This window comes from bacterium, from assembly GCA_035307765.1.
Lineage (GTDB): Bacteria > Sysuimicrobiota > Sysuimicrobiia > Sysuimicrobiales > Segetimicrobiaceae > Segetimicrobium.
This window is the reverse complement of record DATGHU010000007.1, coordinates 115,073-165,492: the sequence shown is the minus strand read 5'-3', so window position 1 is coordinate 165,492 and position 50,420 is coordinate 115,073. Positions and strand designations below refer to the sequence as shown.

General features: G+C 68.7%; 50 protein-coding genes, 1 tRNA gene and 1 riboswitch (1 of these 52 cut by a window edge). Of the genes, 37 read left to right on the top strand and 14 right to left on the bottom strand.

Annotated features, from left to right (window positions below; all coding sequences use genetic code 11):
• The first annotated feature begins 288 nt into the window (after nucleotides 1-288).
• Nucleotides 289-543, top strand: coding sequence for a hypothetical protein (locus tag VKV57_03080; GenBank protein ID HLW58890.1), 255 nt, complete (start codon nucleotides 289-291; stop codon nucleotides 541-543).
• A gap of 87 nt (nucleotides 544-630) precedes the next feature.
• Here the strand turns inward: VKV57_03080 and VKV57_03075 are convergent, their stop codons facing one another.
• Nucleotides 631-1,386, bottom strand: coding sequence for an HAD family hydrolase (locus VKV57_03075; GenBank protein ID HLW58889.1), 756 nt, complete (start codon nucleotides 1,384-1,386; stop codon nucleotides 631-633).
• A gap of 53 nt (nucleotides 1,387-1,439) precedes the next feature.
• Between VKV57_03075 and VKV57_03070 the strand changes: the two genes are divergently transcribed.
• Genes VKV57_03070 through VKV57_03060 form a run of 3 tightly spaced genes read left to right on the top strand, consistent with a single transcriptional unit; the run spans nucleotide 1,440 to nucleotide 4,717 of the window.
• On the top strand, nucleotides 1,440-2,555 hold the full coding sequence (locus tag VKV57_03070; GenBank protein ID HLW58888.1) for a D-alanine--D-alanine ligase: 1,116 nt from the start codon (nucleotides 1,440-1,442) through the stop codon (nucleotides 2,553-2,555).
• Nucleotides 2,556-2,559: 4 nt separating this feature from the next.
• On the top strand, nucleotides 2,560-3,432 hold the full coding sequence (gene dapF, locus VKV57_03065; protein HLW58887.1) for a diaminopimelate epimerase: 873 nt from the start codon (nucleotides 2,560-2,562) through the stop codon (nucleotides 3,430-3,432).
• Between the two features lie 4 nt (nucleotides 3,433-3,436).
• A complete protein-coding gene (locus VKV57_03060; GenBank protein ID HLW58886.1) occupies nucleotides 3,437-4,717 on the top strand; it encodes an alkaline phosphatase family protein in 1,281 nt (426 codons plus the stop codon).
• Between the two features lie 34 nt (nucleotides 4,718-4,751).
• Here the strand turns inward: VKV57_03060 and rlmD are convergent, their stop codons facing one another.
• Complete coding sequence (gene rlmD / locus VKV57_03055) at nucleotides 4,752-6,146, bottom strand: 23S rRNA (uracil(1939)-C(5))-methyltransferase RlmD (GenBank protein ID HLW58885.1); 1,395 nt, start codon at nucleotides 6,144-6,146, stop codon at nucleotides 4,752-4,754.
• 120 nt (nucleotides 6,147-6,266) lie between these two features.
• Nucleotides 6,267-6,971: an SDR family oxidoreductase gene (locus tag VKV57_03050; GenBank protein HLW58884.1), complete on the bottom strand. Its 705-nt coding sequence runs from the start codon at nucleotides 6,969-6,971 to the stop codon at nucleotides 6,267-6,269.
• Between the two features lie 537 nt (nucleotides 6,972-7,508).
• Between VKV57_03050 and VKV57_03045 the strand changes: the two genes are divergently transcribed.
• From VKV57_03045 to VKV57_02970, 16 genes are all read left to right on the top strand, one after another.
• Nucleotides 7,509-8,471: a U32 family peptidase gene (locus VKV57_03045; GenBank protein HLW58883.1), complete on the top strand. Its 963-nt coding sequence runs from the start codon at nucleotides 7,509-7,511 to the stop codon at nucleotides 8,469-8,471.
• A 370-nt stretch (nucleotides 8,472-8,841) separates the two neighbouring features.
• Entirely contained in the window at nucleotides 8,842-9,636 is a 795-nt protein-coding gene (locus tag VKV57_03040) for a FadR/GntR family transcriptional regulator (protein HLW58882.1), read from the top strand.
• Between the two features lie 19 nt (nucleotides 9,637-9,655).
• Nucleotides 9,656-10,828 (top strand): 4Fe-4S dicluster-binding protein, encoded by a 1,173-nt coding sequence (locus VKV57_03035; protein ID HLW58881.1) that lies wholly within the window; start codon nucleotides 9,656-9,658, stop codon nucleotides 10,826-10,828.
• On the top strand, nucleotides 10,828-12,060 hold the full coding sequence (locus VKV57_03030) for a pyruvate ferredoxin oxidoreductase (protein HLW58880.1): 1,233 nt from the start codon (nucleotides 10,828-10,830) through the stop codon (nucleotides 12,058-12,060). Before VKV57_03035 ends, VKV57_03030 begins: the two co-directional genes overlap by 1 nt.
• Before the next feature lie 13 nt (nucleotides 12,061-12,073).
• A complete protein-coding gene (locus tag VKV57_03025; protein ID HLW58879.1) occupies nucleotides 12,074-13,108 on the top strand; it encodes a thiamine pyrophosphate-dependent enzyme in 1,035 nt (344 codons plus the stop codon).
• A 277-nt stretch (nucleotides 13,109-13,385) separates the two neighbouring features.
• The gene (locus VKV57_03020) at nucleotides 13,386-13,586 is read left to right on the top strand and encodes a hypothetical protein (protein HLW58878.1); all 201 of its coding nucleotides are present in this window, start codon (nucleotides 13,386-13,388) and stop codon (nucleotides 13,584-13,586) included.
• 225 nt (nucleotides 13,587-13,811) lie between these two features.
• Entirely contained in the window at nucleotides 13,812-14,681 is an 870-nt protein-coding gene (locus tag VKV57_03015) for a sulfurtransferase (GenBank protein ID HLW58877.1), read from the top strand.
• A gap of 170 nt (nucleotides 14,682-14,851) precedes the next feature.
• Nucleotides 14,852-16,312, top strand: coding sequence for a proline--tRNA ligase (proS, locus tag VKV57_03010; GenBank protein HLW58876.1), 1,461 nt, complete (start codon nucleotides 14,852-14,854; stop codon nucleotides 16,310-16,312).
• Between the two features lie 7 nt (nucleotides 16,313-16,319).
• Complete coding sequence (locus VKV57_03005) at nucleotides 16,320-16,922, top strand: TlpA disulfide reductase family protein (GenBank protein HLW58875.1); 603 nt, start codon at nucleotides 16,320-16,322, stop codon at nucleotides 16,920-16,922.
• Between the two features lie 96 nt (nucleotides 16,923-17,018).
• Entirely contained in the window at nucleotides 17,019-17,567 is a 549-nt protein-coding gene (locus tag VKV57_03000; GenBank protein HLW58874.1) for a cytochrome c, read from the top strand.
• A gap of 26 nt (nucleotides 17,568-17,593) precedes the next feature.
• The gene (locus VKV57_02995; protein ID HLW58873.1) at nucleotides 17,594-18,076 is read left to right on the top strand and encodes a YbaK/EbsC family protein; all 483 of its coding nucleotides are present in this window, start codon (nucleotides 17,594-17,596) and stop codon (nucleotides 18,074-18,076) included.
• A 151-nt stretch (nucleotides 18,077-18,227) separates the two neighbouring features.
• A riboswitch (FMN riboswitch) is annotated at nucleotides 18,228-18,375 on the top strand.
• Nucleotides 18,376-18,448: 73 nt separating this feature from the next.
• Nucleotides 18,449-19,585, top strand: coding sequence for a bifunctional diaminohydroxyphosphoribosylaminopyrimidine deaminase/5-amino-6-(5-phosphoribosylamino)uracil reductase RibD (ribD, locus tag VKV57_02990; GenBank protein ID HLW58872.1), 1,137 nt, complete (start codon nucleotides 18,449-18,451; stop codon nucleotides 19,583-19,585).
• Nucleotides 19,567-20,238, top strand: coding sequence for a riboflavin synthase (locus VKV57_02985; protein ID HLW58871.1), 672 nt, complete (start codon nucleotides 19,567-19,569; stop codon nucleotides 20,236-20,238). The genes ribD and VKV57_02985 overlap by 19 nt, the downstream gene beginning before the upstream one ends.
• The gene (locus VKV57_02980) at nucleotides 20,235-21,461 is read left to right on the top strand and encodes a bifunctional 3,4-dihydroxy-2-butanone-4-phosphate synthase/GTP cyclohydrolase II (GenBank protein HLW58870.1); all 1,227 of its coding nucleotides are present in this window, start codon (nucleotides 20,235-20,237) and stop codon (nucleotides 21,459-21,461) included. Before VKV57_02985 ends, VKV57_02980 begins: the two co-directional genes overlap by 4 nt.
• Before the next feature lie 5 nt (nucleotides 21,462-21,466).
• Nucleotides 21,467-21,949: a 6,7-dimethyl-8-ribityllumazine synthase gene (ribH, locus tag VKV57_02975; GenBank protein HLW58869.1), complete on the top strand. Its 483-nt coding sequence runs from the start codon at nucleotides 21,467-21,469 to the stop codon at nucleotides 21,947-21,949.
• A gap of 45 nt (nucleotides 21,950-21,994) precedes the next feature.
• Nucleotides 21,995-23,620, top strand: a complete 1,626-nt coding sequence (locus tag VKV57_02970; protein HLW58868.1) for an amidohydrolase — start codon at nucleotides 21,995-21,997, stop codon at nucleotides 23,618-23,620.
• Here the strand turns inward: VKV57_02970 and VKV57_02965 are convergent.
• The 11 genes from VKV57_02965 to argH form a co-directional block, all read right to left on the bottom strand.
• Nucleotides 23,578-23,808, bottom strand: a complete 231-nt coding sequence (locus VKV57_02965; GenBank protein ID HLW58867.1) for a hypothetical protein — start codon at nucleotides 23,806-23,808, stop codon at nucleotides 23,578-23,580. The two genes, VKV57_02970 and VKV57_02965, sit on opposite strands and share 43 nt — an antisense overlap.
• Nucleotides 23,809-23,943: 135 nt before the next feature.
• A complete protein-coding gene (locus VKV57_02960; protein ID HLW58866.1) occupies nucleotides 23,944-24,549 on the bottom strand; it encodes a Fe-Mn family superoxide dismutase in 606 nt (201 codons plus the stop codon).
• A 188-nt stretch (nucleotides 24,550-24,737) separates the two neighbouring features.
• Nucleotides 24,738-24,959: a hypothetical protein gene (locus VKV57_02955; GenBank protein ID HLW58865.1), complete on the bottom strand. Its 222-nt coding sequence runs from the start codon at nucleotides 24,957-24,959 to the stop codon at nucleotides 24,738-24,740.
• 4 nt (nucleotides 24,960-24,963) lie between these two features.
• On the bottom strand, nucleotides 24,964-25,425 hold the full coding sequence (locus tag VKV57_02950; GenBank protein HLW58864.1) for a hypothetical protein: 462 nt from the start codon (nucleotides 25,423-25,425) through the stop codon (nucleotides 24,964-24,966).
• Nucleotides 25,396-25,482 (bottom strand) — tRNA-Leu (locus tag VKV57_02945). The genes VKV57_02950 and VKV57_02945 overlap by 30 nt, the downstream gene beginning before the upstream one ends.
• A gap of 53 nt (nucleotides 25,483-25,535) precedes the next feature.
• Nucleotides 25,536-26,207, bottom strand: coding sequence for an HAD family hydrolase (locus VKV57_02940; GenBank protein ID HLW58863.1), 672 nt, complete (start codon nucleotides 26,205-26,207; stop codon nucleotides 25,536-25,538).
• A 30-nt stretch (nucleotides 26,208-26,237) separates the two neighbouring features.
• Nucleotides 26,238-27,188, bottom strand: coding sequence for an amidohydrolase family protein (locus VKV57_02935; GenBank protein ID HLW58862.1), 951 nt, complete (start codon nucleotides 27,186-27,188; stop codon nucleotides 26,238-26,240).
• A gap of 48 nt (nucleotides 27,189-27,236) precedes the next feature.
• Nucleotides 27,237-28,103, bottom strand: coding sequence for a carbohydrate ABC transporter permease (locus tag VKV57_02930; GenBank protein HLW58861.1), 867 nt, complete (start codon nucleotides 28,101-28,103; stop codon nucleotides 27,237-27,239).
• Entirely contained in the window at nucleotides 28,103-29,023 is a 921-nt protein-coding gene (locus VKV57_02925; protein HLW58860.1) for a sugar ABC transporter permease, read from the bottom strand. The genes VKV57_02930 and VKV57_02925 overlap by 1 nt, the downstream gene beginning before the upstream one ends.
• An 11-nt stretch (nucleotides 29,024-29,034) precedes the next feature.
• Nucleotides 29,035-30,315 carry an extracellular solute-binding protein gene (locus VKV57_02920; GenBank protein HLW58859.1) on the bottom strand — a complete coding sequence of 427 codons (1,281 nt, stop codon included), beginning with the start codon at nucleotides 30,313-30,315 and terminating at the stop codon, nucleotides 29,035-29,037.
• A 61-nt stretch (nucleotides 30,316-30,376) separates the two neighbouring features.
• Entirely contained in the window at nucleotides 30,377-31,825 is a 1,449-nt protein-coding gene (gene argH, locus VKV57_02915) for an argininosuccinate lyase (GenBank protein HLW58858.1), read from the bottom strand.
• Between the two features lie 154 nt (nucleotides 31,826-31,979).
• Between argH and VKV57_02910 the strand changes: the two genes are divergently transcribed.
• The 17 genes from VKV57_02910 to VKV57_02830 form a co-directional block, all read left to right on the top strand.
• Complete coding sequence (locus tag VKV57_02910) at nucleotides 31,980-32,618, top strand: O-methyltransferase (GenBank protein HLW58857.1); 639 nt, start codon at nucleotides 31,980-31,982, stop codon at nucleotides 32,616-32,618.
• Nucleotides 32,619-32,684: 66 nt separating this feature from the next.
• Complete coding sequence (locus VKV57_02905) at nucleotides 32,685-33,464, top strand: sugar phosphate isomerase/epimerase family protein (GenBank protein ID HLW58856.1); 780 nt, start codon at nucleotides 32,685-32,687, stop codon at nucleotides 33,462-33,464.
• Nucleotides 33,465-33,477: 13 nt separating this feature from the next.
• On the top strand, nucleotides 33,478-35,490 hold the full coding sequence (locus VKV57_02900) for a hydantoinase/oxoprolinase family protein (GenBank protein ID HLW58855.1): 2,013 nt from the start codon (nucleotides 33,478-33,480) through the stop codon (nucleotides 35,488-35,490).
• A complete protein-coding gene (locus VKV57_02895; GenBank protein ID HLW58854.1) occupies nucleotides 35,487-37,133 on the top strand; it encodes a hydantoinase B/oxoprolinase family protein in 1,647 nt (548 codons plus the stop codon). Before VKV57_02900 ends, VKV57_02895 begins: the two co-directional genes overlap by 4 nt.
• A complete protein-coding gene (locus VKV57_02890; protein HLW58853.1) occupies nucleotides 37,130-37,915 on the top strand; it encodes an SDR family NAD(P)-dependent oxidoreductase in 786 nt (261 codons plus the stop codon). The genes VKV57_02895 and VKV57_02890 overlap by 4 nt, the downstream gene beginning before the upstream one ends.
• A gap of 32 nt (nucleotides 37,916-37,947) precedes the next feature.
• Entirely contained in the window at nucleotides 37,948-38,826 is an 879-nt protein-coding gene (locus VKV57_02885; GenBank protein HLW58852.1) for a xanthine dehydrogenase family protein subunit M, read from the top strand.
• Nucleotides 38,823-39,299 (top strand): (2Fe-2S)-binding protein, encoded by a 477-nt coding sequence (locus VKV57_02880; GenBank protein ID HLW58851.1) that lies wholly within the window; start codon nucleotides 38,823-38,825, stop codon nucleotides 39,297-39,299. The genes VKV57_02885 and VKV57_02880 overlap by 4 nt, the downstream gene beginning before the upstream one ends.
• Nucleotides 39,296-41,608: a xanthine dehydrogenase family protein molybdopterin-binding subunit gene (locus VKV57_02875; GenBank protein HLW58850.1), complete on the top strand. Its 2,313-nt coding sequence runs from the start codon at nucleotides 39,296-39,298 to the stop codon at nucleotides 41,606-41,608. Before VKV57_02880 ends, VKV57_02875 begins: the two co-directional genes overlap by 4 nt.
• Before the next feature lie 89 nt (nucleotides 41,609-41,697).
• Nucleotides 41,698-43,068: an aminotransferase gene (locus VKV57_02870; GenBank protein HLW58849.1), complete on the top strand. Its 1,371-nt coding sequence runs from the start codon at nucleotides 41,698-41,700 to the stop codon at nucleotides 43,066-43,068.
• 89 nt (nucleotides 43,069-43,157) lie between these two features.
• Entirely contained in the window at nucleotides 43,158-44,027 is an 870-nt protein-coding gene (locus VKV57_02865; protein ID HLW58848.1) for an IclR family transcriptional regulator, read from the top strand.
• 9 nt (nucleotides 44,028-44,036) lie between these two features.
• Nucleotides 44,037-44,912 carry a dihydrodipicolinate synthase family protein gene (locus VKV57_02860; GenBank protein ID HLW58847.1) on the top strand — a complete coding sequence of 292 codons (876 nt, stop codon included), beginning with the start codon at nucleotides 44,037-44,039 and terminating at the stop codon, nucleotides 44,910-44,912.
• Nucleotides 44,913-44,918: 6 nt separating this feature from the next.
• Nucleotides 44,919-45,938: an alcohol dehydrogenase catalytic domain-containing protein gene (locus VKV57_02855; GenBank protein HLW58846.1), complete on the top strand. Its 1,020-nt coding sequence runs from the start codon at nucleotides 44,919-44,921 to the stop codon at nucleotides 45,936-45,938.
• 13 nt (nucleotides 45,939-45,951) lie between these two features.
• Nucleotides 45,952-46,686: an amino acid ABC transporter permease gene (locus VKV57_02850; GenBank protein HLW58845.1), complete on the top strand. Its 735-nt coding sequence runs from the start codon at nucleotides 45,952-45,954 to the stop codon at nucleotides 46,684-46,686.
• The gene (locus VKV57_02845; GenBank protein HLW58844.1) at nucleotides 46,683-47,492 is read left to right on the top strand and encodes an amino acid ABC transporter ATP-binding protein; all 810 of its coding nucleotides are present in this window, start codon (nucleotides 46,683-46,685) and stop codon (nucleotides 47,490-47,492) included. Before VKV57_02850 ends, VKV57_02845 begins: the two co-directional genes overlap by 4 nt.
• On the top strand, nucleotides 47,489-48,649 hold the full coding sequence (gene dgoD, locus VKV57_02840; GenBank protein ID HLW58843.1) for a galactonate dehydratase: 1,161 nt from the start codon (nucleotides 47,489-47,491) through the stop codon (nucleotides 48,647-48,649). Before VKV57_02845 ends, dgoD begins: the two co-directional genes overlap by 4 nt.
• A gap of 16 nt (nucleotides 48,650-48,665) precedes the next feature.
• Entirely contained in the window at nucleotides 48,666-49,865 is a 1,200-nt protein-coding gene (locus tag VKV57_02835; GenBank protein ID HLW58842.1) for a mandelate racemase/muconate lactonizing enzyme family protein, read from the top strand.
• Nucleotides 49,866-49,986: 121 nt separating this feature from the next.
• Nucleotides 49,987-50,420, top strand: partial view of an ABC transporter substrate-binding protein gene (locus VKV57_02830; GenBank protein ID HLW58841.1) — the 5' portion only. 442 nt of this gene lie beyond the right edge of the window; the window shows 434 of its 876 coding nt (coding positions 1-434); its start codon is at nucleotides 49,987-49,989; its stop codon lies beyond the right edge, outside the window.

The window sequence follows — 50,420 nt, the reverse complement described above, 5'->3', positions numbered from 1 at the left end:
AGATCTCGAGGATCTGATCGATGACTTCGATCAAGCCCTGAGCCGGATGTGACGGATCGGCGAGGCGTGGAGAGGAGCGCCCGTTGATCGCCCGCTCCGGCGGCTGAACGCGGGAGGGAGAGATGATGGGCACGCTGCGGCTGCGCGGAATCATTCCTCCGATGCTCACCCCGCTCACGCGCGAGGGCGACGTGGACCTGGGGGCGTTGCGCGAAGAGGCGCGCGTGCTGCGAGGCGGGAGCGCTGGGGCTGGTCGTCGGCGGCAGCACGGGCGAAGGGTACACGCTCGTGTACAACGTGATCCCTCGGGCGGCGATCGCGCTCCCCACCCTGCTTCGGCTGGAGACCATCCCCCGGGTGGTTGGCGTGAAGCGGAGCGGGGGGGACATTCACGCGGTGAGAATGCTCATCCGGCCGCGAGCGGCCCGGATCAGATCGGCGAGCTTGCGGCTGCACGAGTCGCTCCTCCTGGGTCGGCGCGCCGGCTGGCCGCGGAGTTCCCTCACCTCTCCGGGGGGCGAGGCCGCGGAGCGGATCCGGTAAGCGATGCGGGCGTTTGGCGGAGCGGAGCGGGCGCCGAGTGCGGTGTCGGGCGGTCCCTGAGGCTGGCCTCTCCGCCCGAACGTCGGCTTACCCCGGTGGGGGAGCGGCGGCCCACCGGTTGAGCAGCGAGGGGATTTCCTCCAGGGACGTGACCCGTTCCGTCGGCCGGGTGCTGTCCGCGAACGCGGTGTTCGCCGGATTGGGTTCGATATCCACGAGGATCGACCGCATTCCCACGGTGCGAGCCCCGAGCACGTCCGCGCCCAGCGTATCCCCGACCATCACGACCGACGCCGCGGCCGCATGCCAGGCGTCCAGGACCTGGGTAAAAATGGCTGGGTGGGGTTTGACCTTCCCGAACCCGGCGGAGGTCAGGAGCGGATCGAAGTACGCCCCGATGCCGTGCTTGGCGGTGATGTCAAGGATCAACTGGTGGCTGGTGGCGTTGCTGATCATCCCCAGGCGCAATCCCATCCCCCGGAGCGCATCGAGCGCCTTGAGAGCGCCGGGGTAAAGCCGGCTGATCCGCACCTCGGGTTCGAAGAAAGCCCGTTCGGCCCGGCGCAGGGTGGCCGCATCGGTGGGGAGGTGCATCTCTCGAAAGGCCGTGGCGATCGAGTCGGTGGCCACCCGCTCGACAAGTTCCTCTTCGGACCGGCGCCATCCATCGAGGCGGATCTCGAGCAGGCGGGCGGCCAGCGCCGATGAGTCGCGGCACCCCCACTCGGTCCGGGCGAGCGCCGCCAGGGCGGCGCACTTCTCGCGCTCGAGCTCGAGGCCCGTGCGATGAATGAGCGTGCTGCCGAGGTCGAAGATCACACCGGAGACCGACATGGCGATCATCGTACGGCACCGGCAGGGATTGCTCCTCCATCCCCGAAGATGCCCCGGGACTCATGGCGGCTGATCCGAAAACGACCGGGGCGAAGCGTCCGCGTGTCGCCATTTTGATGGGCGGCCCGTCGCCCGAACGGGATGTGTCGTTGGCTGGGGGCGTGCAGGTGCTGCAGGCGATCGACCGCACCCGGTTCGATGCGCTGGTCTACGAAATCACGCGCGAGGGGAAATTCCTCCCCCGGCCGGACCTGCTGAGGTTGGCCGGCGCCGCGGGTCCTCCCGAGGTGGGCGGCGTCCCCACCGCCACCGGAGCGACCACCATGGCTCCCCACGGCATCGGAGAGACGGTCGGCGACGGAACCGTGGACCTGGCGTTCATCGTCCTGCACGGTCCGTACGGTGAAGACGGCACGATCCAAGGCCTCCTCGAACTGCTTGGCATCCCTTACACCGGCTCAGGTGTGCTGGCGAGCGCGCTGGCGATGGACAAGCTCCGCAGCCGTCAGATCGGGATGGCGAACGGGCTGCCGTTCCCCCGGTTCGTCACCGTCGACGGCGGCGCGTGGCCGGGCAATCGGCTGGAGGTGGCGGCCCAGGTCGCCCGGGATCTGGGGTTCCCCTGCGTGGTGAAACCGAACGCGCAGGGTTCGAGCGTCGGGGTCAGCATCGTGGGCACCGAAGATGCCCTGACGCCGGCCGTGGAGCGTGCCGTCGAGTTCGGCGACGTCGTGCTCGTCGAGGAGTATCTGCGCGGCACCGAGATCACCTGCGCGATCCTCGAGGATCCAAAGACCGGCATCCCGTCCCCCCTCCCGGTGATCGAGATCGTGCCCAAGCGGGAGTTCTTCACGTACGAGGCCAAGTACACCCCGGGGGGCAGCGAGGAGATTGTGCCAGCTCGGATCAGCGCGGTCCAGGCGAAGCAGGCCCAGCAACTCGCCCTCCGCGCTCACCGGGCCCTGGGGTGCGAGGGAATGTCGAGGACGGACATGTTCATCGCCGACGGCAAGGTCCTGGTGCTCGAGCTGAACACCATCCCGGGATTGACCCACGGGAGCCTGCTGCCCAAGGCGGCCGCGGCGGCGGGCATCGATTTCACCGCACTGGTGAGCCGGATCGTCGACAACGCCCTCCGCCGCCAGCGCACCCGCCAACGGCGCTCCAGGGGGCGATAGCGTCGTGGCGCGGTTGCGGCGGAACGAGTACGTGAAGTCGCACGCGCTCGGGAACGACTACCTCGTCGTTGACCCCCGCGCGCTCTCGTTTTCGCTCTCCCGGGCGGCGGTGCGGGCGATCTGCCACCGGAACCTCGGTGTCGGATCGGATGGCATCCTGACGATCGAGCGGAGCCGTCGCGCCGATTTCGCGATGCGCGTCTTCAACCCCGATGGAAGTGAGGCGGAGAAGAGCGGCAACGGCGCCCGAATTTTCGCCAAGTGCCTTTGGGACCACGGCTACACCCGGCGTGCGCAGTTCACGCTTGAAACGAGAGGCGGGCTCGTCCCGATCACCCTCCAGCTGCGCGGCCGTCGCGTGCGCATGATCACCGCCGGGATGGGCCGCGCCACATTCCGCGGCCGCGAGATCCCCGTCACCGGGCGCGATCGGGAGGTCGTGGATGAGGAGATCTCGGTGGACCGCCACACGCTCCGCATCACCGCGGTCTCGGTGGGCAACCCGCACTGCGTCGTGTTTGTCGATGACTTCGCCTCGATCGACCTGCCGCAGCTCGGGTCGAGCCTGGAACACCATCCGATGTTTCCGCACCGCACGAACGTCCAGTTCGTCCGGGTCGACTCGACCAACCGGGTCACCATCCGCATCTGGGAGCGCGGCGCGGGGGAGACGATGGCGTCCGGCAGCAGCAGCAGCGCGGTCGCGGCCGCCTGCGTTCGCCACGGGTACACCGGGCGGGACGTCGCGGTGCACAGCCCTGGGGGCGTCCTTCGAGTTCACGTCGCCTCGGATTTCTCCCTCAAGTTGACCGGGCCGGTCGAGGAAACCTCGCGCGGCACGCTCAGCCGCGAACTCGTCGAGCGGCTGGGCAAGTAGGCCGATGCGCCCGATCCTCTATGTGGTCCTCGATGGGCTGGGCGACCGCCCGGTGGAGGCGCTCGGCGGCCGCACGCCGCTGGCAGCGGCCGAGATCCCGCACATGACCGCGCTGGCCCGCCGAGGCCGCACCGGGCAGGTGCAGACCGTGGGGCAGGGGATCGCTCCCGAGTCGGACGTCGCGGTGACGGCGATCCTCGGGTACGATCCGTTCGCCTACCATACGGGCCGCGGCGTGTTCGAGGCGGTCGGCGCGGGCATCCCCTTCCACGATGGCGATCTGGCCCTTCGGGGCAACTTCGCCACGGGGGGCGAGGGGGGGCGGATCCTCGACCGCAGAGCGGGGCGCAACTTGACCTCCGAAGAGGCCCGGTCGCTGGCCGATGCCCTGACGTCCGATCTGCGCCTGACCGCCGCGCCCGCGGAATTGGAGGTGCGGGCCAGCATCGGGTATCGGTGCGGCGTGGTGCTCCGGCGCAGGGGTGGCCGCCTCTCCGGAAAGATCAGCAACACCGATCCCGCCTATGCCCGCGTCGAAGGCCTGGGCGTGGCGGTCGCCCACGCCGGCTCCACGGTGGGGCGGTGCGAGCCGCTCGATGGGAGCGAGGAGGCCCGGATCGCCGCCGCGCTCGTCAACGAGTTTACCCAAAAGGCGTACGAGATGCTCGACCGCCATCCCACCAACGAGCAGCGGCGTCGCGAACACCACATGCCCGCGAACCTGATCCTGGTGCGAGACGGGGGAGATCACCTCCCGACGATGCCGCCGATCGCCGAACGGTTCGGCGTCACCTTCGGGTGCTTCGTGGAGATGCCGGTCGAACGAGGAATCGCCGAGCTCACCGGCATGACGGTGATTCCGGTGCCGCCGAGCGGGGCGGACAAAGCGACCGTCTATGCGGAGTGGGCGCGGACGGCGGCGCGGGAGATCACCAGGACCGGGGGGCTCTACATCCACATCAAAGGACCCGACGAGCCCGGTCACGACGGCGAGCCGGAGGCGAAGCGGGATGTCATCGCGCTGATCGACCGCGCGTTCTTCGGCACGCTGCTGCCCTCGATCGACCTTGGGAAGCTGATCATCGCCGTGACGGCCGACCATGCCACGCCGTGCGCGCTACACAGCCACTCCGACGATCCGGTGCCGCTGCTCCTCGCCGGAGCGGGCGTCACCCCGGACGGCAGCCAGGAGTTCAGCGAGGCGGCGTCCGCGCACGGCAGCCTCGGCACGCTTCGAGGCGTCGACCTGATGCCGCTCTTCGTGAAGACGGCGGGCGCAGCCTAGCGGCGTTCCCCTCGGGCGGCGGCCCGCGACCTCCTCAGGTGGCCGGCACGCCGTCCTGTTCGAGCAGAACGACGCACTCCACGTGGTAGGTGTGGGGAAATTGATCCACCGGCTGCACCGTCCGGATCGCGTACCCGCCGTGGACCAGCTCGCCGAGGTCGGGCGCGAGTGTGGTGGGATTGCACGAAACGTAGGCGATCCGCGGCGCCCGGGTGGCGACGATCTTTTGCATCACCCGGCTGCCAGCGCCGCTGCGGGGGGGGTCCAAGACCACGAGCTGTGGGGGACCGGTCCGGTGGACCAACTCCGGCAGCAGCCGGCGGACGTCTCCGGCGGCAAACTCGACGTTCGCCACGCCGTTGACGGTGGCGTTCGCCGCGGCGGCCTCGACGGCCGCGGTAACGATGTCCACCCCATAGACGCGGCGGGCGTGGCGCGCGAGCGGGAGTGAGAATGTTCCGCCGCCGCAGTAGAGATCGAAGACAACCCCACCGCTCCGCTCCGCCGCGGCCGCTTCGACCACCTCGACCAGGCGGCCGGCCTGAACGGTGTTGGGTTGGAAGAACGTTTCCAACCCGATCCGGAAACGGAACCCCGCGAGCTCTTCCATAATATAGGGCCGGCCCGCTAGGAGCGAGACGGCCGTGAGCGGAAGGCCGTCCGAGGGGCCGGGATTGACTCCGTGAACGACGCTGGCGATCCCGGCGACCGACGTGACGAGGCGCTGGGCGAGGATCCCGGTCCCGGGCACCTCCGGCGCAGCGGTGATCAGTCCAACCATAATCTCCCCCGTGCGCTTTCCTTCACGGATCACGACCTGACGGAGCAGCCCGGTATGCGTGCGCGCGTCGTACCGCGAGAGTCCCGACGCGCCCGCCCACTCCCTCACGATTCCAAGGATCTCGTTCGTCGTCGGCGATTGGAGCCTGCAGTCGGTGATCGGCACGATCTGGTCGAACGCACCTCGTCGGTGCAGGCCGAGCATCGACGTCGGGTGAAACGCGAACTCCATCTTGTTCCGGTAGTACCAGGGGTCGGGCATCGGCAGGATGGGCCTCACCTCGAGATCGCGCAGGCCGCCCAGGTGGGCCAGGCTTTCGCGGACGATGCTCTCCTTTGCCGCCAACTGCGTCCGATAGTCCAGGTGCTGCCAGACGCACCCACCGCAGGGGCCGAAGTGGGGGCAGGGGGGCGCGGTGCGGGCCTCCGAGGGGGTCTCGACTTCCACCAAGTCCGCCTCCGCGTACGCGGGCCTGACCCGCCACAGGCGAGCCCGAACCCGATCCCCGGGCGCGGTGTCCGGCACGAACACCACGTACCCGTTGACGCGTCCCACGCCGCGGCCGCCGTAGGCCATCCGGTCGATCGCGAGCGAGACCTCTTCGCCCCGCCGGAAGGGCGGACGTCGTGGAACCGCCGAGAGCGCCATGGCCTCATGATAGCATGGACGACGCGCGCGGGATCTTCTCAGAGCGCAGACCTCCCGCGTCGAAGCGTTTCCTCTCGGCCGCCGGTGCGGTGCCGCCGAATGGTCCAGAGCGAACACCGATCACCAGGCGATCCGTTTCCGGTCACGGAAGAACCCCCCGGTCGGCCCGGATGCCGGCAGGGTGGCCAGCCAGACCACGGTGTCCGCGGCCTCCTCAGGGCTTCGCGGCGCGTGCGGGCCGCCCATGTCCGTGCGGACCCACCCCGGGTACATCGCGTTGACCTTGATGGCGGGACGAACCTCGTCCGCCACGATCAGGGTCAGCGCGTTGAGCGCCGCCTTCGACACCTTATACGCCGCTGTCCGCCCCCTCATCCCGGTGAGCTGTCCGGCTCTCGAGGACACGTTCACCACCCGCCCGTACCCGTGCGCCTGCATCAACGGGACGAACGCCCGGCACAGCGAGAGTGGCCCGAAGAAGTTCACTTCCAGGGTTGCCCGCATCACGGCCGTGCCGACGTCGAACACGCTCACCCCTTCGTCGAGGTAGACCCCGGCGTTGTTGATCAGCACGTCGAGACGGCCAAACTGCCTCCGGACCGCGCGAAGCAGCCCGGCGACGCTCTTCGGATCCGTGACATCGAGGGGTTGGACGCTCACCTCCCGGTCTTCGGCCCGCAGCCGCCCGGCGGCGTGTCGGCCTTTCACCGGGTCTCGACTGGCGAGGATGACGTGCAGCCCCGCGTCCGAAAGTTGTCGGCAGACTTCGAACCCGATCCCCCGGTTGGCTCCCGTCACGAGGGCGATCTTCTGGGAAAGCGTCATACAGTGGTTCCTCCCTTCGGTGGCTGCCCTTTGGCGGGAGCCGACGATGGCTGGACTTGGCGGTGAGGAGCCTGAGGTGTCGATGCGCACCCGGCCGCCGAAACCTCCAAAGCAGGAGAGGAAGGACTTCCCCCCGGGTTGTCAAAGGATCGAGATACACCGCGCAATTCCTCCGGCCCGTGATGATCCTGTCCATTCGGTGACGGCGACCCGCGATGCGGAGGGCGCGATGTTCCTCATCGTGGTCAATGGGGACCGGACGCCAGGTTCTTCAACACCCATCGAGGCGATCGACGCAATAGGGCCCAAGAAGTGTTGGGGGTGGGGGCTCCGGATCCTCGCACCGTGAATCGATCTGGCCGTCCACCCGGTCGACGTCCAGTGGCGGGAGGCGGGGGAATGGCCTCAGGCATGAATTTCCCACAGATTCGGTGACGATGATGCGCGCGCAAACCGGTCCCCCGAATGGACCGCGCTGTTCACGCAATCTCGACCGACCTCGACGATCTGCCGAGCCCAGAGGATAGGAGGGAAGGCGTGAAGGAAACACGGGCGTTCTTGGGCCGCTTGGGATTGCCGGAGGGCGACGCGCATACCCTTCCGACCTCGGCCAAACGTTTTGCCGATGGGGCGCAATACCGGGTGGAGATCCCCAGCACCGAAGGCCCTCGCGCGCTCGAGGCGATTCTCGAGGAAGCGGATCGCCTCGGCGTGACGATCCATCGGGTTTCGCAGGGGAGCGGCGTCATGCTGCAAACTGACGACGAGATCCTGGCGATGGCCCGGCTGGCGGCCGCTCGGAACATGGAAGTCAGCCTCTTCGCCCGCCCGCATGCGGCTTGGGATGTCGGCGCCATGGCCGTTTCCAGCGGGGGGAGGGTGGTTGCGTCGCGACTGCGGGGGCAAGACCAGCTCGTCTATTGTTTGGAGGACGTTAGGCGGGCGTCGCGGCTCGGGATTCGAAGCGTGCTCTTGGCCGACGAGGGGGCGCTGTGGGTCGCCGATGAAATGCGCCGGGCGGGCGAGGTCCCGCAGGAGATGCAGTTCAAGATCAGCGTGATGATGGGATCGGCCAACCCCGCGGCGATCAGACTGATGGAACGGTTGGGCGCAAACACGTTCAACATCCCCACGGACCTTACCCTCGCCCAGATCGCTGCGATACGGCAGGCCGTCGAGATCCCGCTCGACGTGTACGTCGAGGCGCCGGACGATATTGGAGGATTCGTGCGACACTACGAGATTCCGGAACTGGTCCGCGTGGCCGCGCCCATCTATGTCAAATTTGGCCTTCGGAATGCCCCGAATCTCTATCCCTCCGGAGGGCATCTGGAGCACACCGCGATCGCCTTGTCGCGTGAGCGGGTCAGGCGAGCCAAGCTCGGACTAGACCTTCTCCGCCGGTATGCCCCGGAGGCGGTGGAATCCCGTCTGCCGGCGGCCGGGCTCGCCGTGCCGGTGGTCAGGCCGGAGGCGGCCGACCGCCACGGGGGGGCATGACCAAACACGGGATTCATGCGGCGCAACGGCGGCAACGACCTTCCCCGGCCGGATTTCCCGCGATCCCCAAACCTTCGAGTCTCAGGGGGGTTCTGATGGGGGTGGCGTCGTTGAGGCACCCCCGTCTGGCTTTTTAGAGCAATCCGGCCATCCAAACGTTTGACCACTCAATCGGAGGGCCCCCTAGCGTCTTCGGGCCCCATCTCAGACCCTGGAGGCTCTTGACACACCTCCATTTAAGTTCCTATACTTTACGCGAACATTGGTCCAACCATTGGGCCAGCACTGACTAACCGGCCCCACGGCCGGTCCGGGGGACGCGTCGATCTCTCAGGACACGGGCAAGCCGATCCGCGATGATCTTGAACCGGTGCGACGCACCAAGGTCTATGCCGAGGTGGCGTCTCAAATCCATCGGTTGATCGCCGAGGGTCGGCTGGAGCCGGGGGACCACCTGCCCCCCGAGCGTGAACTGGCCGAGATGTTCGGGGTGAGCCGTACGTCGGTCCGCGACGCCATCCGCGTGCTCGAGATGCGGGGGTTGGTCGAGCCCCGACCAGGTGAGGGGACGATCGTCAAGCAGATTCCCATTGACGCGATCGTGAGCCCCCTTGCCGACGCGCTCGCCGCGTCCAAAGACCTCACCGCCGATCTCTTCGACATGCGCAAAATGCTCGAGCCCCCGTTGGCCAGAGCGGCGTCGCTGCGCGCCACCGCCGAGGACCTGGAGGCCATGGATGAGATCCTGACCCGACAGGCCGAGCGGGTTCGAGTCGGAGAGATCGCCATCGCCGAGGACAACGAGTTTCACTATCGGATCGCCACCGCTGCGAAGAACCAGGTGGTTCTGCGGGTCATCGATGTGGTGATGGATCTTCTCAAAGACAGCCGGGCCCGCTCGCTGCAGGGACCCGGACGTGCCGGGAAGTCGCTGAACGGCCACCGCCGGATCCTTGACGCGATCCGTAGTCGGGATCCAGAGGCGGCCGCGGCCGAAATGCGGCTCCACATCGAGGAGATCGAGCAGATCCTCTTCTCCCCGCTGAGGCGAGAGGATGCAGATGGTCAGGCCGCACGTGGAGACCGCTCCGCGGGCGGTGAGAAGGCAGGACGTGCGCCGGGCGCTGGAGCAGGCACCGGGGCGAGGTCCGCAGCCGGGGCGTGAGCCCGGCAGGAGGTGGGGGATGGCACGTACCATCTCGGTGGAGGTAGTCTACCGGGGGATCTTCCAGAAGACCCTGGCGAAGAATATCTGCCGCGGGATCGTCTTGGCGGCGCGCAAGGAAGGGAAGATTGGGACCGCTTTCGGCCGGTATGGGGATTCACCCGAGCGCAACGGGATCCCGGCGAAGAACTTTGCGATCGTGGCTCCGGACGAGGAAGAACTGCAGCTCAGCATGGCCCAGTACGAGCCGGAGCAGACCGACGTTACGGTCAACGTGGACGACATGATGTGCAAGGGCGTGGAATCCTGGGCCTGGTACGGCCTCCAGCCGATCAATCAGAAGATCCGCGAGAACGGCACGCTGGTGGTGACCTCGACGCTCCCCGCGGAGGAACTGATCAAGTTCTGCCACACCAAGACCCACCCCTACCGCCTGGCGGTGCTCCCGGCGATCCCGAGCTTTTCTGGGCTGTGGGTGTATAAGGACGACCACACCGACGTCCGGATCCTGGGGGCGCTTCCGAAGGTGTGCCCGGAACTGGTGAGCCTCGACAGCATCACCGCCGCGATCCAGGATGAGTGGCGGGACGATCTCAAAGTTCGGTCGGCGCGCCGGGCGTACGACCAGACGACGGTACGCACCGTGAAGCCGGGTGAGGGGAACCCTGAGGTCCCCTACCGGTTCGACATGCCCGGCTGGACCAAGATGCGGGAAGGCGTCACGATCGATGCGATCAAGCTCGGGGAGCCGATCAAGTATGGGGACGAGATCGGCGGCTACCGGCCGGCGCGGAATCCCTACTTCAAGAAGTTCTCCACCCGGACGATGCGGCCGGTTGTCGATTTCGACAAGTGCATCAAGTGCACGCTGTGCTGGCTGCAGTGCCCCGATTCGTGCTTCGACGTCATGCCCGACGGGACGTACGACCTGAACGCCGAGTCCTGCTGCGGCTGCGGAGTCTGCGAGGCGGTCTGCCCGGTCGACCAGTGCATCACCATGGTCAACGAGGCGGCCTTCGACAACAACAAGAGCCAGTGGGAACAGTTCAAGCAGGACAAGGGTGCCTACAAAGCCTGGGTGGAATCGAAGATCAAGGTTCGATCCGAGCGGTCGCACGGGTTCCGCTACCGGGGGTTGTACGAGGAGCAGGTGACGAAACAAGGCACGGGGACACCGGGGGGTGAGGACTAATGGATGCCGATTCGGCGACCGCGGTCCGGATCGCAGAAGCCGAGCAGGAAGCGCTGATCAGCGGAAGCGAGGCGGTCGCGGTTGCCACCAGGCTCGCGGATGTGGACGTGCTGACCGCGTATCCCATCCGGCCGTACGATACGTTGATGCAGTACGTGGCCAAACAGATCGCCAACGGCGAGCAGGATGCCGAGTACATCGTTGCCGAGAGCGAGCACAGTCAGTTCGAAATCGCCAAGCACGCCGGGGCCGTCGGCGCCCGTGCGATGTGCGGCTCGAGCGGAGTCGGTTGGTGCTATGCGTTTGAGGCCATCGCCGTGACCCCGGCTCTGCGCATCCCCTTGCTGGCGATGGTGGGGAATCGGGCCCTGGACGATCCCGGGGCATTCGGGACGGAGCACAACGACGCGCTTGCCGCGCGGGATCTCGGGTGGATGCACGTCTGGGTCGACACCGCCCAGGAAGCGCTCGACACCACGTTGCTCGCCTATCGCATCGCGGAGGACCGTCGTGTCTTCCTGCCGTGCGCGATCAGCACAGACGGGGCGTTTCTCACCCACTCCCAGTCGCTGGTGAAGATCCCCCCCAAGACCTGGGTCGACGAGTTCCTGCCTCCGTACAACCGGGGGGACCTTCGCTTTCACCCCGACAACCCGATCACCATCGCCCCCCAGGTCAACGAGGACTGGCTGATGGAGATCCGGCGGCAGACCGATCAGGCGATGCGGAACGCCCGCGGCGTGGTCGAGGAGGCGTACAAGGACTTCCGCCGGATCTTCGGTCGGGGGGACGGCAACCCATTTTTCGAAGAGTACCGCACCGACGACGCCGAACTGGTTCTGGTCGGCATGGGGACGCTGTCCATGCCGGTGAAAGTGGTGGTGCGGAAGCTGCGCGAGCAGGGACAGAAGGTCGGGTTCGTGCGCATCCGCTGGTTCCGCCCGTTCGACTACGAACGGCTCGGTGCGCTCCTGTCGCGGTTCAAGGCGGTCGGGGTGATCGACCGGGACTTTTCCATGGGCTCCCCCTTCAACAGCGGGGTGCTCGCCAACGAGATCCGGGCGACGTTGTACAATCAGCCGAAGCGCCCGCCCGTCGTCAGCTTCATCATCGGGCTCGGCGGCCGCGAGGTGACGATTCCCGGCGTTCGGGAGATGATCGACCATACCCGCAAGGCGGCGGAGGCCGGCAAGGCGCCGTCGGACACCCTGTGGATCGGCGTGCGAACCTAGGAGGCGATGAGCGATGGATACCCCTGAGATCGCGATGTTGGACGCACCGGTTCCCGTCCTGGAGCCGATCAAGGGCGTCAAGAAGGCGCCGCTGGAGGAGTATTTCACGTCGGGCCACCGCACCTGCCAGGGCTGCGAGTCCGCCCTGGTCATGAAGCTGATGGTCAAGGCCGCCGGCCCCCGTACCGTGGTCCTCGGCAGCACGGGGTGCATGTACGTCGCGAACACGACCTATTACAGCACATCATGGGTCGTGCCCTGGATGCACACCCAACTCGGCTCCTCGGGTTCAGCGGCGGTCGGAACGGCCGCGGCCTTCAGGGCCCTCATGCGCAAGGGCAAGATCAAGCGGGAGCCGATCAACGTGATCTCCTTCTGCGGCGACGGCGGCGGCGCCGACATGGGCCTGTCTGCGATCTCCGGCGCCCTGCAGCACATGGACTACAACCACCTGATACTCCTCTACGACAACGAGTCGTACGCGAACACCGACATCCAGGCCTCGGGCAGCACGCCGTACGGGGCGGTGACGACGTTCAGCCCCTCCGGCAAGGTCAAGCGAATCCTCCACAAACGCTGGAAGAAGAATGTGGCGGCGATGCTGGCCGCCGGCCATCCGGAATGCCGGTACGTCGGCACGGTCTGTGCCAGCTATGCCGTGGACTTCATGAATCGGGTACGGAAAGCGCTCAGCATCGGCGGGCCGACCTTCATTCACTCCATCGACCCGTGTCCCAAGGGGTGGGATTATGATCCGATGCTCTCCCATGAGCTGGGTGAACTCGCGGTCCTGACCGGCATCTGGCCCCTCTACGACGTGGAAAATCACAAGCTTCGTCTGTACGGGAAGAGCCGGGGAATCGTGGAGGGCCGGCAAAAGCGGCTTCCGGTGCGGGACTACCTTCTGAAGCAGGGGCGGTTCGCTCACTTCACCGACGACGACATCGACTACTTCCAGGCAAAGATCGACGACATGTGGACGAAGTGGTTGATCCCAGGCGTGCTCCCGTTCTCGACGGATCTGCTGAACGAGAAGGCCCCCGCCTAGCGGGGCAGGGATCGACCGGCTCGGTCGTCCGGGCGGGCACAGCCACAATTCCATAGCAGGCGCAGCGTGGCTTCGCGAATAGCGGACGCGAGGTGACGATGTGAGACGGCGAGGCTTCCTCTCGATGTCAGGCTATTCTGGCAGCGGGGGGAAGCCTCGTGCATTCGCGGGCCGGATCCCTTCCCATCGACCCGTCGGGGAGGCGGCGCTCGGGCGGATGGGGGGTTGCGGAGGGGTGCAGGGGTCGGGATAAGCGGCGATCGACAGGGGTGAGGACATGGACACGATCCTGTTGGGGGTTGGATTTGGGGTGGTGACGGGCGCGATCCTGGCCCTGTCCTCGGTTGCCTTCACGCTGCAGTATGCGGTCAGCAGCATTCCCAACCTCGCGCACGGAGAACTCTTGACGTACGGAACATACGCCGCCTATGTCACGCAGCGCTACACGCACAATCTGGGGGCGGCAGCCGGCTCTTGACACCTTCCTTCTTCGAATGTTAGAAGAGGAGGAGTCGCCGATGCGAATCCCACATCTGCCTCGCCAGTGCATCTGTCCCGAGCGGAGGCCGCTCTAGCCTTCGTCGGGGGGCTCTGATTCGCCGCCCTTCCCCTCGTCGACACCGGGTCTTCAGTCAGCGCGGCCTCCGCGATTCCAAAGCACCAACGTGCCGCATATTCCAGCGATGTGTGAGGAGGGAGATCCATGCCGGAAGCGTACGCGAACCCCGATATCCTGGTGGACACGGGGTGGGTCAGCGAACATTTGGGCGATCCCGCGGTTCGAGTCGTCGAAGTCTCAGAGGACCTGACCCTGTACGGCCAGGGGCACATTCCCGGGGCCGTTCACTTCAACTGGCAGACGCAGTTGCAGGATCCGGTCCGTCGTGACTGGGTGAGCAAGGCGCAGTTTGAGCAGTTGCTCGGGGCGCAGGGGGTCGCGAACGACACGACGGTGGTCTTGTACGGCGACAAGAACAACTGGTTTGCGACCTACACGTTCTGGCTGTTTAAGATCTACGGGGCTGAGCGTGTGAAGATCCTCAACGGCGGGCGGGGGAAATGGATCGCCGAGGGCCGCCCGTTGACCATCGAGGTCCCCACCTTCCCCCGGACGGCGTTCCGGGCGCGGGAAGCGGATCTCAGCATCCGGGCGTTTCGGGATCAGGTCCTCGAGCGTCTCGGCAAACCCGCCGTCGCCTTGGTGGACGTGCGGTCACCGCAGGAGTTCACCGGTGAGCTCATTGCGATGCCCGCCTACCCGCAGGAAGGGGCGCAGCGTGGCGGCCATATCCCCACCGCGCAAAACATCTCCTGGACTCAGAACGTGCGCGAGGATGGGACCTTTAAGCCGGCGGACGAGCTCAGGACGCTGTACCAGGGAAAGGGGATCACTCCCGACAAGGAAATCATTGCCTACTGCCGGATCGGCGAACGATCATCGCATACCTGGTTCACCCTGAAGTACCTTCTGGGCTACCCCACCGTCCGCAACTACGACGGATCGTGGACGGAATGGGGGAGTCTCGTCGGGGTGCCGATCGAGAAGCCCTCGCCGTCCGCCGTTCGGAAGTAGCGATCGGCCGGCCTGCGTTTGACGGTTCCGCGAAACGCGTGCTAGAATGCCGGCGAGACGATGAGGGCTCCCTTGCCCGGGCGTCGGGTCGTAGGGAGCGCGTAGTGTTCCGGGAGCCTCCCGTCCCTTGCGGACGCGGAGGCTCCCGGCCTGATGGGAGGCGCGGTGATATGGTCCAACCCTCGGCGTCCCAACCCACCGAGGAGAGTGGGTTCGTCAAGGAGATCCCCTCCAAGGAGCGCCTGGCGGACTGGTACACCGCCGTCATCCTCAAAGCGGAGCTCGCGGACTACTATCCGGTCCGAGGATGCACAGTGATCCGGCCGTACGGATACACGATTTGGGAGCTCATGCAGCAGGGTCTCGACCGCCGGTTCAAAGCCACGGGGCATGTGAACGCGTATTTCCCCTTGTTCATCCCCCAGAGCTTTCTGCAACGCGAGGCCGAGCACGTGGAGAAATTTGCTCCGGAGGTGGCCTGGGTGACCCGCGGCGGCGGTGAAGAGCTCGCCGAGCCGCTGGCGGTCCGGCCGACGTCGGAGACCGCGATCGGCCACATGTACGCCCGCTGGATCCGGTCGTACCGAGACCTGCCGGTGCTGATCAACCAGTGGTGCAACGTCGTGCGCTGGGAGAAGGCCACCCGCCCGTTCCTCCGCACGATGGAATTCTTGTGGCAGGAAGGGCACACGGCCCATCGGACCGCCGAGGAGGCCGAGGCCGAGGCGCGCCAGATGCTCGAGGTGTATCGCGATTTCGTAGAAGCCGACCTGGCGATCCCGGTGCTGGGGGGGCGAAAACCAGAGAGCGAGAAGTTCCCGGGCGCGCTGCACACGTATACGATCGAGGCGCTGATGCCGGACGGTCAGGCGTTACAGTCCGGGACCTCCCACAACCTCGGCCAGAACTTCGCCCGCGCTTTCGACATCAAGTTTCTCGACAGCGACAACACAGAAAAATTCGTCTTCACCACATCGTGGGGGCTGAGCTGGCGGATGGTGGGCGGGCTGATCATGGTACACGGGGACGATCGAGGTCTCGTTCTCCCCCCCCGGGTGGCCCCCATTCAGGCGGTGGTCGTGCCGATCCTCGCCGGCAAGGCGCGGGACGACGTACTGGCGGAGTCACGCGCGGTGGTCGAGCGCCTAAGGCCGCTCGTGCGTGTTCGCCTTGATGAACGGGTCGAGGTCACCCCCGGGTGGAAGTTCAACGATTGGGAGATGCGGGGTGTCCCGCTGCGCATCGAACTCGGACCCCGCGATCTGGCGCAGCAGCAGGCCGTCCTGATCCCCCGGGCGGGAGGTGATCGCCGATCGGTGATGCTCGCCGGCCTGGTCGAGGCGGTCACCTCGGCGCTTGAGGAAGTCCAGCAGGCGCTGTTCCAGCGGGCGAAGGCCTATCTGGAAGGCCACATCGTGCTCGCCTCGACCGTCGACGACCTCGTCGCCGCAATCGCGGCGCGGAAAGGGTTCGTGCGGATCGGGTGGTGTGGCGCGGAAAAGTGCGAGCAGCTCCTGCGCCGCGACAGCGGAGCGTCGCCGCGGCTGATCGCGGACGCCCCTCCCACGGGGAACTGCCCCGTCTGCGGAACGGCGGCGCGGCACGTCGTGTACTACGCGCGCGCCTACTAAGGTATTCATGCACGCCCCGCGTGACCCCGGTCACCCCAATCGGGTCCCGCTGCTGGCGGTTCTCGCCGGCGGCCTGCTGATCGCCGGCGGCATTGCGCTCGTGCTCGTGCCGCGGCTTGCCCCACCGCTCCCCCGCGGAGGGGCGGGGCAAGCCGGCGATCGACTCCCCCCGGTGGGGCGTCCGGCGCCCGACTTCTCGCTCCCGCTGCTCTCCGGTGGTACGCTCAGCCTACACAATCTGCGGGGCAAGCCGGTCCTCTTGAACTTCTGGGCGTCCTGGTGCGAGCCGTGTCGCGAGGAGATGCCCCTGCTCGTGCGCCTCCACCGGTCGTATGGGCCGCGCGGCGTCGAGTTCGTTGGCATCGACACCGAGGACCAACTCGCCGACGCACGCAAGTTCCTCGGGCAGTACCATGTGGATTACTCGATCGTGCGCGTGGCGAGCGAGCAATTGATGGACGCCTACTCAATCCCCGGCCTTCCCACGACGGTGTTCATTGCTCCCAATGGGATCGTGCAGGGGAAAGTGGTCGGGGGGTTCGTCGGACCGGACGGCCAGCGGGCGCTGGCCGGGCGACTTGATCGTCTGCTCGAATCCGCCCGCCGCTGAACGCAGGGAATTCGGGCGTGCTCGTATAACTTAAATCCGTCCCGCATTAGGATCCGTCGAACGCGTGAATCCTCGTTTGCGGTTCGGGGGTGGCAGATGTCATCTTCCATGCGGTTGGCCGGGGCGATGCTCGCGACCTGCCTCGGCCTCGCCGGGTGCACCGGCAGGGAGATTCTGGCGATGCGTAGCCATCCCGAACAGCCGCAGGCCGCGGTGGTCGCGCCCGCAACCCCGTTCAAGGGACCGGCGATCTCCGCAACGACGAACTACCCGAAGGACGAGAACGCGCCGCGCCCCGTGCCTCCGGCGGAATTCGCCTCGTTAAAGAACCCGCTCGCGGCAACGCCGGAGAACATCGCGAAGGGGAAGGCCATCTTCGACGCCAACTGTGCGATCTGCCACGGGAGCGCCGGACTGGGCAACGGAGGGGCCGCGGCGTCGCTCAACCCCAAGCCCGCCAACTTCACGACCGGGATTCACACCCAACTGCCGGACGGGTACTGGTTCTGGCGGATCTCAAAGGGCGGTGGCGTTCCGCCGTTCAGCGGGGCCAGTTCAGCGATGCCGCCGTGGGAGAGCGTCCTCAGCACCGAGCAGCGGTGGGATGTCATTCTGTACGAGCATACATTCTCGCGCCACCAGTGACCGATCAGCCTGCGGGCCCACGGCCGTTGGGATCCGCCGCCGAACGGGTTCGTGCCGCCCTCGCCGACAGGCAGATCGACGCCGAAATCCTTGAGTTTCCCGAGAGCACCCACACCGCTGCGGAGGCGGCGCGCGCGGTCGGCGCCACGGTTGCACAGATCGTGAAGTCGTTGGTGTTCATCGCCGACGGCCGCCCGGTGCTCGTGCTCGCCGCGGGGGCCAACCGCGTGGACCTTCGAAAGCTGGCCCGCCTCGCGGGCGCCTCCCGAGTGGAAAAGGCGACGGCCGAGGTGACCCGGGCGGCGACCGGGTTCAGCATCGGCGGTGTTCCCCCGGTCGGCCACGCCACCCCCCTTCCCGTGTTCCTGGATGAAACACTGCTGCACCACGAGGTCGTCTACGCCGCCGCGGGGACCCCACACGCGGTGTTCGCCGTCGCCCCGCAGGCGCTGGCGCGGGCAACCCAGGGCGTGGTCGGTGATCTCGCGGAAGCCCTCGAACGGCGCTGAGCGAATCGCCTGCGACCGTGAGTCGAGAACCTGTCCCGACGTCGGCCCGCGCGCGGCCCTGCCTCCACCCGCGAGATGGCGAGACGATCGGCCGATCGATGCGAGGTGGTTCGGCCGCTTGACCCGTCCGGAAACCCCATGCTATGCTTGCTGTTGCCTTCGGGGCAGGGTGAGCCGGCGTGTTCGCCGGCAATTCCCGATCGGCGGTACAGCCCGCGAGCCCGTTCGCATGATGCGGACGGGCAGGATCTGGTGAGAGTCCAGAGCCGACGGTAGAGTCCGGATGAAAGAAGGCGCGGACCGGTTTCGACCCCGGTCCATCGGTGCGTTGCCCCGGAGGCGTCTGCCTGCGGGGTGTTTTTATTGGTCGTCGTGTCGCACCGAGATGAAGAGTATATGCGCGAGGCGCTTCGGCTGGCGCGTTGTGGCGCGCAGACGGCGAGCCCCAACCCCATGGTGGGCGCCGTCGTCGTCTCCAAGGATCGGATCGTCGGACGGGGCTATCACCTCCGGCCGGGGTGCGCCCACGCGGAGGTCCTCGCCCTTCAGGAGGCCGGCTCCGCGACGGGAGGGGCGACGCTGTATGTGACGCTGGAGCCCTGCGCCCACTGGGGACGGACCGGTCCCTGCACCGAGGCGATCATCGGCGGGGGGGTCCGCCGCGTCGTCGCCGCCATGGAGGATCCCGACCGCCGGGTGCGCGGCCGTGGGCTGCGCCGCCTGCGCGAGGCGGGGATCGAAACGACCCTGGGGGTGGGCGAAGGTGACGCGCGCCGCCTGAACGAGGCGTACATCAAGCACCGTACCACGGGGCTGCCATTTGTAACCGCCAAGTGGGCCATGACCCTCGACGGCCGCACCGCCACCAGCACCGGGGACTCGCGCTGGATCTCCGGGGAGGCCTCCCGCGGACTCGTCCACGAAATCCGCGCTTCCGCGGACGCGATCCTGGTGGGCATCGGTACCGTGTTGCGGGACGATCCTCAGCTCACGGCGCGCGGGCCAGCCCGCCACCAGCCCGCCCGCATCGTCGTGGACAGCGCGCTGCGAATTCCGGCGGCGGCACGGGTGCTTACTGAGAACGGCGCGCCGGTGATCGTCGCCACGACCAGCCGCGCACCGCAGGCAGCCCGGGCGGCGCTTGAGGCCCGAGGTGTCGACGTCTGGGTTGCCGACGGACCGGATCGGAGGGTCGACGTCAGGACGATCCTTGAGGCGCTGGGCCGCCGCGGGATGACCAGCCTGCTGGTGGAGGGGGGCAGCCGGATTCACGGGACCTTCATTGATGCCGGATTGGTCGACAAGGTGCTGGTGTTCCTCGGGTCCCTGATCGTCGGCGGGGCGGGGCCTTGCGCCGTCGGCGGGGCCGGTGCGGATACGATTGCCCACGCTCTGCGTCTCGTGCGAACCGCGGTGCGCCAGATCGATCAGGACGTGGTGATCGAAGGCTACCTGCCCGCCGTGCTCGGGCGGGGGGAGGAAGTGGGGCGATGTTCACCGGGATCGTAGAGGGGACGGGGGTGGTGCGGACGGCGCAGCCGGGCCGCGACGCTCTCCGGCTGCGTGTGGAAGTCGAGGGCGCGCTCGCCGGGATCCGGGTGGGGGAGAGCATTGCGGTCAGCGGGACCTGCCTCACCGTCACCCGGATCGCCGACGACGCCTTTGAGGCCGACGTGACGGGCGAGACTCTCGCGCGGACGACGCTCGGCCAGGTTCAACCGGGAGATCTCGTGAACCTGGAGCGTCCCGTGGCGGTGGGCGGACGTCTCGGCGGCCACATCGTGCAAGGACACGTCGACGGCGTGGGCCGCGTCCTGCGCCTGGATCGTCGCGGGGACGCTTGGTGGCTCGAGGTCGAGGCACCGGGCCCCATCGCCCGATACGTCGTCCAAAAAGGGTCCATCGCCATCGACGGGGTCAGCCTCACCGTGGTCGCGCGGCAGCGGGATCGGTTCACGGTGTCGCTGATCCCTCACACCTGCGCGGTGACGACGCTCGGCCGGCTCAAAGCCGACGGGCGCGTGAATCTTGAGGTGGATATCCTGGCGAAGTATGTGGAACAACTGCTTGCCTCGTATCCGCCACCGGCGGCCGACGGGACGACCCGAACGCCCGCCGGACGGGCCGAGCCCGAGGCGAGGCCCCGGAGGGAGCGCCGATGAGCACACGGGAACAGCAGGCGGCGGGGTTCGCCACGATCGCGGAGGCCGTGGAGGCGATCCGCAGCGGCGGGTTCGTTATCGTGGTCGACGACGAGGCCCGCGAGAACGAAGGCGACCTGGTCGTGGCCGCCGAGAAGATCAGCCCCGAGGCGATCAACTTCATGGTGAAGCAGGCCCGCGGCCTGATCACGGTGCCGATGACCGGCGAGCGGCTGGATGCCTTGGCCCTCCCGCAGATGGTGGCGCAGAACACCTCGCACCAAGGGACCGCGTTCGCGATCTCGGTCGGCGCGAAGCATAAGATCACGACCGGGATCTCCGCCCCCGACCGCGCGGCGACGATCCAGGCGCTCGTCGACCCCGCGACCCGCCCCGAGGATCTCAGCCGGCCCGGCCACGTGTTCCCGCTGCGCGCGACTCCCGGCGGCGTCCTGCGCCGGGCCGGACACACCGAGGCCGCGGTTGACCTCGCCACGCTCGCCGGCCTCTCCCCGGCGGGAGTGCTCTGCGAGATCATGAGCGACGACGGGACGATGGCGCGCCTTCCCGAACTCCGGGCGTTTGCGGCGCGCCACGCCCTGCCGATCATCTCTGTCGCCGAATTGATTCGCTACCGGCTGGAGCGGGATCGATTTGTGATCTGCGAGGGGCGGACTCGCTTGCCGACGACCTACGGTGAATTCACCGCGGTCGTCTATCAAAACACCTTGGACGGGGCGACCCACCTCGCCGTGACCCGGGGGGACCTGGGGGGCGCGGATCCGGTGTTGGTCCGCATGCACTCGGAGTGTCTGACCGGCGAGGTCTTCGGGTCGCTTCGCTGCGACTGCGGGGAGCAGCTCCATCGGGCGCTCGAGGTCATCGCCCAGGAGGGGCGGGGCGTGCTCGTCTATATTCGCCAGGAGGGGCGGGGGATCGGCCTCGCCAACAAGATTCGGGCCTACGCCCTGCAGGATACGGGCAAGGACACCGTGGAGGCGAACGTGCTCCTCGGGTTCGCGCCCGATCCCCGCGACTACGGCGTCGGGGCGCAGATCCTGACCGACCTCGGGCTGCGCCGCATCCGGCTTCTGACCAACAATCCCGCCAAGCGCGTGGGGCTGGAGGGGTTCGGGATCGAGGTGGTGAGCCGGGTGCCGATCGAGGTTCCGCCGAACCCCGAGAACTACCGGTACCTGGCGACGAAGCGGCACAAACTCGGCCACCTCCTGACCCTCGAGTAGCCGCGGTGGGGGCATCCCTGGAGGGAGGGCAGACGGGCGCCGGGCTCCGGATCGGTGTCGCCGTCAGCCGCTTCAACGCCCGGATCACTCGGCGGTTGCTCACCGGTGCGCTTGCCGCGCTGCACCGGTCCGGCGTAGCGGAAGACGCCGTGGACGTCGCGTGGGCGCCCGGCACCTACGATCTTCCGGTGATCGCCCAGGCGCTGGCCCGATCGGGTCGGTACGATGCGCTGATCTGCCTGGGCTGTGTGATCCGGGGGGAGACGACGCACGATCGGTACGTGGCGCTCGGCGCGGCAACCGGCCTGGTGCACGTCTCCCTGCAGACCGGCCTCCCCGTGGCGTTCGGCGTGCTCACCACGCACACGCTGGAACAGGCCGAAGCCCGCAGCGGGGGCACGCACGGAAACAAGGGCGAGGATGCGGCGCTGGCCGCGGTGGAGCTCGCCAACGTCCTGCGGATGATTCGCACGCCGCGCGAGGGATGATGATGGAACGGAAGCGGCGCGGTCGCTTTTGAGACGGGAGGGCGGATGCCTCCGGCTCAGGGGGTGCTCTTCGAAGGCGGGGTGATCCACACCCTCGATCCGGCCTGCCCGGCCGCGACGGCTCTGGCCGTGCGGGGCGGGCGGATCGTCGCCGTGGGCGACCGCGAAACGCTACGCGAGGCGTTTCCGGGCTTCGCCCGCATCGGGCTCCAGGGGTGGGCGGTGGTGCCGGCGTTCACGGACAGCCACATCCACCTCGCCGCGGTCGGGCTGGCGATGCGCACCGTCAACCTGCGCGACTGCCGCTCCCTGCGCGAGGCCGTCGCCCGGGTCGCCGCCGCGGCCGGGCGTGCTCGACCCGGCGAGTGGATCCGCGGTGGCCGGTGGGACAAGAACCTCTGGCCCGAGGGGCGGTTTCCCCGCCGGGAAGATCTCGATCCCGTCACGGGGGAGCATCCCGCGGTCCTCCACAGCAAGGACGGGCACACGACATGGGTGAACTCCGTCGCGCTGGAGCGCGCGGGCGTCGGTCCGCACACCCCCGATCCGCCCGGCGGCAAGATCGTGCGCGATCCGCGAACCGGCGAGCCGACCGGGCTGCTGGCGGAGCGGGCCGCGGATCCCGTCGTGGTCCTGGCCGGCCAGCCGGGCCCGGAGGCGATCGAGGCCGCGATTCGCGATGCCACCGATGCCGCCCACCGCGCCGGGATCGCCGGGGTGCACGTCATGGAAGGCGCGAACGTGCTGGCGGCGCTTCAGCGGCTGCGGGGGAGAGGGGCGCTCGGGATTCGGGTCTGCATCATGATCCCGGAGGAAGGGCTGGAGGCGGCGATCCGCCTCGGGGTCCGCAGCGGGTTCGGCGACCCGATGTTGCGCATCGGGGGGGTGAAGATCTTCGCCGATGGGGCGCTCGGATCGCAGACGGCGAGCATGCTGGAACCCTACGACGGCGACCCGGCGAACACGGGCGTCGTCGTGCGCAGCCGCGCGCAGCTGTGCGAGCTCATCCGGCGGGCGGCCGAGCACGGCATCGCCTCGGCCGTGCACGCGATCGGCGATCGGGCCAACCGGGAGGCGCTCGACGCGATCGAAGCGGCGGGGGCGGAGGTGCCGGCCTCTGCGGGGCTCCGTCACCGGATCGAGCACGTGCAGCTCCTGCACGCCGCAGACCTCCCCCGCCTGGCCGCGCTGGGGGTGGTGGCCTCGATGCAGCCCATTCATTGTACGCAGGACCGCGACATCGCCGACCGCTACTGGGGCCGCCGCAGCCGCTACGGCTACGCCTGGCGCTCGCTGCGGGAATCGGGGGCCTGCCTGGCGTTCGGCTCGGACGCACCGGTCGAAACCCTGGACGTCCTGGCCGGGCTGTACGCTGCGGTTACCCGAAAGCGCCGGGAGGAGCCCCAGCGCCCCCCGTGGCATCCGGAAGAATGCCTGTCAGTGGGAGACGCCGTACGGGCCTACACGGTGGGCCCCGCCTTCGCCTCCGGCGAAGAGGCGATCAAAGGCATCCTCACCCCCGGGCGGCTGGCGGATTTTGTCGCGCTCTCGCCTGATCCGTTCGCGGTGCCGTCGGAGAGGTTGTGCGACGTTCGCGTCGAGATGACGGTCGTGGATGGGGTGGTGTGCTACCCCTCGTCCTCAGGTTCGAGCAGCTCCCGCACGGCGTGATCCTCTTCGGCGTCCTGAGCCTCGTCGACCCCGTCGTCGGGCTCATCGTCCTCGTCTTCCAGGCGTAGCTCGACCTGGTGGCCGCACTCCGGGCATTCGTAGATGACGACCTCCCCACCGTCGTCGACGGTGATGAGCTCCATCTCGGCCTCACACTCCAAGCAGGTACGCGTCAGCGGGATGGCCATGACCGGGACCTCGCCCCAACCTCCGGTTCTGTGGTGGCTTCCGAGGGATATATACCCGAGTTGTGCAGGAAATGGCGCGAACGATGCGGGCACCCGGGCGCCGGCGCGCCCGGGTGCCGGTCGATCTCGGCGAGGTTACTTCAGAATGCCAAAGTGGTCGGCGCGCTTTTGGACGGCATCCCAGTCCAGGAGCTTAAAGAACACGTCGATGTACGAGCCCTTGCCCGTCCCGTAGTCCATCCAGTACGCGTGTTCAAAGCAATCCAGCGCCACCAGGGGCGTGGCGTTCCAGATCGGGTACGTGTTCTGTTCGTCGCCAATGAAGTTGTGCAACGTTCCCGAATCCCAGTCGTACGCCATCCACACCCAGCCCCGCGCCGCGGTGCCGGTGGCCTTCATGTCCGCCTGCCACTTGTCGAACGATCCGAACGCCGTTTCCATCAGGCCCAAGAGTTTCCCCGCCGGCCGCCCGCCCTTGCCGCCGAGGTGATCGAAGTAGACCTCGTGGTTCTTCACGCCGCCGATCGCGCGGGAGAGTTCCACCTTGAGCTCGCGGAGCTCGGAATAGGTCGGGTTCGCCTTGGTGAGATCGACCCCGCCGCTGGCCAGCCGGTCGAGGATCTCGTTGGACTTGGCCACGTACCCCTGATAGAGCTTGTAGTGCTCCTCCATCGTCTTCTTGCTGATGCCGGCGAGCTCGATCTCAAACGCGCGGAACTTCTTCGCTTCGTACTTTGCCATGCCGTCTCCCCCTTTCGGAGTGTTGGAATCGCGTCGAAATGCGTGGGACGTCGCGGATGCGGAGTGTGCGGTCGACGAATTCATTATACGTCCCGAGCGCGTACAGGCGCAAGCCGAACACCGTGGCGTGCGGTTTCCCGCAGCGCCGACGCGGCGCTGAGCGACGACTCGCGGCGCACGGGGCCCCGTTATCCCTGGCCGGGCGGGAGCGGCGCGGCGGGTCGCGGCGGCGGGTCTTCACGGGTGATGTACTGCTCCTTGCGGTACGTGCCGCGCGCCCCGCACGCCGGACATTTATGATAGTTGCTGGCGAGGGTGGCGCGGACGAAATTGCGCCGGTCGATGCGGATCCCGGTGTCGAACTCGCAGCCGCAGGCGCCGCACCGCACGGAGAGGGCGAGCCGCGCCATCTGCTCAACCCGAGGCCGGTCGGTCGGCGATGTCCGCGCGCCGCCACACCCGCTGGCGGCCTTCTCCCCAGAGCGGGCGGGGAAAGCTCGGGCTCTCGGCCAGCTCCATCACCCGGGCCGGGCGTGTGCCCAGCAGGTCGGCCGCTTCCACGACCGTGACGAGATCTTCGCCGGCCTGCACCAACCGGCAGAGGGCGGCCAGAAACGAGTCCGCGGCGACCTCGCGCGAAAGAAAGTACTCCACGGCGGACCGCCCGTGCGGATGGACCTGCTTGAGCAGATTGCTGAACCGCCGGAGTTCCTCGGGGTAGCCGCGCAGATGCGCCAGCACCGCCAGGTCGAGGTTGGGGGGTGGGGGAGTGGTTGCCGTGTCCGGGCCTCCCGGCTGCCCCGGCCGCGGATCGCCGGTGATCGGCGGCGCGGCCGGGAGATCGGATGGTGCCGAAGGGGAGACTCGAACTCCCACGGGCTCTCGCCCACTACGCCCTGAACGTAGCGCGTCTGCCAATTCCGCCACTTCGGCACGGTCGTGCACGCCCGCGGCTCCTTTAGCATACTGGAGCCGTCAAAATCGTGTCAAGAACCGGCCAGCGCGCGGATCACATCGGGCAGGGGGCGGAGGTCGTGGAGGACGCGGGTAGGGGCGGCTTCGGCGAGGGGCTCTCTGTGTCGATTGATGAACACCGTCCGAAATCCCAGCGCGCGCGCCGGGACGATGTCATGAAACAGGCTCGCCCCGACGTGCACCGTGCGCGCCGCTGCGGCTCCGCTCGCCGTCAAGAAGCGATCCCAGTGGCCGCGTGCCGGTTTGTAACTCCGACAGTCCTCCGCCGTGACCATCAGGTCGGGTTCCACCCCGAGACGGAGGACCGAGGCGGCGAGCAGATCGCGGTCCACGTTGGAGAGGATGGCGAAACGTGCTCCCCCCGCACGGAGCGCTCGCAGGACTTGGGAGACCTCGGGGAACGGCCGCCACGACGAGATGGAGTCCGGCAGGATCCGCTCCAGGCCCGACGGCAGCGGATGGCCGAGGTCGGCCATCAGGCGGGCGCTGGCCACCGCGAGGATGTCGCGGTACGGTCGGTAGGATTCGTGCTCCACCGCGGCCTCTACGGCGATGTACCGCGAGGCCAGCCCGGCGCGGTCTACGGGAGGGGGAAGGAGCGGGGCGAGCGCATCGGCGACGCCGCCTTCCCAGTCGATCAGCGTGCCGTAGCAGTCAAACGTGATCCACTCCACCGGTGTCATCCGCTCACCTCCCGGCGTGGCCCCGATTCCTCACCCGGCACCCGCCCCGGGCAGAGGAATGCCGAGCAGCCGGGCCGCGTTGCCCGCGAAGATTCCCCGCACATCGCCCTCGGGGCACCCCAGCTCCCAGCAGGCCCGCAGTTGTTCTTCCAGGTAGCGGACCGCGAAGCCGCGGGGGAACCAACTGGAGTCGGTGCCGAACAGGATGCGGCGAGGGCCGACGGTGTCGAGGAACATCCGAAACAGATCGCGCAACGTGAGGGGGTAGGGCATCCACCGCATCCATTCGTTGGATCCGGAGGTATCGACGTGGACGTTCCCGCACACCCAGGCGAGGTGGAGGAGTTCGCGGGGATAGCCGCAGCCGAAGTGCGGCACCACGAAAGGGACCCCGGGATGGGCGCGCGCCACGTCCTGGAGGACGAGCGGGTTCATGTTGGGGTGGGCGACGATCCCCTGGTAGCGCAGCGGGCCGAAGTGGATGAGGACGGGAATGTTCAGGCGTTCCGCGGTTTCCCACACCGGCCAGAGGCGTTCGTCGGCGATCGATCCGTGGACGAGCGGCGCGATCACCTTGTACCCGCGCAAGCCGAGGGTGGTGACGGCCCGCTCGAGCTCGGCGGCCGCGTCGGGGAGGAAGGGATCATGGTGGGCGAACCCCATGAACTTGTCCGGATACCGGGCGACGATCGCGGCCAGCCGGTCGTTGTCCCCCCCCGTCACGAACGCGATCCGGACGAGCCGGTGGCGATCGACCTCCTCCGCCCATCGCCGGGCCATCTCCTCATCCGTGCCCGGGGCCTCCGGCTCGGGAAATCCCCAGGCGCGGCGCCAGGCGCGTTGGTCCTCCCGCAGCCACCCCATTACCCGGTCCCATTTCGCCTGTCCGTGCCTGGCCACGTACGCCTCGCGCGCGGGGTCCCATCCGCCCCGCACGGGAAAGTGCGCGTGGAAGTCGAGGATGGGGATCCGGTCGGTCATGGGATGTGGCCATCTCCTTTCGTTCGGCGGCGCGCCGTGCGCGGTCGATTAATTGCGAAGCCCGGTCAGGACGACCCCCTCGATGATCTGCCGCTGCAAGACGATGAAGACCGCCAGGACCGGCAGCACGGCCAGCGAAGACGCGGCCATGATCAGATGCCACGCCGACCCCGCTTCGCCGCTGTAGAGGGCGATGCCCACGGGGAGGGTGCGCATCACGGGGGTCTGGATGACGATCAGCGGCCAGATGAAGGCATTCCAGTTGCCGAGGAACGTGAAGATGCACAGCGCCGCGAGCGCCGGCCGTACCAGCGGCAGCGCGATGCGAGTGAACAGGCCGAACTCCGAGAGCCCATCGATCCGCGCCGCATCGAGGAGCTCGTCGGGGAGGGCCGTCATGAACTGGCGCATCAGGAAGACCCCAAACGCGCTCATCAGTCCCGGGAACATGATCCCCCAGAAGGTGTCGATCCACCCCAGGCGCACGCTCAGCGAATACCAGGGGATGACCAGCATCTCCGTCGGGATCATCAACGTGCAGAGGATGACGACGAAGATCAGGTTCCGGCCGGGGAAGCGCAGCTTGGCCAGCGTGTAGCCGGTCAGGGAGTCGAAGAACGCCACGCTCGCCGTCGTGATCGCCGCGACCACGGTGCTGTTGAGGAACCACCGTGGGAACTGCGTGGCGGTGAGGACCTGGCGGAAGCCGTCCAGCGTCGGCGCCTGGGGCCAGAAGTGCAGCTCGAAGATCTCCCTCGGGCCTTTGAGCGATGTCGCCAGCATCCAGAGGAACGGGAAGACGACGAGCGCTCCCCCCGCGGCGAGGACCAGGTAGGCCAGGGCGTCCCCCAGGAGCCGGCGGGGGAAGAGGCCCTCGGCGGCCGGGGCGCGGGACGTCGCGGCCCGCGCGGCCATCAGTACTCCACCTGCCGCGAGAAGAACCGGAGCTGCAGGAGCGTAATCGCGAGGATGGCCACAAAGAGCACCACCGTTGCCGCCGCCGCCGGGCCCATCCGGAACCGTTGGAACCCCTGGATGTACACGTACAGCACGATCGTCATGGTGCTCCCCAGCGGCCCGCCCTGATCGCCGAACGTCATGTTCAGGACCTGCGTGAAGAGCTGGAGGTAGAGGATGGTGCCGTAGACGGCTGAGAACACGAGCGTCGGGTTCAGCAGCGGCACGGTGATGTGCCGGAAGAGCCCCCAGCCGCCCGCCCCGTCCACCTCCGCCGCCTCGTAGAAGACCTGGGGGATGGCTTCCAACCCGGCGAGGAAGATCACCACCTGGAAGCCCACGTACTCCCACACCACCATTGCCGCAATCGCGTACAGGGCTTGGTGGGGCTGGCGCAGGAACGCCTGCCGGGGGAGGCCGGCGGCTTCGAAGAGGCGGTTGAGGGGGCCGAAGGTCGGCGTGTACATCCACTGCCACACCCACGCCGCCGCGACGATGGGGGTGACGAACGGGATGAAGTACAGCGCTCGGAAGAAGCCGCGGAAGCGGGTAATCCGGCGAAGCAGCAGGGCGATCCCCAGCCCGAGGATGAGCTGCGCCGGAATCCCGGCGATCAGGTATCGCAGGGTATTGGTTACCGCCTTCCAGAACAGCGGATCGGAGAGAATCTCCCGGAAGTTGGCCGCTCCGACGAACGGCCTCTCCGCCGAGACGATGTTCCATCGATGGAGGCTGATGAAGAGGGCGGAGGCCGCCGGGAAAATCCGGATTACGACGTAGAACGCCAGGGGCCCGGCCAGGAACGCGTACGCCCACACGGCCCGGCGCGCCTCCAGGCCGAGCCCGCCCCAGGTCGTCCGCGCGATCGAGATCCCCACGGGTGCGCGGCCTATCGGTGCTTGGCCCAGAACTCGTCCAGGACCTTCGCTTCTTTCGCCGCCGCGGCGTCGAGCGCCGCCTTGGGATCGGTGTGGTTCAAGATGACCTCGTTGATCGCGTCCAGGAGGACCTGGCGCTGGGCGGCTTCATCGACGAAGAACGTCGCGTGCGCGAACGGCAGGCTCTGGATGAATGGCCCGTAGATCGGATCGGCGGCGAGCTTGGGATCGTTGGCCAGTGCCTGGCTCGCCGGGATCTCCCCCACCTGCTGCAGCCAGAGCCGCTGGGTATCGGGTGAGGTGATGAACTGCAGGAACTTGACCGCCGCCGCCAATCGGGGGCCCTTGGCCTTGTTCGTCAGGCCGTGGACCCAGAGCGACCCGAAGTTGCTCGGCGTGCCGCCGGAGGTTCGGCGCGGAAGCTGCGCCACCCCCCAGTCGAATTTCGTACTGCTCCGGATCGATCCGATCGCGAACGAGCCGTCCACGATCATCCCGGCTTTCCCGGCGACGAACGCGTCCCGGTACCCGTTCCCTCCGGGGAAGAAGCCGATCACGCCGACCTTGGCCTTGGTGACGAGGTCGGTGTACCATTGCAGCGCCGCCGCGCCCTGGGGGGTGTTGTAGGTGGGATGCTTCCCGTCGCCGCTGTACGGCGCCGCTCCCCACTGGCGGAACAGGACTTCGCGGATCAACTGGTGGTCCTGGCCGTCCGGGGAGATCCCGAACCCTTCGAGGGTGATGTTGCCCCGCGCGTCCCGCGCCGTCAGGCGCTCCGCGTCGGCGAGGAACTCATCCCAGGTCAAGGGCGGGCGGCTGAGTTGAGCTTTCCGGAACAGATCCTTGTTGTAGAACAGCGCCAACGTTCGGACGGCCGTCGGCAGCGCCCAGTACTTGCCCTCGAACCTGGCCGCCTTGACCATCGGCACGAAGTCGCGCTCGATCTGGGTGGTGGGGAAGGCGCTCTGCGGCAGCGGCACGAGGTAGCCGCTGTCCACGTAGAGCGGGAGCCACCCGTAGAACAGGTTGACGATGTCCGGGCCCTGGCCGGCGGGGACGGCGCTCGCCACCTTCTGGTTGTACGAGTCGTACGGGAACGTCTCCTGGACGACATGAATCCCGGGGTTCTGGGCCTCGAACTGTTTGATCAACGCGTCCATCAGCTTGACCTTGCTCTCAAAGAAGTACTGCCAGTAGGTCACCGTGACCCGCTGTTGGGCCTGCGCCGCCGTTCCCCCTACCGCGACGGCAAGGGCGCAGACGAGCAACACCCCGCGAACGATCAGCCGCATGATTCTCCCTCCCATCCGGTGCGTTTGCCGGTGATCAAGAACCGGCCCGCGCGTGGTTCCGTTACGCGCTCGCCTCCATCCCCCGCCGGGCGCGGGCGGCGGCGACCCGGTCTCTCACCGCTCGAGTCGTCTTCCGGCTTGTCGCCAGCGTTGCCCGGGTCGAGTCCAGCATCGCCCCCACCGCCTGGGGGCCGGGCCCTCCCGGGATGGTGCGCGACGAGACGAAGCTCCGAGGATCGATCGCCCGCGCGATGGTCTCGAGGGAGAGTCGCACGCGCCGCCCGGCGGCCGCCAGGGCGGCCGTTTCAATCTCGTCCGGGGTGACCTCCGCAAACCCGCGGCCCTGCCGGCGCCGGTCCTCGACGAGGCGGGCGACCGCCGCATGGGCCTCGGGAAACCCGAGGCCGCCTTCGCGCACCAGCGTGTCGGCGAGTTCGGTGCTCGTGGCGAACGTGCCGCGGAGGGCCGGAGCCCAGGCGTCCCCCCGGATCGTCGCCGAGGCGATGGCCGCGCGGAGCACCGCGAGCGTACCGCCCAACGCCCGGTGCGTCTCCACCAGCAGCGGCACCGCGTCATCCGCCGGGTCGTTGACGTCTTCGAACGGCACGTTGTGCGCCGACGCCCAAATGCCCAGGCACGCACCCAGCAGCCGACTGAGGGCGCTGCGGACGTGTTCCAGCGCGACCGGGTTGCGTTTTTGGGGCATGATACTGCTGATCTGAATGAAGCCGGCCGCCAGCTCGAGCGCACCCACCTCCGAGCTCGCCCACCCCAGCAGGTCCTGGACGATTCGGCCCAGGCTTGTCGCCAGGGCTGCGTGGCAGCCGGCGAGTTCGGCCACGTGATCCGCCGCGACGACCGCGTCGTAGCTGTTTTCCACGATGCCGGCAAACCCCAGGAGTGCGGCGGTGTAGGTGCGGTCGATCGGAAACCCGGTGGTCGTCAGCGCGCCGGCCCCGAGCGGTGAGCGATCCAGGCGGGCCAGCGCATCGTGATAGCGGTCGACGCATCGACCGACGGTCGCCGCCGCCGCGAGCAGATAGTGGCCGACCGTGGTGGGCTGGGCGTACTGCTGGTGGGTGTGGGCCAACATCAGCGTGTCGCGATGCCTGACCGCCTGGTCGAGCAGGGCCTCGCGCACGTCGTCGAGGTGCTCCACGAGGGCCAGCCCCTGATCGCGCAGCATCAGTCGGATCAGTGCCGCCCAGGCGTCGTTGCGGCTGAGCGCCAGGCGAAACTCCCCAATCCCGCCGGTCGCCTGCGCCACCCGGTCCTCGACCGCGAAGTAGATATCCTCGTAGCGGGGATCGTAGGGGGGGAGCGCTTCCGGGGTGACGGCGGTCAACGCCCGGAGGGTCGCCGCCGCCGACTCCGGCGTAACGATTCGCTGCCGGCGGAGCATCAGGGTGTGCGCCACGAGGACGTCGAGGAGGTACGGAAGTTCCTCGCGGCGCCCGAACGCGTAGCGCGGTGCCAGCACGTGTTCGACGTACCGCGGCTCCCGCCCCATCGCTCCCGAATCCTCAACGCCTCGCGCACCCACCGGATGTGAGATTGCTTCGCCGTCAGAACCTCCCCGACCTGTACCGTGGGAGGCAGGACGCGGTTCGCCCCGCTCCGTAGGTAGAGATAAGGATTCGTGGTACGCGGAGGTGCGGGAGATCATGGGACTCGTCGACGAGGCGTTTGCGTCGTATCTCGAGGGGCTCATCCCCGCACGACATCCCGTGCTCCAGGAGATGGAAGCGTACGCGCGCCAGGCGCGCTTCCCCATCGTTGGACCGGCGGTGGGGCAGCTGTTCTACCTCTTGACCCGGCTGAGCGGGGCCAGGCGGATCTTTGAGCTCGGCTCGGGGTACGGCTACTCCACGGCGTGGTTTGCTATGGGCGTCCGCGACAACGGTGGGGGAGAAGTCTTCCACGTGGTTTGGGACGAGCAACTCTCCCAGACGGCGCGCGGCCACCTGGAACGCCTCGGCCTGCGTCCCTTTGTGCGGTTCCACGTTGGTGAGGCCGTGGCGGTGCTGCGCGAGACCCCGGGGGAGTTTGACATCGTGTTCAGCGACATCGACAAGGAGGGCTACCCGGCGTCGCTCCCGGTTATCAAGGAGCATCTGCTGCCCGGAGGCCTGCTCCTGACCGACAACATGTTCTGGGGGGGGCGGACCGTCGACCGCCGCGTCACGGACGCGGCGACCGAAGGTGTGCGCGCGTTTACGCGCGCGGTGTTCGCCGACCCGGAGTTCGCCGGCACGATCGTCCCCCTGCGGGACGGCGTGCTGGTGGCCCGGCGGGGCCCGTGACGCCCTCCCGCCGCCGTGCTCGGGTTTTCGCACCGGTCACAATCGCCGCGGCCAAAGGTGGGACCGATGACCATGCAGATCGCGTGTAGCTCCCAGTCCTACGACGACCTTCTCGAAGGCGGTCGGTTGACGCTGGTGGAGTGGCTGCGGATGTGCGCGGATGAATTGGGCCTGACCGCGGTGGAGCTGGAAGACAAACACATCGGCACCCCCAGCGCCGAGCGCCTCGACGCCCTGCGGGCGGCCGCGGAGCGGTACGGCCTGGCGATCGCCAACATCGCCTTCATGAACAATTTCGGCCTCGCCGATGACGCCCGGCGGCGCGGGGAGGCGGTCCGCACCCGGGAATGGATGGATGCCGGGCGGCGGCTGGGGTCGCGGTTCCTCCGCACGTTCGCCGGGTGGCCGGAGGGCGACCGGGCCGCGCGCTGGCCGGGCATGATCGCGTCGCTGCGGGGGGTGTGCGGCGAGGCGGAACGGCTGGGGGTCCGCCTGGTGATGGAGAACCACAATCACGGCGGGTTCGTGCAGACGGCGGCGGACGTGCGGGCGATCTTCGAGGAAGTGCGCAGCCCGGCGCTCGGCCTGCTCCTCGACACGGGGAACTTCCTGGACGGCCTCCCTTCGATCGAACGCGCCGCGCCGCTGGCCTGGCACGTGCACGCCAAGTTCACCCAGGTGCACGGCGACGGACGCGATCCGGCCGTGGATCACGATCGGGCGCTGGCGCTGCTTCGCGCGGCCAACTACAGCGGGTGGGTGTCGGTGGAGTACGAGGGGCAGGAGCCGAGCCGCACCGCGGTCCCCCGGGCGCTCGCGTATCTGCGGGGGGTCCTCCGCGCGTAGGGGCGCGGCGACGGTGGCGGAGCGCGTGCACGTCGGGATCGACACGGGAGGCACGTTTACCGACCTGGTGGCCCAGCCGATCGGCGGCGGACCGCTGAGGATGCGGAAGGTCCCCACGACCCCCGATCCTTCACAGGCGGTGCTCGAGGGGCTCCGCGGCCTGCTGCGTCCGGACGATGAGGTGGCGATCCTGACCCACGGGACGACCGTGGTCACGAACGCGATGTTGGAGGGAGCCGGAGCGCGGACCGCTTTGGTCACGACGCGCGGATTCCGCGACGTCTTGGAGATCGGCCGGCAGCAGCGCGATCACCTCTACCGCCTCGACCGGCCGGGCCGAGTGCCCCCGCTGGTTCCGCGCGCGCTCCGCTTCGAGGTCACCGAGCGGATCGACCACACGGGCCGGGTACTCGTTCCGCTCGATGAGACCGAGGCGGCGTCGCTCGCGGCCCTGCTGAGGAACGCGCAGGTGGACGTGGTTGCCGTCTGCTTGCTGCACGCGTACGCGAACCCCGCGCACGAGCGCCGGATGGGGGCGCTCCTCGCGGGGGCGGTGCCCCACGTCTGCTTGTCGTCGGTGATCAACGCGGAGGCGCGGGAGTATGAACGGACGCACACCACCTGCGCGAACGCGGCGCTCATGCCCTTGGTCGATCGATACCTCGACGGCCTGACCTCCGCCCTCGCCGGGCGCGGGCTGCGGGCTCCGCTGCGGCTGATGCAGTCCAGCGGCGGGATGGCCACCCCCGCCGGGGCCCGGCGGGCACCGCTGTCGATGCTGATGTCGGGGCCGGCGGGCGGGGTCGCCGCCGCGCGGGCCGTGGGGGCATCGGCCGGGGTCGCGGCCGCCGTGACCTTCGACATGGGAGGGACCTCGACCGATGTCTGCCTCCTGCGCGAGGGCCACGTCGAGACGGTGTCGGAACGCCGCCTCAACGGCCAGCCGGTCCGGATGCGGTCGCTGGCCGTCGAGAGCGTGGGCGCGGGGGGTGGCTCGATCGTGTGGGCCGATGCGACGGGCGCGATGCGCGTGGGTCCCCAGAGCGCCGGGGCCGTTCCGGGCCCGGCCTGCTACGGCCGCGGCGGTGAAGACGCGACCGTCACGGATGCCTGTGTGGTGTTGGGCTACGTCGATCCCGAGGGATCCTTTGGCGGGTTGCGCCTGGACCCGGATTTGGCCGTCCGCGCCATCGAGCGCCTCGGACGGTCCTACGGCCTCGCGGCGCCTGAGGCGGCCTCGGGCATCGTTGAGATCGCCAACGCGGCGATGATGCGGGCGATCCGGACGGTGTCAGTGCAGCGGGGGTACGATCTCCGCGGCTGCGCGCTGATCGCCTACGGCGGCGCGGGGCCGATCCACGCCGGGCGCCTCGCGCAGACACTTGACATGGCGCGCGTGTTGATTCCCCGCCACTCCAGCGCCTTCTCTGCCTACGGATGTCTCGTCGCGGATCTGCGGTACGATGCGGTCAGGACCGCACGGGTCCATCTTCGAGACAGTGCCCCCGACGTTTGGGAGCGGGCGTTCCGGGAGATCGAAGTCGAGCTGTTGACCCAGCTCGAAGGCGAGGGGGTCTCCGCGGGCGACTGCGAGGTGCGGCGGTCGATGGATCTGCGGTACGTGGGGCAGAACTACGAGATCGAGGTGCCGGTCGAGGCGGGCGAGGACGGTGCCGCCATCCGCCGGCGGTTCACCGCGTTTCATGCCCGGCGCTACGAGTACACGACCGATGAACCGGTGGAAGGGGTCAACGTGCGGGTGACGGCGCGCGTTCCCTCCTCCGCCCCGGCGCTTCCCGAGATCGACGATGATCCCGCGGCCGGGCCGGCGGGACGGCGGCGGGCCTACTTTTACGGACACGGCTGGGTCGAGGCCTCGGTGGTCCCGCGGGCCGGGCTCGGGGTGGATCGCGAGATCCCCGGTCCCGCGATCGTCGAGGATGCCTGGTCGACGACGGTGGTCTACCCGGGGCAGCGCCTGCGGCGTACCCCCGAGGGGCACCTGTGGATCGAGCCGGGCCGATGATCGACCCCGTGACCCTGGAGGTGGCGCGGCACGCCGTCTACGCGATCGCCGAGGAGATGCGGGCGATCCTGATGCGGTCGGCGCGCTCCCCCGTGCTGAAGGAGGCCGGCGATCTCTCGTGCGCCTTGACCGATGCGCGGGGACGCCTGATCGCGCAGGGGCACGACATTCCCATTCACCTCGGCGTGATGGCCTTCACCGTCAAAGAGTTCCTGCGACGCATTCCGGTGGACTCGCTGCACGAGGGCGACGTGTACTTCACCAATCACCCCGAGGTGGGGGGAAACCACCTCCCGGATGTGAAGGCGATCATGCCGGTGTATCACCGGGGACAGCTGGTGGCGTTCGCGATCAACCTGGCGCACTGGCCGGACGTGGGGGGCGCGCGGCGAGGAAGCTACGTGGTCTCGGCGCGCGACCGATACGCGGAGGGTCTCTGCATTCCTCCGCTGCCGCTCTTCGAGAGGGGACGCCCCAATCGGGCGATGATGGAGCTGGTACTCTCGAACGTGCGGGGGCGGGAGGAGCGGGAGGGCGACATTCTGGCGCAGTACGCGACGAACGCGGTCGCCGCCACCCGCCTGCGGGGAGTCTGCGACCAGTTTGGCGCGGACGTCCTGCAGGGTTGTTTCGACCGATTCCTCGACGAATCCGATCGGCTGATGCGAAGCGAGATCGCGAAGGTGCCGGCCGGCGAGTATCGCGGCGAAGACTGGCTGGACGATGACGGCATCGGCGACGAGCCGCTTCGGATCGCCGTCACGGTGCGCACCGCCGGCGACGCGCTGAGCGTGGACTTCGAGGGCACGGCGCCTCAGGCTCGGGGCCCGCTCAACGCGACGCGGTTTGTCACCGCCTCCGCGGTGCTCTACGCGATCCGCGCACTGCTCGGCGCCGAAATCCCGGTGAACGACGGCTGCTACCGCCCGCTCGCCATCCGGGTGCCCGCGGGGTCGCTGCTCGACCCCGCCCCGGACGCGCCGCGCGTCGGCGGCAACCACGAGACCTCGCAGCGGGTGGTCGATGCGATCTTCAAAGCCCTCGCCCCGGCGCTGCGGGACCGGGTGGTGGCGGGCGGGGCGGGGACCTCGGGGCTGCTGATGCTGAGCGGCCTGCGCGAGGACGGCCGGGCGTTTGTGCTGTACGAAGTGCACGGCGGCGGTGAGGGAGGGAGCGAGGGGCGCGACGGCACGAACGCGATCCGGGTGCACATGAGCAACGTCATGAACACGCCGGCGGAGGTCATCGAGAGCGAGTATCCGCTGCGGGTGGAGTGCAGCGCGCTGCGCCCGGACAGCGCCGGCCGGGGCCGACGCCGCGGCGGGCTGGGGCTCCGACGCGCCTACCGCCTGCTCGGCGAGCGGGCGGAACTGACCACGATGGTCGAGCGGATGCGGGTGCCGCCGTGGGGAATCTTTGGCGGGGAGGAGGGTGCCCCCTTCCGGGTGACGCTGGAGCGGGGAGGGGAGCGCCGGCCGGTGCGCGGAAAGGAGCATCTCGACCTGGTGCGGGGCGACGTCGTCGTCGTGGAGAGCTGCGGGGGGGGTGGCTACGGCCCCCTCCAGGACCGGCCGCCCGCCGCGCACCGACTCGACTTGGCGAACGGCTATCTCACTGACCGCGGAGGGAGGGGAAGCGGATGAGGCTTGCGGATCGGGTGGCGGTGGTCACCGGGGCGGCCAAGGGGATGGGGGGCACGATCTCCGCCGCCCTGGCCGCCGAGGGCGCGCATCTTGTCTTGGCGGCCCGCGAGCCCGGCCCGCTGACGGCGCTCGCCGAGACCCTGGCCCGGCGCGGGGGAGGCCGCCGCGCCCTCTCCGTGCCGACCGACGTCTCGGACCAACGGCAGGTCGCCGCGCTCGCGCGACGTGCGGTCGACGAGTTCGGGCGAATCGATATCTTGGTCAACGCGGCGGGCGTCATCGGTCCGATCGAGACGCCGCTGCACAAGATCGCCCCCGAGGATTGGGACCGGGTCCAGAACGTGAACCTCAAGGGGGTGTTCCTCTGCTGCCGGGCGGTCGTGCCTACGATGATCGAGCAACGGTCAGGGAAAATTATCAACATCGCCGGGACCTCGGGGTTGCGGGGATACCGCTACCGGGCGGCCTATTCGTCGTCGAAGTGGGGGGTGAGAGGACTGACCCGGACCCTCGCCTTGGAGGTCGGTCCCTACGGGGTGAACGTCAACGCGATCTGTCCGGGGGTCGTCGAGGGGGATCGGATGACGACGATTATCGCCGAGAAGGCCCGGGCGCGGGGCTGGTCGTCGGAGGAGGTCTTCGACGAGTACATCCGGGAGATGGCGCTTCGGCGGTTTACTAAGGATGAGGACGTCGCCCACGCCGTGGTCTTCCTCGCTTCGGAAGAGAGCCGCCAGATCTCCGGGCACGAGTTGATCGTCGATGGCGGATGGGATGTCTGAGCAGGCGGCCGCCGGCGGAGAGGAGGGCATCGATGCCGGCCGTGCCATTTGACTACCGCGCCCCCAAAACGCTCGCCGAGGCCCTAGGACTCCTCGCGGAGTTCGGAGAGGACGCCAAGCCGCTGGCCGGCGGACAGAGCTTGGTTCCGCTCCTGACCCTCCGGCTCGCGCGCCCGGCGGTGCTGATCGATTTGAACGGACTGGACGGCCTCCGGGAGACGCGGCGGGAGGGGGATTGGCTGCAGGTCGGCGCCCTGGTCCGGCACCGCGCCCTGGAGCGGGGGGACGGACCGCTCGCAGCCTGCCCGCTGCTCCAGGAGGCGGCGTCGTTCATCGGGAACGTCCGCGTGCGCACGCTCGGGACGATCGGGGGGAGCCTGGCCCACGCCGACCCGGCGGCGGAGCTTCCCGCGGTCGTTCGAGCCCTTGATGGGATGGTCCTGGTGCGCGGGCCCCGGGGAGAGCGGGCCGTTCCCGCCGCGGAGTTCTTCGTCGGCGCGCTGACGACCGCGCTCGCTCCTGGGGAGCTGGTCATCGGCGTGCGCCTGCCGGTCCTGGGCCCCCGCACCGGCTACGCGGTCGAGGAGTTCAGCCGGCGCGCCGGCGACTTTGCCGTGGTCGCTGCGGTGGCCGTGATGGAGTTGTCCCCGGCGGGAGACATCGCCCGCGCCCGCGTTGCGCTCGGAGGGGTGGGGTCGGTGCCCCAGCGGCTGCCGGCGCTCGAGGCGGCACTAGCGGGAGGTCGGCCCGATGCCGACCGCCTCCGCCGTGAGGCGCTCGAGACCTCCGACGCCCTCGAGCCGGAGGGCGACGTCCACGCGTCCGCCGCCTACCGGCGCCATCTGGCTCGGATCCTCACCGCGCGGGCCCTCGCCCGCGCGGCGGCGGCGGCTGGGAGGGCGGTGGCGTGACGGAGGTCGTGGTGGGCTTCCTGCTCAACGGGCGGCCGTGTGAGGTCCGGACGGCGGTCCACCGAACGCTCGCCGACCTCCTGCGCGACGATCTGGGGGCGATCGAGGTCAAGGAAGGGTGCGGGGAGGGGGTCTGCGGGACGTGCACCGTGCTGCTCGACGGCGAGCCGGTGAGCAGCTGCCTCGTGCTGGCGCCCCGCGTCGCCGGACGGCGTGTGACCACCGTGCGCGGCCTGGGAGGCGATGCGCTCCACCCCCTGCAGGAGGCGTTCGTCCGCCACGGCGCCGCGCAGTGCGGATTCTGCACCCCCGGCATGATTCTCACCGCCTACGCGTTCCTGCTCGAGTCGCCCGCGCCCTCGCGAGACGAAATCCGCCGGGCGCTTGCCGGCAACCTCTGCCGGTGCACCGGGTACGCGGCGATCATCGATGCGGTCGCGAGCGTTGCCGGAAAGGGCGGCGCCCGTCCATGAAGAGCGAAACCGTCTCGCCGCCGGCGAAGGTCCCGCGGGTCGTCGGGCGGCCGCTCCCCCGCCACGACGCTTGGGACAAGGTGTTGGGCCGCACGCTCTACGCCGGCGATTGGCAGATGCCGGGGATGCTGTACGGGGTGGTGGTGCGATCGCCGTACCCCGCTGCGCGGATCCGGCGTATCGACCCGGCGGCGGCCCGCGCCCTTCCGGGGGTGGCCGCGGTCCTCTTGGCGCAGGACGTGCCCCACAACACGCTCTGGACGAACGTTCCGGGCCAGACCAGCGACGTGGGGCCCCTCCGCGCCAGGATTCAGGTCCTGGCGCAGGACGTCGTGCGGTATCAGGGCGAGCCGGTGGCGCTGGTCGCGGCGGCGAGCCGGGAGCTCGCCCAGCAGGCCGCGGAATTGATCGAGGTTGACTACGATCCGCAGCCGGGGGTGTTCGATCCGGAGGCCGCGCTCGCCGCCGGCGCTCCGCCGGTGCACGAGGGCGGGAACCTGCTGGCCCGCTGGAACATCCGGCGCGGCGACGCTGAGACGGCGCTGCGCCAGGCCGATGTGGTGGTGGACACGACCTACCGCTGTCAGTTCGTCGACCACGCCTACCTGGAGCCGGAAACCGGGGTCGCCTGGATAGACAGCGGCGGCATCCTGACGATTCGGGTGTCCACCCAGGTCATCGAGCACTTCCGGGACGTCGCCGAGGTCCTCGGCCTGCCGCAGCACACCGTCCGGGTGATCGGCCCCTACCTCGGCGGCGGGTTCGGCGGGAAAGAGGACGTCACGGTGGAGGTCTTCCTCGGCCTGCTGGCGTGGCGCACGCAGCGGCCGGTGAAGATGACCTGGTCGCGTCAGGAATCGCTCCTGGCGCGGCCGAAGCGGCACCCCTTCATCCTCCGCTACCGCACCGGGGCCGCGCGGGACGGCCGGGTGGTCGCCCAGGCGATTGACCTCCTGGCGGATTCCGGGGCGTACGCGTATTTGAGCGCGCTCGTGCTCATGTACGCCGCGGTCACCGCGGCCGGTCCCTATCGGGTGTCGGACGTGTCCATCGAGGCGCGCGTGGCCTACACCAACAATCCGCCGACGAGCGCGATGCGCGGATTCGGCGCGATGCAGATGGTGTTGGGGTACGAGTCCCAAATGGATCAACTCGCCCGGCGCCTCCAGATCGACCCGGTCGAACTACGCGCCCGCAACGCGCTGGCGAAGGGGGACACGCTCCCGATCGGGCAAGAGCTCGACACCCACGTCGGCGTGATCGAAGCCGCCCGCCGGGTCTGGGATGCGCTCGGCCCCCGCCGGGCCGCCAGCACCCCCGCGCACCGCGTCGGTCGCGGCCTGGCCTGCAACATCCAGCCGTACGGCCGCATCGTCTGGCTCCACGACTGGGCCAGCGCCTGGGTGGGATTCGAAATGGACGGGAGCCTGGTGGTCCGCACGGGAGCGCCCGACGTGGGCGGGGGGCAGGCCGCGGCGCTCTGCCAGATCGCCGCCGAGGTGCTCGATCTCGATCCCGCCCGCGTCGCCATCCACATCGCCGACAGCGCGCTGACGCCGCTCGCCGGCACCACGACGGCGACCCGCCAGCTCTATATGTCCGGCAACGCCGTGCTCGCCGCCTGCCAGGCTCTGCGCCAGCAGATGGTCGCCGTGGCCGCCCAGATGCTGGAGGCCGCCCCCGGGAGCGTTGGGCTGCTGGACGGGATGGCGGTCGCCGCCGACGGCCGCCGCGTGCCGCTGCCGGAGATCATGCGGGAGTGTGCCCGCCTGGGAGTCTCGCGCAGCCACCTGGCCGTTTACCACGCCCCCGCCGGCGATCCGGTCGACCTCGAGCGGGGCGGGGGGCGGGTGTTTCCGGACTACACCTTCGGGGCGCATGCCGTGGAGGTCGAGGTGGACACGGAGACCGGAGCCGTTCGGGTGCTCCGGCACGTCGCCTGCCACGATGTGGGACGCGCGATCAACCCGCAGAGCGTGCGGGGGCAGATCCAGGGCGGCGCGGTGATGGGCCTGGGCTACGGGCTCCTTGAAGAGGTGGCGCTCGATCGCGGCGTGAATCTCTCGACCTTATTTGCGACCTATCTGATCCCGACGTCGCTGGACGTGCCGGACGTCGAGCCCATCCTGATCGAATCGGGGGAGGGGAAGGGTCCGTTTGGGGCCCGAGGGATTGGCGAGCCGCCGATCGCGCCGCCGGCCGCGGCGATCGCCAATGCCGTGGAAGACGCGGTGGGGGTGCGGATCACCGAACTGCCGATCACCCCCGAGCGGGTGGCGGCCGCCCTCGGGCTGCTCGGAGATCGCTAGCGGATCGGCCGCCGCCTGCCGGCGGGGGGAGGGCGCGTCCTCGCCGAAGTGGCCGGGGCCGCGCGTGACTGGAGCGGAGGTGATCTGAGGTGAAGCCGCAAGAGCTCAGACAGGTGTTGGAAGCCGATCTGGAAAACGTCTGGCACCCCATGACCCAGCATAAGCTGCTGGCGAAGCAGCCTCCGAAACTCATCGTGGGCGCCAAGGGGTCGACGATCGTCGACGCGGAGGGCCGGGAATACCTCGACGGGATGGCCGGCCTCTGGTGCGTCAACGTGGGGTACGGCCGTCGGGAGATCGCCGAGGCCGTTTATCGGCAGATGCTGCAGTTGCCGTATTATCCGCACACGCAGGCGAATGTCCCGGCGGCAAAATTGGCGGACCGACTGACCGCGCTGACCGGCGGAGAGCCGTGTCACACCTACTTTGTGAACAGCGGCACGGAGGCCAACGAGGCCGCGTTCAAGCTGGCCCGGCAGTACCACCGGCAGGTGCACCCGGGAGAGCCCCGGTACAAGACCATCGGGCGGCACTATTCCTATCACGGCACCAGCATGGCGACCCTTGCCGCCGGGTGCGTCCCCGAGCGGAAGACCAAGTACGAGCCCTTGGGCGATGGGTTCCTGCACGTCCCCCCCGCCTACTGCTACCGGTGCCCATTCGGGCTGTCGTACCCGTCGTGCGGCTTGGCCTGCGCCAAGCAGATCGAGTACGCGATCCGCGCCGAGGGTGCGGAAACCGTGGCGGCGGTCGTGCTCGAGCCGGTCCAGAGCGCCGTGGGGGTGCTGGTGCCGCCCGACGAATACCTTCGCGAGGTGGCCGCGGCGTGCCGCCGGCACGGCGTGCTGTTGATTTTGGACGAGGTGATCAACGGCTTCGGCCGCACCGGAAAGATGTTCGCCCACCAGCACTACGGGGTCGTCCCCGATCTCCTCTGCCTCGCCAAGGGGCTGACCAGCGGCTACCAGCCCATCGGCGCCGTCATGGCCACGAGTGAGGTCTTCAACGGATTCCTGGGGGAACTGGAGGAGAACCGCCAGAACGCCCAAGTGAACACCTGGGGCGGTCACGCCGCGGCCTGCGCCGCCGCGCTGGCGAACCTCGACATCATGGAACAGGAGCAGCTGCCGGAACGCGCCGCACAGACCGGCGCGCACCTGCTGGAGGGGCTGCGCAGCCTCCTGTCGCTGCCCGCAGTCGGAGACGTCCGCGGGAAGGGCCTGCTGCTCGCGGTGGAACTGGTGGAGGATAAGCAGACCCGGGGCCCGTTGGGAGGCGCCCGCACGGCGGCGGTGATCCGCGGATGTCTCGAGCGGGGGGTGATCGTCGGCCGATCTTCCGGGGCGGGCGGTGGGCTCGGCAACTGCGTGACCCTCGCCCCTCCGCTCGTGCTCACACTGGCCGAAGCCGATCGGATCGTGGCGACCCTGCACGAGGCGATCGATCGAGAACTGCGGTAGCCCCGGATCTCGATCCGCCTCGCCCACCGGGCAGGAGAACATCCCGCCCGCAGGGTAGAGGGTGCCCAATCAAAACGTCATTCACATATGTGAACGCCTGTTTGGTAGTGAAGTCGGCGGGGCGGACCTTGGATTTGTTAGAGCTGCTGAGCCAGCAGCGCCGGGGGCTCTCGCTCGCTGAAATCAGCCAGACGCTGCGGATTCCCAAGTCGAGCACCCTCCAGATCCTGCGCACTCTCGAGGCCCGCGAGTATGTGGCGCGCGACGGCCCGACGAACCGGTTTCGTCTGGACGTCCGGGTGTTCGCGCTGGGGCAGGCGTATGCGGAGAGCCTCGATCTCGTTCACCAGGGGCAGCGGGTGCTGGCCGAACTGTCCCGCACGCTCGACGAAACCTGCCACCTCGCCGTGCTCGACGGGGCCGACGTGGTCTACGTCGCCAAGGAGGAGTCCAGCCAGCCGATGCGGATGGTCTCGGCGGTCGGCCGGCGCATCCCGGCGCACGCCACCGGGGTCGGGAAGATGCTGCTGGCGATGCTCGATGAACCCAGCCTCAACGCCCGCCTGAAGGGGGTGCGCCTGACCCGGCTCACCCCGCGGACGTTCACCGCAGCCGCGCGGCTGCGCGACGAACTCCGAACGACCCGCGCACGCGGCTTCGCCTTCGACGACGGCGAGTCCACGGATGGTCTGCAGTGCCTGGCCGCGCCGGTGATGGATCAGCATGGGCAGGCGATCGCGGCGATCAGCGCGTCGGTGCCCGCGGTACGGCTTCCCGCCGATCGGGTCCGCGAGGTGCTGGAGGGGGTCTGCGCGGCGGCGCGGCGCCTCTCCCGCGCACTGGGCTACGGCGGGGGGTACCGGGGTGCACTGGCCGCGGACCGGGGTCAATTGGGCGAGTGGCTGAAGACGATCCGCGCGCCGTCTGGTCGGCGCCCCGATACACTGGCGCGGCGGTAGGAGGAGGCCATGGAGTTTCGCGGGTTGATTCCTCCGGTGATCACCCCGTTTCGAGACGGGCGGGTGGACGGTGACAGCATCGAGCACCTGGTGGCTTCCTGTGCCCCGCACCTCGACGGCATGGTGGTGGCCGGCAGCACGGGGGAGGGCCCCAGCCTGACCTTCGCGGAGCGCACGCAGACCATCGAGCTTTTCGGCCGGGCGATGGGGGGGCGGATGCACCTGATCGTGGGGGTGGCGGAGACGAGTCTGGAAACGATCCGTGCGCTCATCCGCTTCGGCGACGAGCACGGCGCCGTCGGCTATCTTGTGCCGCTCCCGTTTTACTTCCGGCACACCGGCGAGACGATTGCGGCGTTCTTCCGTGAGGTCTCCGGCTACACCGACCGCGAGATCGTCATCTACGACAATCCGTCCACCACGAAGACCGTGCTCACCCCCGTCGACTACTCCCGCCTGGCCGCGCTGCGGGACAACATCCGGCACGTCAAGATCACGGACACGACCTTGACCAAGGTGGATGCCGCCAAGGCCCGAGGGGATCTCATCCTGCTCTCGGGGTCCGACGAGGTGATGCAGCAGCAGGTCGTGCGGGGGTGCGAAGGGGCGATCACCGCGACCCCGCAAGTATTTCCCGGGCGATGCCGGGCGTGGTTCGAAGCGACGCGCGGCGGAGACCTGACCGCCTCGACCCGGCTCTTCGCCCAACTGCTGCCGTTCATCAACGAGGTGATGATCGGCACCGATGACTACCCCGCGGTGATCAAGTACGCGCTGCGGCATCGAGGCGTCATCGCCTCCGATGAGGTGCGGGCGCCGCTCGCGCCGTTGAGCGCCGTGCGCCGGCGGATCCTGGACAGCGTGTTGCCGCTGCTGGGGGAGTAGACGCCGATGCGCACCCTCGTCTACCTCGGCCCCCGGCGGATGGAGCTCCGGGACGCGCCGCCGCCGGCGGCGGGACCCGAAGAGGTCGTCGTCAACGTGCAGGCCTCCGGCATCTGCGGATCGGACCTGCACGGGTACCTGGGGAAGAGCCTGAACCGGGTGCCGCCGCTGGTGATGGGGCACGAGTTTTCCGGAACCGTGACCGCCGTCGGGCCGGGCGTGCGCGACCTCGCGGTGGGATCCCCGGTCGCCGTCTACCCGTTGATCACCTGCGGCCGCTGTCCGGCCTGTCGTCGCGGGGACACGTCCCAGTGCCGGTCGCGGCAGGTGATCGGGGTCCACCGTCCCGGCGGATTCGCGGACCTGGTCGCGGTGCCCCGGGCCTCGGTCGTCCCCCTCCCCCCGGGCGTCTCCCTGTTTACGGCGAGCCTGGCGGAGCCCCTGGCGAACGCCGTCCACATCTTCGACCGGAATGCGCGCGGCCTGCCGCGGCGGATCGCCATCTTCGGGGCGGGGACGCAGGGGTTGATGGCGCTCCACCTGGCGCGCCTGCTGTCGCCGGTCGTCCTCGTCTCGGTGGACCTCGTCCCGGCGCGGCTCGCCGTGGCGCGGCGGTTGGGGGCCACGGCGGCGCTCGACGGGCGGGCGGCGGATGTGGCGGGCCGGATTCGGGAGCTCACGGACGGCGACGGGGTGGACCTGGCGATCGAGGCGGTGGGCAGCTCGCCGACCCGGCAGGCGGCGGTGGCCTGTGTGCGCAGCGGCGGACGGGTGGCGCTGCTGGGACTGGGGGAAGAGACCACGCCGTTCAACGCCGTCGACATCGTGAACCGCGAGATCGAGGTCCACGGCTCGTACGCCTACACCTACGACAACTTTGTCCACGCCGTGGAGTTCCTGAGATCCGGGCTGGTCGAAGGGGAGTGGGCCCGGCCCTATCCACTCGAGGCGGGCCCGGAGGTGTTCGAGCGGCTCACCACCGATCCCGGCGATCTGATCAAAGCCGTGCTGACGCCGGCGAGCTGAGGAGGAGGGCGGTATGAACGGAATCTTCACGCTCTTTAACTTCAGCAGCGCGGGGGAATACCTCCCCGATCTCTTCCGCGGAGCGCTGATCAGCGTCGAGCTCACCCTCACCGTCATGGCGCTCAGCTTGGTGTTCGGGCTGATCGTGGCGCTGGCGAGGATGACCAGGTTCCGGGCGGTGCGGACGGTGGCCACCATCTACATCGAGATCATCCGCGGGACCCCGGCGCTGCTGCAGCTCTTCTACATCTACTTTGTGCTGCCCGCGTTCGGAATCAAGCTCGACCCGTTCACGGCCGGGGTGATCGGGCTGACGATCAACTACTCCGCCTACCTCTCGGAAGTGTACCGCGCCGGGATCCAGGCGGTGGCGAAGGGGCAGCTCGAAGCCGCGCAGGCGTTGGGGATGTCCCGGACGCTGATGATGCGGCTGATTATCCTGCCCCAGGCCATCCGCATCGTCGTCCCGCCGCTGGGGAACTATTTCATCTCCCTGTTCAAGGACACCGCGCTCGCCTCGCTGATCACGGTCAAGGAGTTGATCTTTACCGGACAGATCATCGCGGCGACGAACTTTCAGTACTTCGCCATCTTCACGATCATCGGCGTCATCTACCTCGCCATCTCCTACCCGGGATCGCTCGGCGTGCAGTACCTCGAGCGCCGGATGAAGATCGGCTACCGGCCGCGGCGGGACGCGCCGATGGGCGGTCCCACCCGGGGCGCGCCGCAGGGAGCGGTGTCATGATCCGGCTGGAGGGGATCAACAAGTCATTCGGCCGTCTGCACGTCCTGCGGGACGTCTCGCTCGAGGTCCAAAAGGGCGAGGTGGTCTGCCTGATCGGGCCGTCGGGGGCGGGGAAGTCGACGCTGCTGCGGTGCATCAACCATCTGGAGCCGCTGGACAGCGGGACGATTTACATCGAGGGGGTCCCGGTCTACCGCTACACACGGGAGGGGCAGAGGATTGCCGATGCCGATCACAAGATCGAGGCGCTGCGGTCGCAGGTCGGCATGGTGTTCCAGTCCTTCAACCTGTTCCCGCATCTGACGGCGCTCGAAAATTTGATGGTCGCCCCGGTCTACGTCCGGCGCGAGGCGAAGGAAGAGGTCCGCCAACGCGCCGCCGCGCTTTTGGCGAAGGTCGGCCTCTCCGATAAGATCGGTGCGTACCCACACGAGTTGAGCGGCGGCCAGCAGCAGCGGGTCGCCATCGCGCGGGCGCTGGCCATGCAGCCGAAGGCGATGCTCTTCGACGAGGTGACCTCGGCCCTGGATCCGGAACTGATCGGCGAGGTGCTGCGGGTGATGCGCCAGCTGGCCAGCGAGGGCATGACGATGCTCGTCGTCACCCACGAGATGGGGTTCGCGCGGGACGTCGCCGACCGGGTGATCTTCATGGCCGATGGCGTCATCATGGAGCAGGGCGCGCCGCAGCAGATCTTCTCGGCCCCGAGGAACGAGCGCACGAGACAGTTCCTCCAGTCGATCCTCGAGCGGAACGCCGAGCTGGGGGACGACCCGGCGGCGTTCTCGGCCACCCCCCCTCGATGAAGATCAGCGCGGTCTCCCCGGTGATCGTGGGAGCCGGCATGCGCAACTGGGTGTTCGCGAAGGTGGAGACCGACGCGGGGGTCGTGGGGTGGGGCGAGTGCACCACCGAGTGGAAGACGCGATCGGTCGCCGCGGGCCTGGCCGACCTCGCCGCGTTTCTCGTCGGCGAGGATCCCCTGCGCATCGAGCATCTGTGGCAGGTGATGAGCCGCCAGGGCTTCTTCCGCGGCGGGATCATCGCGATGAGTGCCATCAGCGGCGTGGACCAGGCGCTGTGGGACATCGCCGGCAAGGTGCGCGGGGTGCCCACCTACCACCTCCTCGGCGGGGCCGTGCGCGACCGGGTGCGTCTCTATGATCACCTCGGGGGTGGGCGGACGGACGCCGTCTATGAATCGTTCACCCCGGAAGAGGTCGCCGCGCACGCGCGGGCGTCCGTGGAGCAAGGCTTCACGGCCGTGAAGGCGGTGTGCGTTCCCCGGACCGCCCCCCTCGACGGCCCGAAGCCGGTGAAGCTTGTCGAGCGGCTGATGGGGGCGCTGCGAGACGCCGTGGGGGATGCGGTGGACATCATGCTCGACTTCCACGGCCGCACGACCCCTGCGATGGGGATCCAGTACGGTCGGGCGGTCGCTCCCTACGCGCCCCTGTTCATCGAAGAACCGTGTCTGCCGGAGAACGTGGAGGCGATGGCGGAGGTGGCCCGCCAGCAGCCGTGCCCGGTGGCGGCGGGGGAGCGGCTGGTGACGCGGTTTCAGTTCCGGCCCCTGCTGGAGCAACGAGCGTGCGCGGTGCTGCAGCCCGACGTCGGGCACTGCGGCGGGCTCTCGGAACTGAAGAAAATCGCCGCGATGGCGGAATGCTACTACATTTCCGTGGCGCCCCACAACCCCGGGGGCCCGGTGGCGCAGGCCGCGTGCCTCCACTTTGCCCTCTCCACCCCGAATTTCCTGATCCAGGAACAGATGTGGGCCGATGTCCCCTGGCGCGACGACATCGTCGACGAGCCGATCGAGCGGCGGGCCGGGCAGATGCTCCCGCCGACCCGTCCGGGGCTCGGCGTCAACATTGACGAACGCAAGGCGGCGAAGCACCCGATGGCGCAGGAGCCGCTGATGCGGTACTTCCACGCCGACGGCGCCGTCGCCGATTGGTGAGGCGGGGGATCGCGGGATGAGGATCAGCGACGTCCGGACCATCGTCATCGGCACCAGCTGGCGCAACCTCATCCTGGTGAAGGCCACGACCGACGAAGGCCTGTACGGCGTCGGGGAGGCGACAACGCAGAACCGTGAAGAGGGGGTGGTGGGGTACCTGCAGGGCCTGTTCCAGCGGTTCGTGCTCGGCGCCGACCCGCTCCGCATCGAGGATCTCGTGAACCGGATGTACCGCGACGAATTCTGGCGGGGCGGGGTCATCGCCATGAGCGGACTGAGCGCGGTGGAGATGGCGTGTTGGGATATCCTCGGCAAGGTGACCCACCAGCCCGTCTATCAGCTGCTGGGCGGGGCGTGCTGGGATCGGCTCCAGGTGTACGCGAACGGCTGGTATCAGACGGAGACGCGGTCGCCCGACGAATTTGCGCGGCTGGCCGCGCACGTGGCGCAGAAGGGATACCGAGCGCTGAAGGTCGATCCGTTCGGCCCCGGATTCTATGAGCTCGAGCACGCCGAGTTCGATCGCAGCGTCCAGATCGTGGCGGCGGTGCGCGACGCGGTGGGTCCGCAGTTCGAGATCCACGTGGAGGGACACGGTCGCTTCACCCCCGCCACCGCTCTCGCGCTGGCGCGCGCGCTGGCGCCCTCCCGGCCCTCCTGGTTCGAAGAGCCCGTCCCGCCGGAGAACCTAGAAGCGCTCCGCCGGGTCGTCGAGGGCAGCCCGGTGCCGATCGCGACGGGTGAGCGCGTCTTCGGTCACGTCGAATACGGGCGGCTCTTCCAGCATGCGATTCCGGATGTCGTGCAGCCGGACATTGCGCACGCCGGGGGCTTCTTGGGGCTGAAGAAGATCGCCGCGATGGCCGATGCCCATTACGTGACGGTCGCCCCACACAACGCGAACAGCCCGTTGTGCACCGCCGCCACCGCCCACGCTTGTGCGGCGATGACCAACTTCAGGATCCTCGAGGTGTTTGACGATTTCCAGGAGCCCTGGCTCTGGGAGGTGTTCAGCGGGGTCCCCCGGGTCGTGGAGGGATGCCTCCCTCTGCCGGGCGGACCGGGCATCGGCGCGGACCTCAATGAAGATGCGGCGCGAGAGCACCCGTACGTCCAAGGCTTCTTCAATCTCTTCGAGCCCGGGTGGGAGCGACGTCGATTTTCACACGACGGCACCGCTTCCGCCCCGGCTCGGGCGAGACGATCTGGCCTCTGAGCGATCACGCCGCGGCAGGGGCGGTCATGGCTCCGCCGTGCCAATCGAGAGGGGGGGTGGGGTGCGCCGGACGGGGATGAGGTCGGTCCAGTCGGTCAGATGCAGAAGGAGGGATGACGGCATGCGGGGCAAGAGTCGGGGAATGGTGTTCGTGCTCCTCGCCACGGTGTGTCTGGTCGGCACGTCGTTTCCTGTCAACGCCGGAGTGGGGGGGATCGGCGGCGTCAGCTCCTTCACCGGCGGCGACGGTTCCTTCAAGCGCGTGCTGCGCGAAGGCATCGTGATCGGCATCGCCAACGATTACCCGTTCACCTATCAGGACGAGAAGACCAAGGAGATGGACGGGCTCGACGTCAGGATCTTTCGGATGATCGCCAAGCTGCTCGGTATCGAGAAGGTCTCCTGGCAGATCGTCCAGTTCGATGCGATGATTCCCGGGCTGATCTCAAAGCGCTGGGACGTCGCCGCCGACAACATCCACGAGAACCCGAAGCGGCTGGCGGTGATCGATTTCACCAGCCCGGCGTACTGGTACGGGTCATCGCTTGCGGTGCG

What these genes read in the sequence shown, in the direction of transcription:
- VKV57_03075 (HLW58889.1), bottom strand. Translation starts at nt 1,386, where the DNA reads ATGATCGCCATGTCGGTCTCCGGTGTGATCTTCGACCTCGGCAGCACG.
- VKV57_03070 (HLW58888.1), top strand. Translation starts at nt 1,440, where the DNA reads ATGGCGGCTGATCCGAAAACGACCGGGGCGAAGCGTCCGCGTGTCGCC.
- VKV57_03060 (HLW58886.1), top strand. Translation starts at nt 3,437, where the DNA reads ATGCGCCCGATCCTCTATGTGGTCCTCGATGGGCTGGGCGACCGCCCG.
- rlmD (HLW58885.1), bottom strand. Translation starts at nt 6,146, where the DNA reads ATGGCGCTCTCGGCGGTTCCACGACGTCCGCCCTTCCGGCGGGGCGAA.
- VKV57_03050 (HLW58884.1), bottom strand. Translation starts at nt 6,971, where the DNA reads ATGACGCTTTCCCAGAAGATCGCCCTCGTGACGGGAGCCAACCGGGGG.
- VKV57_03035 (HLW58881.1), top strand. Translation starts at nt 9,656, where the DNA reads ATGGCACGTACCATCTCGGTGGAGGTAGTCTACCGGGGGATCTTCCAG.
- VKV57_03030 (HLW58880.1), top strand. Translation starts at nt 10,828, where the DNA reads ATGGATGCCGATTCGGCGACCGCGGTCCGGATCGCAGAAGCCGAGCAG.
- VKV57_03025 (HLW58879.1), top strand. Translation starts at nt 12,074, where the DNA reads ATGGATACCCCTGAGATCGCGATGTTGGACGCACCGGTTCCCGTCCTG.
- VKV57_03020 (HLW58878.1), top strand. Translation starts at nt 13,386, where the DNA reads ATGGACACGATCCTGTTGGGGGTTGGATTTGGGGTGGTGACGGGCGCG.
- VKV57_03015 (HLW58877.1), top strand. Translation starts at nt 13,812, where the DNA reads ATGCCGGAAGCGTACGCGAACCCCGATATCCTGGTGGACACGGGGTGG.
- proS (HLW58876.1), top strand. Translation starts at nt 14,852, where the DNA reads ATGGTCCAACCCTCGGCGTCCCAACCCACCGAGGAGAGTGGGTTCGTC.
- VKV57_03005 (HLW58875.1), top strand. Translation starts at nt 16,320, where the DNA reads ATGCACGCCCCGCGTGACCCCGGTCACCCCAATCGGGTCCCGCTGCTG.
- VKV57_03000 (HLW58874.1), top strand. Translation starts at nt 17,019, where the DNA reads ATGTCATCTTCCATGCGGTTGGCCGGGGCGATGCTCGCGACCTGCCTC.
- VKV57_02985 (HLW58871.1), top strand. Translation starts at nt 19,567, where the DNA reads ATGTTCACCGGGATCGTAGAGGGGACGGGGGTGGTGCGGACGGCGCAG.
- VKV57_02980 (HLW58870.1), top strand. Translation starts at nt 20,235, where the DNA reads ATGAGCACACGGGAACAGCAGGCGGCGGGGTTCGCCACGATCGCGGAG.
- VKV57_02970 (HLW58868.1), top strand. Translation starts at nt 21,995, where the DNA reads ATGCCTCCGGCTCAGGGGGTGCTCTTCGAAGGCGGGGTGATCCACACC.
- VKV57_02965 (HLW58867.1), bottom strand. Translation starts at nt 23,808, where the DNA reads ATGGCCATCCCGCTGACGCGTACCTGCTTGGAGTGTGAGGCCGAGATG.
- VKV57_02960 (HLW58866.1), bottom strand. Translation starts at nt 24,549, where the DNA reads ATGGCAAAGTACGAAGCGAAGAAGTTCCGCGCGTTTGAGATCGAGCTC.
- VKV57_02955 (HLW58865.1), bottom strand. Translation starts at nt 24,959, where the DNA reads ATGGCGCGGCTCGCCCTCTCCGTGCGGTGCGGCGCCTGCGGCTGCGAG.
- VKV57_02940 (HLW58863.1), bottom strand. Translation starts at nt 26,207, where the DNA reads ATGACACCGGTGGAGTGGATCACGTTTGACTGCTACGGCACGCTGATC.
- VKV57_02935 (HLW58862.1), bottom strand. Translation starts at nt 27,188, where the DNA reads ATGACCGACCGGATCCCCATCCTCGACTTCCACGCGCACTTTCCCGTG.
- VKV57_02930 (HLW58861.1), bottom strand. Translation starts at nt 28,103, where the DNA reads ATGGCCGCGCGGGCCGCGACGTCCCGCGCCCCGGCCGCCGAGGGCCTC.
- VKV57_02920 (HLW58859.1), bottom strand. Translation starts at nt 30,315, where the DNA reads ATGCGGCTGATCGTTCGCGGGGTGTTGCTCGTCTGCGCCCTTGCCGTC.
- argH (HLW58858.1), bottom strand. Translation starts at nt 31,825, where the DNA reads ATGGGGCGGGAGCCGCGGTACGTCGAACACGTGCTGGCACCGCGCTAC.
- VKV57_02910 (HLW58857.1), top strand. Translation starts at nt 31,980, where the DNA reads ATGGGACTCGTCGACGAGGCGTTTGCGTCGTATCTCGAGGGGCTCATC.
- VKV57_02905 (HLW58856.1), top strand. Translation starts at nt 32,685, where the DNA reads ATGACCATGCAGATCGCGTGTAGCTCCCAGTCCTACGACGACCTTCTC.
- VKV57_02895 (HLW58854.1), top strand. Translation starts at nt 35,487, where the DNA reads ATGATCGACCCCGTGACCCTGGAGGTGGCGCGGCACGCCGTCTACGCG.
- VKV57_02890 (HLW58853.1), top strand. Translation starts at nt 37,130, where the DNA reads ATGAGGCTTGCGGATCGGGTGGCGGTGGTCACCGGGGCGGCCAAGGGG.
- VKV57_02885 (HLW58852.1), top strand. Translation starts at nt 37,948, where the DNA reads ATGCCGGCCGTGCCATTTGACTACCGCGCCCCCAAAACGCTCGCCGAG.
- VKV57_02875 (HLW58850.1), top strand. Translation starts at nt 39,296, where the DNA reads ATGAAGAGCGAAACCGTCTCGCCGCCGGCGAAGGTCCCGCGGGTCGTC.
- VKV57_02860 (HLW58847.1), top strand. Translation starts at nt 44,037, where the DNA reads ATGGAGTTTCGCGGGTTGATTCCTCCGGTGATCACCCCGTTTCGAGAC.
- VKV57_02855 (HLW58846.1), top strand. Translation starts at nt 44,919, where the DNA reads ATGCGCACCCTCGTCTACCTCGGCCCCCGGCGGATGGAGCTCCGGGAC.
- VKV57_02850 (HLW58845.1), top strand. Translation starts at nt 45,952, where the DNA reads ATGAACGGAATCTTCACGCTCTTTAACTTCAGCAGCGCGGGGGAATAC.
- VKV57_02845 (HLW58844.1), top strand. Translation starts at nt 46,683, where the DNA reads ATGATCCGGCTGGAGGGGATCAACAAGTCATTCGGCCGTCTGCACGTC.
- dgoD (HLW58843.1), top strand. Translation starts at nt 47,489, where the DNA reads ATGAAGATCAGCGCGGTCTCCCCGGTGATCGTGGGAGCCGGCATGCGC.
- VKV57_02835 (HLW58842.1), top strand. Translation starts at nt 48,666, where the DNA reads ATGAGGATCAGCGACGTCCGGACCATCGTCATCGGCACCAGCTGGCGC.